This window comes from Pseudomonas sp. IT-P4, assembly GCF_949767755.1.
Lineage (GTDB): Bacteria > Pseudomonadota > Gammaproteobacteria > Pseudomonadales > Pseudomonadaceae > Aquipseudomonas > Aquipseudomonas monachiensis.
On sequence record NZ_CATKPX010000017.1, the window covers coordinates 57,672 to 112,659 of the forward strand.

General features: G+C 59.3%; 58 protein-coding genes and 1 pseudogene (1 of these 59 running past the window's edge). 27 read left to right on the forward strand and 32 right to left on the reverse strand.

The window, feature by feature from the left end; genetic code table 11:
- The 5 genes from ACM6IT_RS03395 to ACM6IT_RS03415 form a co-directional block, all read left to right on the forward strand.
- Positions 1-117, forward strand: partial view of a thiolase family protein gene (locus ACM6IT_RS03395; RefSeq protein ID WP_414917503.1) — the end only. 1,122 nt of this gene lie to the left of the window's left edge; only the last 117 of its 1,239 coding nucleotides appear in the window; its start codon lies beyond the left edge, outside the window; its stop codon occupies positions 115-117.
- Positions 118-128: 11 nt separating this feature from the next.
- Positions 129-1,493: an NAD(P)/FAD-dependent oxidoreductase gene (locus tag ACM6IT_RS03400; RefSeq protein ID WP_414917504.1), complete on the forward strand. Its 1,365-nt coding sequence runs from the start codon at positions 129-131 to the stop codon at positions 1,491-1,493.
- 113 nt (positions 1,494-1,606) lie between these two features.
- On the forward strand, positions 1,607-3,085 hold the full coding sequence (locus tag ACM6IT_RS03405; RefSeq protein ID WP_414917505.1) for a flavin monoamine oxidase family protein: 1,479 nt from the start codon (positions 1,607-1,609) through the stop codon (positions 3,083-3,085).
- A 9-nt stretch (positions 3,086-3,094) separates the two neighbouring features.
- Positions 3,095-3,751: a c-type cytochrome gene (locus tag ACM6IT_RS03410; RefSeq protein ID WP_414917506.1), complete on the forward strand. Its 657-nt coding sequence runs from the start codon at positions 3,095-3,097 to the stop codon at positions 3,749-3,751.
- Between the two features lie 35 nt (positions 3,752-3,786).
- Positions 3,787-4,449: a hypothetical protein gene (locus ACM6IT_RS03415; RefSeq protein ID WP_414917507.1), complete on the forward strand. Its 663-nt coding sequence runs from the start codon at positions 3,787-3,789 to the stop codon at positions 4,447-4,449.
- 147 nt (positions 4,450-4,596) lie between these two features.
- On the opposite strand, the gene ACM6IT_RS03420 is transcribed toward ACM6IT_RS03415, so the two are convergent.
- From ACM6IT_RS03420 to ACM6IT_RS03445, 6 genes are all read right to left on the reverse strand, one after another.
- A complete protein-coding gene (locus tag ACM6IT_RS03420; RefSeq protein ID WP_414917508.1) occupies positions 4,597-5,274 on the reverse strand; it encodes a c-type cytochrome in 678 nt (225 codons plus the stop codon).
- Positions 5,274-6,761 carry a flavin monoamine oxidase family protein gene (locus ACM6IT_RS03425; protein WP_414917509.1) on the reverse strand — a complete coding sequence of 496 codons (1,488 nt, stop codon included), beginning with the start codon at positions 6,759-6,761 and terminating at the stop codon, positions 5,274-5,276. Before ACM6IT_RS03425 ends, ACM6IT_RS03420 begins: the two co-directional genes overlap by 1 nt.
- A gap of 311 nt (positions 6,762-7,072) precedes the next feature.
- Positions 7,073-7,780 (reverse strand): TetR/AcrR family transcriptional regulator, encoded by a 708-nt coding sequence (locus ACM6IT_RS03430; protein WP_414917510.1) that lies wholly within the window; start codon positions 7,778-7,780, stop codon positions 7,073-7,075.
- A 196-nt stretch (positions 7,781-7,976) separates the two neighbouring features.
- Positions 7,977-8,273, reverse strand: a complete 297-nt coding sequence (locus ACM6IT_RS03435) for an EthD family reductase (RefSeq protein ID WP_414917511.1) — start codon at positions 8,271-8,273, stop codon at positions 7,977-7,979.
- Between the two features lie 83 nt (positions 8,274-8,356).
- Positions 8,357-8,773: a RidA family protein gene (locus tag ACM6IT_RS03440; RefSeq protein WP_414917512.1), complete on the reverse strand. Its 417-nt coding sequence runs from the start codon at positions 8,771-8,773 to the stop codon at positions 8,357-8,359.
- A 14-nt stretch (positions 8,774-8,787) separates the two neighbouring features.
- Positions 8,788-9,621, reverse strand: coding sequence for a phytanoyl-CoA dioxygenase family protein (locus ACM6IT_RS03445; protein WP_414917513.1), 834 nt, complete (start codon positions 9,619-9,621; stop codon positions 8,788-8,790).
- An 831-nt stretch (positions 9,622-10,452) separates the two neighbouring features.
- Between ACM6IT_RS03445 and tnpB the strand changes: the two genes are divergently transcribed.
- A complete protein-coding gene (gene tnpB, locus ACM6IT_RS03450; protein ID WP_223194356.1) occupies positions 10,453-10,674 on the forward strand; it encodes an IS66 family insertion sequence element accessory protein TnpB in 222 nt (73 codons plus the stop codon).
- Positions 10,675-11,202: 528 nt separating this feature from the next.
- Here the strand turns inward: tnpB and ACM6IT_RS03455 are convergent.
- The 3 genes from ACM6IT_RS03455 to ACM6IT_RS03465 all read right to left on the reverse strand — a co-directional run bounded on the left by ACM6IT_RS03455 (position 11,203) and on the right by ACM6IT_RS03465 (position 12,220).
- Positions 11,203-11,526, reverse strand: coding sequence for a DUF3630 family protein (locus ACM6IT_RS03455; RefSeq protein ID WP_188251010.1), 324 nt, complete (start codon positions 11,524-11,526; stop codon positions 11,203-11,205).
- A gap of 66 nt (positions 11,527-11,592) precedes the next feature.
- The gene (locus ACM6IT_RS03460) at positions 11,593-11,946 is read right to left on the reverse strand and encodes a hypothetical protein (protein WP_188251009.1); all 354 of its coding nucleotides are present in this window, start codon (positions 11,944-11,946) and stop codon (positions 11,593-11,595) included.
- 82 nt (positions 11,947-12,028) lie between these two features.
- Positions 12,029-12,220 (reverse strand): hypothetical protein, encoded by a 192-nt coding sequence (locus tag ACM6IT_RS03465; protein WP_414917514.1) that lies wholly within the window; start codon positions 12,218-12,220, stop codon positions 12,029-12,031.
- 583 nt (positions 12,221-12,803) lie between these two features.
- Here ACM6IT_RS03465 and ACM6IT_RS03470 point away from each other — a divergent pair.
- A pseudogene (locus ACM6IT_RS03470) lies at positions 12,804-12,995 on the forward strand (hypothetical protein); the annotation flags it as partial.
- 830 nt (positions 12,996-13,825) lie between these two features.
- Here ACM6IT_RS03470 and ACM6IT_RS03475 read toward each other — a convergent pair.
- Positions 13,826-14,098 carry a helix-turn-helix domain-containing protein gene (locus ACM6IT_RS03475; RefSeq protein WP_414917515.1) on the reverse strand — a complete coding sequence of 91 codons (273 nt, stop codon included), beginning with the start codon at positions 14,096-14,098 and terminating at the stop codon, positions 13,826-13,828.
- 88 nt (positions 14,099-14,186) lie between these two features.
- On the opposite strand from ACM6IT_RS03475, the gene ACM6IT_RS03480 reads away from it, so the two are divergent.
- The gene (locus ACM6IT_RS03480; protein WP_414917516.1) at positions 14,187-14,666 is read left to right on the forward strand and encodes a hypothetical protein; all 480 of its coding nucleotides are present in this window, start codon (positions 14,187-14,189) and stop codon (positions 14,664-14,666) included.
- A gap of 233 nt (positions 14,667-14,899) precedes the next feature.
- Here ACM6IT_RS03480 and ACM6IT_RS03485 read toward each other — a convergent pair whose 3' ends face one another.
- From ACM6IT_RS03485 to ACM6IT_RS03535, 11 genes are all read right to left on the reverse strand, one after another.
- Entirely contained in the window at positions 14,900-15,331 is a 432-nt protein-coding gene (locus tag ACM6IT_RS03485; protein WP_414917517.1) for a TetR family transcriptional regulator, read from the reverse strand.
- On the reverse strand, positions 15,328-17,208 hold the full coding sequence (locus ACM6IT_RS03490) for an integrase (protein ID WP_414917518.1): 1,881 nt from the start codon (positions 17,206-17,208) through the stop codon (positions 15,328-15,330). The genes ACM6IT_RS03485 and ACM6IT_RS03490 overlap by 4 nt, the downstream gene beginning before the upstream one ends.
- On the reverse strand, positions 17,205-18,884 hold the full coding sequence (locus tag ACM6IT_RS03495) for a hypothetical protein (RefSeq protein WP_414917519.1): 1,680 nt from the start codon (positions 18,882-18,884) through the stop codon (positions 17,205-17,207). Before ACM6IT_RS03495 ends, ACM6IT_RS03490 begins: the two co-directional genes overlap by 4 nt.
- On the reverse strand, positions 18,884-19,660 hold the full coding sequence (locus ACM6IT_RS03500; protein ID WP_414917520.1) for a tyrosine-type recombinase/integrase: 777 nt from the start codon (positions 19,658-19,660) through the stop codon (positions 18,884-18,886). The genes ACM6IT_RS03495 and ACM6IT_RS03500 overlap by 1 nt, the downstream gene beginning before the upstream one ends.
- Positions 19,661-20,169: 509 nt before the next feature.
- The gene (locus ACM6IT_RS03505; RefSeq protein ID WP_046037873.1) at positions 20,170-20,505 is read right to left on the reverse strand and encodes a TusE/DsrC/DsvC family sulfur relay protein; all 336 of its coding nucleotides are present in this window, start codon (positions 20,503-20,505) and stop codon (positions 20,170-20,172) included.
- A complete protein-coding gene (tusB, locus tag ACM6IT_RS03510) occupies positions 20,502-20,795 on the reverse strand; it encodes a sulfurtransferase complex subunit TusB (protein WP_056723797.1) in 294 nt (97 codons plus the stop codon). The genes ACM6IT_RS03505 and tusB overlap by 4 nt, the downstream gene beginning before the upstream one ends.
- Positions 20,795-21,157, reverse strand: a complete 363-nt coding sequence (gene tusC / locus ACM6IT_RS03515; protein WP_414912929.1) for a sulfurtransferase complex subunit TusC — start codon at positions 21,155-21,157, stop codon at positions 20,795-20,797. Before tusC ends, tusB begins: the two co-directional genes overlap by 1 nt.
- Before the next feature lies 1 nt (position 21,158).
- Positions 21,159-21,551, reverse strand: a complete 393-nt coding sequence (tusD, locus tag ACM6IT_RS03520) for a sulfurtransferase complex subunit TusD (protein ID WP_223541447.1) — start codon at positions 21,549-21,551, stop codon at positions 21,159-21,161.
- Positions 21,552-21,751: 200 nt separating this feature from the next.
- Positions 21,752-22,456 carry a YoaK family protein gene (locus tag ACM6IT_RS03525; protein ID WP_056723793.1) on the reverse strand — a complete coding sequence of 235 codons (705 nt, stop codon included), beginning with the start codon at positions 22,454-22,456 and terminating at the stop codon, positions 21,752-21,754.
- A gap of 25 nt (positions 22,457-22,481) precedes the next feature.
- On the reverse strand, positions 22,482-22,808 hold the full coding sequence (locus tag ACM6IT_RS03530) for a DUF6388 family protein (RefSeq protein WP_414917521.1): 327 nt from the start codon (positions 22,806-22,808) through the stop codon (positions 22,482-22,484).
- Positions 22,809-22,828: 20 nt separating this feature from the next.
- Positions 22,829-23,077 (reverse strand): hypothetical protein, encoded by a 249-nt coding sequence (locus ACM6IT_RS03535; protein WP_414917522.1) that lies wholly within the window; start codon positions 23,075-23,077, stop codon positions 22,829-22,831.
- Positions 23,078-23,225: 148 nt separating this feature from the next.
- On the opposite strand from ACM6IT_RS03535, the gene ACM6IT_RS03540 reads away from it, so the two are divergent.
- Positions 23,226-23,576 (forward strand): hypothetical protein, encoded by a 351-nt coding sequence (locus tag ACM6IT_RS03540; protein ID WP_056723789.1) that lies wholly within the window; start codon positions 23,226-23,228, stop codon positions 23,574-23,576.
- Positions 23,577-23,720: 144 nt separating this feature from the next.
- On the opposite strand, the gene ACM6IT_RS03545 is transcribed toward ACM6IT_RS03540, so the two are convergent.
- Positions 23,721-24,146, reverse strand: a complete 426-nt coding sequence (locus ACM6IT_RS03545) for a GNAT family N-acetyltransferase (protein WP_056723787.1) — start codon at positions 24,144-24,146, stop codon at positions 23,721-23,723.
- A 146-nt stretch (positions 24,147-24,292) separates the two neighbouring features.
- Here ACM6IT_RS03545 and ACM6IT_RS03550 point away from each other — a divergent pair, with 146 nt between their 5' ends.
- Together ACM6IT_RS03550 and ACM6IT_RS03555 are read left to right on the forward strand one after the other, a co-directional pair.
- Positions 24,293-24,730: a hemerythrin domain-containing protein gene (locus tag ACM6IT_RS03550; RefSeq protein ID WP_414912925.1), complete on the forward strand. Its 438-nt coding sequence runs from the start codon at positions 24,293-24,295 to the stop codon at positions 24,728-24,730.
- Between the two features lie 66 nt (positions 24,731-24,796).
- On the forward strand, positions 24,797-25,387 hold the full coding sequence (locus ACM6IT_RS03555) for an NUDIX domain-containing protein (RefSeq protein ID WP_414917523.1): 591 nt from the start codon (positions 24,797-24,799) through the stop codon (positions 25,385-25,387).
- A 127-nt stretch (positions 25,388-25,514) separates the two neighbouring features.
- Here ACM6IT_RS03555 and ACM6IT_RS03560 read toward each other — a convergent pair whose 3' ends face one another.
- Positions 25,515-26,045: a methylated-DNA--[protein]-cysteine S-methyltransferase gene (locus tag ACM6IT_RS03560; RefSeq protein WP_414917524.1), complete on the reverse strand. Its 531-nt coding sequence runs from the start codon at positions 26,043-26,045 to the stop codon at positions 25,515-25,517.
- A 136-nt stretch (positions 26,046-26,181) separates the two neighbouring features.
- Here ACM6IT_RS03560 and ggt point away from each other — a divergent pair, with 136 nt between their 5' ends.
- A complete protein-coding gene (gene ggt, locus ACM6IT_RS03565; RefSeq protein ID WP_414912924.1) occupies positions 26,182-27,909 on the forward strand; it encodes a gamma-glutamyltransferase in 1,728 nt (575 codons plus the stop codon).
- 69 nt (positions 27,910-27,978) lie between these two features.
- Positions 27,979-28,512, forward strand: a complete 534-nt coding sequence (locus tag ACM6IT_RS03570; protein ID WP_414917525.1) for a cysteine hydrolase family protein — start codon at positions 27,979-27,981, stop codon at positions 28,510-28,512.
- Positions 28,513-28,618: 106 nt separating this feature from the next.
- On the opposite strand, the gene ACM6IT_RS03575 is transcribed toward ACM6IT_RS03570, so the two are convergent.
- A complete protein-coding gene (locus ACM6IT_RS03575) occupies positions 28,619-29,521 on the reverse strand; it encodes a LysR family transcriptional regulator (RefSeq protein WP_056723776.1) in 903 nt (300 codons plus the stop codon).
- A gap of 200 nt (positions 29,522-29,721) precedes the next feature.
- Between ACM6IT_RS03575 and ACM6IT_RS03580 the strand changes: the two genes are divergently transcribed.
- The 7 genes from ACM6IT_RS03580 (at position 29,722) to ACM6IT_RS03610 (ending at position 39,207) form a co-directional block, all read left to right on the forward strand.
- Entirely contained in the window at positions 29,722-31,221 is a 1,500-nt protein-coding gene (locus ACM6IT_RS03580; RefSeq protein WP_056723774.1) for a purine-cytosine permease family protein, read from the forward strand.
- Positions 31,218-32,060, forward strand: coding sequence for a nitrilase family protein (locus ACM6IT_RS03585; protein WP_223541434.1), 843 nt, complete (start codon positions 31,218-31,220; stop codon positions 32,058-32,060). The genes ACM6IT_RS03580 and ACM6IT_RS03585 overlap by 4 nt, the downstream gene beginning before the upstream one ends.
- A gap of 86 nt (positions 32,061-32,146) precedes the next feature.
- The gene (locus ACM6IT_RS03590; protein WP_414917526.1) at positions 32,147-33,169 is read left to right on the forward strand and encodes a helix-turn-helix transcriptional regulator; all 1,023 of its coding nucleotides are present in this window, start codon (positions 32,147-32,149) and stop codon (positions 33,167-33,169) included.
- Positions 33,170-33,316: 147 nt separating this feature from the next.
- On the forward strand, positions 33,317-35,167 hold the full coding sequence (locus ACM6IT_RS03595; RefSeq protein WP_414917527.1) for an amidohydrolase: 1,851 nt from the start codon (positions 33,317-33,319) through the stop codon (positions 35,165-35,167).
- Positions 35,168-35,185: 18 nt separating this feature from the next.
- Positions 35,186-36,925, forward strand: a complete 1,740-nt coding sequence (locus tag ACM6IT_RS03600; protein WP_414917528.1) for an amidohydrolase — start codon at positions 35,186-35,188, stop codon at positions 36,923-36,925.
- 106 nt (positions 36,926-37,031) lie between these two features.
- On the forward strand, positions 37,032-37,772 hold the full coding sequence (locus tag ACM6IT_RS03605) for a TorF family putative porin (protein WP_056723764.1): 741 nt from the start codon (positions 37,032-37,034) through the stop codon (positions 37,770-37,772).
- 46 nt (positions 37,773-37,818) lie between these two features.
- Entirely contained in the window at positions 37,819-39,207 is a 1,389-nt protein-coding gene (locus ACM6IT_RS03610) for a purine-cytosine permease family protein (RefSeq protein ID WP_056723762.1), read from the forward strand.
- A gap of 128 nt (positions 39,208-39,335) precedes the next feature.
- Here the strand turns inward: ACM6IT_RS03610 and ACM6IT_RS03615 are convergent, their stop codons facing one another.
- The 7 genes from ACM6IT_RS03615 to ACM6IT_RS03645 all read right to left on the reverse strand — a co-directional run bounded on the left by ACM6IT_RS03615 (position 39,336) and on the right by ACM6IT_RS03645 (position 46,496).
- Positions 39,336-40,052: a L,D-transpeptidase family protein gene (locus tag ACM6IT_RS03615; protein ID WP_414912920.1), complete on the reverse strand. Its 717-nt coding sequence runs from the start codon at positions 40,050-40,052 to the stop codon at positions 39,336-39,338.
- Positions 40,049-40,807: a M15 family metallopeptidase gene (locus ACM6IT_RS03620; RefSeq protein ID WP_414917529.1), complete on the reverse strand. Its 759-nt coding sequence runs from the start codon at positions 40,805-40,807 to the stop codon at positions 40,049-40,051. Before ACM6IT_RS03620 ends, ACM6IT_RS03615 begins: the two co-directional genes overlap by 4 nt.
- A 33-nt stretch (positions 40,808-40,840) precedes the next feature.
- Entirely contained in the window at positions 40,841-41,830 is a 990-nt protein-coding gene (lipA, locus tag ACM6IT_RS03625; RefSeq protein ID WP_414912918.1) for a lipoyl synthase, read from the reverse strand.
- A 75-nt stretch (positions 41,831-41,905) separates the two neighbouring features.
- A complete protein-coding gene (gene glyA, locus ACM6IT_RS03630; RefSeq protein WP_414917530.1) occupies positions 41,906-43,162 on the reverse strand; it encodes a serine hydroxymethyltransferase in 1,257 nt (418 codons plus the stop codon).
- A 42-nt stretch (positions 43,163-43,204) separates the two neighbouring features.
- Positions 43,205-43,588 (reverse strand): glycine cleavage system protein GcvH, encoded by a 384-nt coding sequence (gene gcvH, locus ACM6IT_RS03635; RefSeq protein ID WP_150725972.1) that lies wholly within the window; start codon positions 43,586-43,588, stop codon positions 43,205-43,207.
- A 416-nt stretch (positions 43,589-44,004) separates the two neighbouring features.
- Positions 44,005-45,513, reverse strand: coding sequence for a sigma-54-dependent transcriptional regulator (locus ACM6IT_RS03640; protein ID WP_056723748.1), 1,509 nt, complete (start codon positions 45,511-45,513; stop codon positions 44,005-44,007).
- Between the two features lie 68 nt (positions 45,514-45,581).
- On the reverse strand, positions 45,582-46,496 hold the full coding sequence (locus tag ACM6IT_RS03645; RefSeq protein ID WP_414917531.1) for a LysR family transcriptional regulator: 915 nt from the start codon (positions 46,494-46,496) through the stop codon (positions 45,582-45,584).
- Between the two features lie 151 nt (positions 46,497-46,647).
- Between ACM6IT_RS03645 and speB the strand changes: the two genes are divergently transcribed.
- The 5 genes from speB (at position 46,648) to ACM6IT_RS03670 (ending at position 53,316) form a co-directional block, all read left to right on the forward strand.
- On the forward strand, positions 46,648-47,649 hold the full coding sequence (gene speB / locus ACM6IT_RS03650; protein ID WP_095151590.1) for an agmatinase: 1,002 nt from the start codon (positions 46,648-46,650) through the stop codon (positions 47,647-47,649).
- A 53-nt stretch (positions 47,650-47,702) separates the two neighbouring features.
- The gene (locus ACM6IT_RS03655; RefSeq protein WP_414917532.1) at positions 47,703-49,214 is read left to right on the forward strand and encodes an aldehyde dehydrogenase family protein; all 1,512 of its coding nucleotides are present in this window, start codon (positions 47,703-47,705) and stop codon (positions 49,212-49,214) included.
- Between the two features lie 185 nt (positions 49,215-49,399).
- Entirely contained in the window at positions 49,400-50,974 is a 1,575-nt protein-coding gene (locus ACM6IT_RS03660; RefSeq protein WP_223541429.1) for a purine-cytosine permease family protein, read from the forward strand.
- Between the two features lie 17 nt (positions 50,975-50,991).
- Entirely contained in the window at positions 50,992-52,680 is a 1,689-nt protein-coding gene (gene betA / locus ACM6IT_RS03665) for a choline dehydrogenase (protein ID WP_056723862.1), read from the forward strand.
- Positions 52,681-52,857: 177 nt separating this feature from the next.
- Positions 52,858-53,316: a GNAT family N-acetyltransferase gene (locus tag ACM6IT_RS03670; RefSeq protein WP_414912914.1), complete on the forward strand. Its 459-nt coding sequence runs from the start codon at positions 52,858-52,860 to the stop codon at positions 53,314-53,316.
- Between the two features lie 13 nt (positions 53,317-53,329).
- On the opposite strand, the gene ACM6IT_RS03675 is transcribed toward ACM6IT_RS03670, so the two are convergent.
- Entirely contained in the window at positions 53,330-53,635 is a 306-nt protein-coding gene (locus ACM6IT_RS03675) for an NIPSNAP family protein (RefSeq protein WP_414917533.1), read from the reverse strand.
- Between the two features lie 231 nt (positions 53,636-53,866).
- Between ACM6IT_RS03675 and ACM6IT_RS03680 the strand changes: the two genes are divergently transcribed.
- Both ACM6IT_RS03680 and ACM6IT_RS03685 read left to right on the forward strand, forming a co-directional pair.
- A complete protein-coding gene (locus ACM6IT_RS03680) occupies positions 53,867-54,529 on the forward strand; it encodes a hypothetical protein (protein ID WP_056723737.1) in 663 nt (220 codons plus the stop codon).
- Between the two features lie 67 nt (positions 54,530-54,596).
- Positions 54,597-54,935, forward strand: a complete 339-nt coding sequence (locus ACM6IT_RS03685; protein ID WP_414917534.1) for a hypothetical protein — start codon at positions 54,597-54,599, stop codon at positions 54,933-54,935.
- The last annotated feature ends 53 nt before the right edge of the window (positions 54,936-54,988 follow it).

Below are 54,988 nucleotides of genomic sequence, written 5' to 3' on the forward strand. Positions count from 1 at the left end.
CGGGGCGAGGCAGGGGCTCGCCAGGTCCAGGGCGCACGCCATGCGATCCAGGAAAACGGAGGGGGGCTGATCGGCATCGAGGAAGGCGCTGTGGCTGTCCATATTCTGAGTCGCTAGGAGAACCCGTCATGTCTACTCACCATCGCAAAGAAAACCTCATTACCCTCACCGATCCGGGGCAGTTTCGACGCTTCGGTGGGTGGCTGGATAAGCCGGACGATCTGCAACCGGAACTACAGGACGATGTCAGCGCCGATGTGATAGTGGTCGGTGCCGGCTTCGCTGGTCTGTCCACCGCACTGGAGCTGACGGCTCGCGGGGTCAAGGTCATCGTCCTGGAGCAAGAATTTGCCGGCTTTGGCGCCAGTGGACGTAATGCGGGCTATCTTGCCGGCAGCATGGGGCTTGAGTTCGAATTGTTCGTCAGTCGGGTGGGACGCGACCGGGCGAAGCAGATCGTTCGTTTCTACGATGCGGGCGTCCCCTATGTGGAAAAGCGGTTGATCGAGCTAGGCATCGACTGCGACTACAACCCTTCCGGGCTCATCCGCGCCGCCGTTCATCCCTCGCAGGAAAAGCGACTGCGCAAGAGCATGGAAGTAGGGCTCGATCTGGGTTCGGTCACGCGCTTCGTGGATCAGGCCGAGATGCGTGCACGCGGGATTCCACCAGCCTTCCTGTTCGGTTGCACCCAGCACGGCGGCACACTGGACCCGGGCAAATATGTGCTGGGGTTGCGCCGTGCAGCGATTCAGGCGGGCGTGAAGCTGTACGAGCAAACTCCGCTGCTGTCCTGGAGTGAGGGACGAACCATCACCTGCAAGACCTCGCACGGTAGCGCGAGTGCGCCAATCATGGTGCTGGCCACCAACGCCTTTACCCCACAGCTGGGCCTTTTGCGCGATAAGGTCGCGCCTTTCCGGGTTTCTGCGATCGAAACCCGGCCGTTGTCCGCGAAGCAGTTGTCATCGCTCGGCTGGCAAGGGCGCGAAGGCATAGTGACGCCGCATATAACGATGGAGAGTCACCGCCTGACTGCACGTAACACGCTGGTGCTGACCACCAAGCAGCTCAGTTACGTCTATGGCTCGAAGACGCCCAACGTACCGGACGCCAGCGCCTATCGCGCCTTGGGGCAGGCGCTGCACGAGCGCTTCCCGACCCTGCGCGGCCTTGGAATCCAATCTTGCTGGAGTGGTTACGTCAGCATGGCGTACGACGCTCTGCCGGTGGTGGGCGCAACCGGGGCACAGCAAAACATCCTCTACACGGCTGGGTGTGCGGGGCACGGTGTTGCGACCCAATCGCTCATGGGGCTGCTACTCGCCGAGCGAATCAGTGGTGTCGAGAATCCGTTAATGGAAGCCTTGCACCACAAGACGCCTTCAATGCTTCCCGAACCCCTGCAGTGGTGCGCCATGAATGTTGGCCTTGTGGCGGCCAAAGCTCTTGATGAGTGGACGAACTGGAGGGCCCTGCAGCGGCACAACTGATCGTCGTTGTTCTGATGTTTTCCATGTGACTGATCATGTTCGCTTCGCGGTGTTGTGCAGCGAAATACCTGTTGGTCAGTGATCTCAATTAACCGCTGCGTGAGGCATTAGCCATGGCCAAGAGGCCTACCTCTGATACCGGACCCGATTCAAAACGTAGACAATTTCTGAAACTCGCCGGAGCCTCCGTCGCCATAGGCGGCTTCGGCCTGAACGTGGGTCTGGCACATGCCGGTGCAGCCACTGGCGAGGCGAACGATGTTCTGGACGTCGCCATCATAGGCGCTGGACTGGCAGGATTGACTGCCGCCCGGGATCTGCAGCTGGCTGGCGGCCAGTCCTTCGTGGTCCTCGAGGCGCGGGACCGCGTGGGAGGTCGAACCCTCAATTTCGATATGGGCAACGGCCATGTCTCCGAGGTCGGTGGCCAGTGGATCGGGCCCGGTCAGACTGCGGTTGAGGATCTCGCCCGGCAACTGGAGGTTGGAACTTTCCCGAGCTTCTACGAAGGCAATACGGTTATTCTCGGCGGCGACGGCCGCCTCGATGTCGATCTCAAGGGGACCTTCGGCACCGACATGACTGTCGCTGAAAAGCTGAGCGAGCTTTCGCGCAATGTGCCCTCGGGAGCCCCCTGGAAATCGCCCGAGGCTGCGAAGCTGGACAAACTCTCGGTTGGCGATTGGCTGGCACAGCAAAACATCAAGCCTGAGGATCAGCCGGGCTGGGATGCCAGCATGATACTGAGTGGTGGTGTAGCCCCGGCCAAAATGGGGCTGCTGCATTTCCTGTCCATGGTCAATTCGGCCAGTTGCGACTACGAAAAGCTCGACTCGATCAAGGACAGCGCCCAGGGTACTCGCTTTGTCGGCGGCTCACAGATTCTCAGCACCAGAATGGCCGGGCAACTGGGGGGCAAGGTGCGCTTGCAGTGCCCGGTCCGCAGGATTGTCGACTGGGATCGCGAGGTCGTCACGCTTCACACGGACCAAGGGCTAGTGCGTGCGCGCAAGGTTATCGTGGCCATCCATCCTGCCCTCTGCAACCAGGTGCAGTTCGATCCGCCTCTGCCGCAGGCACGCGCCGCTCTGCAGCGTGCCTGGCCAGCTCACTCACCGGCGCGCAAGACGGCCATGGTGTATTCCCGGCCGTTCTGGCGCGACAAGGGCCTGAATGGGCACATCATCATGCTCAACGGTCCCATTATCTGGGCCTGGGATAACTCGCCGCCCAATGGGGAAGTGGGCGTTATCAATGCCTTCATCTCCAACGCGAATCTGCCCTCGGACCCTGCAACGGCGAAGCGCATTCTTACGGAACTCTACGCGCGCGCCTGGGGGGACGAAGCGCTGCAGCCTGTGGCCTACCACGATCAGGATTGGGGGCGGGACGATCCATGGTCGATCACCTGCGTTTCGGCCATTCCTCCGGGATTCTGGACCACCCATGGCGAGGCGCTGCGTCAGGCCTGCGGCAATCTGATCTGGTCCGGTACCGAGACTGCTGATATCTGGGCCGGTTACATGGATGGTGCCGTGCGCGCGGGCCACCAGAGTGCCCTGCAAGCCCTCAACGCCCTGCGTCGGGTATAGGAGGTGAATATGAAAAAGTGGATGTTGCTGGGATTTATTACGGTCGTTGCCGGCCTGCTGGCTGTTTACGGCCGGGACCTGCTCGATCTCTATCGCCTGATGACTCACATCAGTACTACCAACGAGACGGCGGTGGCTGATGGTGGACAGTGGCCACGCCTGACCGATGCCTGCATCGGTTGTCATGGCGCCCAGGGCAACTCACTGCATCAGGGCTACCCAAGCTTGGCCGGCCAGCCGGCGCCTTACCTGGCGGCGCAACTGCGCCACTTCGCCAGCGGCGAGCGAGCCAACCCGAACATGGGGCCGCTGGCGATGAGCCTGAGTGAGGCTGACATTCAGCTTCTTTCGCAGTTCTTCGCCAGGCACTCAGCTGTTGAAAACGGGTCCTTCAAGACTGATCCCGCTTTGCAGGAGAAGGGCAAGAAGTTGGTGGTGAGCGGTGGCTGTGCGGCTTGTCATGGTGAGGGACTGATGGGGCGCGACCAATTCCCTCGGTTGGCCGGGCAGGGTCACGACTACCTGCTGACGCAGCTGAATGCTTTTGCGCTGGGGCGTCGCAAGGATCCGTCAGGTGCCATGACCGCCATTGTCGCGACGTTGTCCGTGGATGATCGCAAAGCGCTTGCCCACTATCTCGCGGCACTCGCTCCTGTAGCGAAGTGATGTATTGATTTCAGTGTTTAATTGAGACTACTACTATGGAAATCAGGGATACCTTTGCGTTGCTTTCTTGCGTTCTGTTGGTGCTTTGCGGAGTGACTTACGGGATCAAGTTTCTTAAAAAGCGGAATTATCTGCTCGGTTTCGAGTGGCTGATCGTTGCCTTCTCCGGGTCGAATCTTCTGATTTACCTCCTCACAGAGTGGCAGATCAACTACAGCATCTCATTCTTTCTCGATGCCTTTTCCCGCGGGTTCGGTGTACCCATCGTTGCCACTCTTGGCCTGATGGCGGTCACCCATAATTACAAACCATCGGTAGCCAAGGATGTCTTGATCTTCGCCGCGTCGTTCGCAGCCACATTCGTGCTCGTCCTGGCTGACTTCGTTCGCGCGCCACTCCCGTACTTCTATGTGATCATGTGGTCGGGCTATACGATTTATCTCTTCTATTTCACTTGGCGACTGGTTTGTGCCGGAGAGAATCTGCACGCGCTGGCCACAGCGGTGGGTGCTGCGGTTGCCTTGGTCGTGGCTCTCGTCTATGACTTCTTCCCGATCCCAGGTGACGACACCAAAATGGTGTTCATGACCTTCGCCTTGGCCACCTGGTCTTACACCATGACCCAAATGTATTACGCCTATGGCGCGCTGGCGCGTGCGATGGGAGATTCGTCTCGGTCGCTTTTGCAGGTCCGCTAACCGCACTTCGAGCTGCATGGAATGAGCCGCCATTTTCTGGCGGCTCATCCTATGACTCCGGCCTCTCTTTAGATCCGGGGGGAGCTATGTCTTTCGAATGGGAATGTGGATAGGTGAGCGTCCATGCCCACCTTCACAGACAGCGGATTACTTGGCTCCCGTGGGCGAAGCTGGTGTCTGGTTGGCCAGGAAGTGTGCCGTGGCCCTGATCTCGTCCTCCGAGAGTGTGCTGGCCATGGCGTTCATGGCCTGGTTGGGGTCCTTGCGCTGCCCCTGCTTAAAGGCGGTGAGCTGGTCGATCAAGTATTGTTCGCCCTGGCCCGTAATGCGTGGAGCGAGCGGGCCACCCGACAGGCCCTCGCCATGGCAGGCGGCGCATCCCCTGTTTGCGACTGTGGCTTGTCCACGTTGTTCCAGTGCTTCATCGCGGCTGGGGGGCTCTGTCCTTTGCGGCTGTTGACGCGCGAAATAGTCCGCCAAGGACTTGATTTGATCTTTAGTCAGATTGGCTGCGAGCGGGCTCATTTGCGGGCTGTGTCGACGCCCTTCGGCGAATGCGTGCAACTGGGCTTCGATGTATGGCGCGGATAGACCGGCCAGGGAAGCGTACTGCGCGTCACGGGTCTGGCCATTGACGCCGTGACAAAGTGCGCAGGAATCCTGAATCTGTGGCCAAGCGCCGCCATTGGCCTCGTAGTTGGCATAATGCTGGTCGAGGGCGTCCATGAAGCGATAGCCCGCCACCATCTCCGGACCATATATCACGCTCGATACCGCCAGGGCCGCCACAGTTACGACCGCTCCAATCAAAAATGCTCGCTTCATCACACGTTCCTCCGACGTTGAACCAACGCCTGGAGCGCCTCGAGTGCTGCGCGGTGGCCGGCACGGATAGCACCATCCATCGAGCTGGCCCACAGATCGGCCGTTTCAGTGCCGGACCAAATCAGGCGACCGACTGACGGTTTGAGATACTGACCCCACTTGGTCAGAAAACCGGGTGGTATTGACGCGACGCAGGTGAGGGTCCAAGGATCGACCTTGCCCCAGTCGTAGTCGTGGAACTGGATGGGATGCAGCGCTGCATCGCCCATTACTTGTGCATAGATGGCTGACAGGGCGCTTTGGGCGGAGTTGGCATCTTGGGGCAATTGGCCGCTTCTGACGAATGCGCTGAGGACACCGACGCTGCCATCTGGGGGCGAGTTGTCATAGGACAGGATCAATGGTCCGTCGGCTTGTGTGATTTGGCCGTTCAGGCCCTTGTCACGCCAGAATGGACGCTCGTAGACATGCACGGTCTTGCGCATGGGAGCATGGGACGGCCAGAGACGCTGTAACTGTGCGCGCCCGCTGGGGAGGGGCGGATCGAAGCTGATCTGATTGCACAAGGCCGGATGCAGCGCAGCGATGACCTGCCGGGCGCGAATGACGCCCTGGTCGGTATGCAGTTCGACCACATCTTGGTCCCAGCCGACGATCTTGCGCACCGGGCAGGACAATTTGACCTTGTCACCCAGTGCCTCTGCCATCTTGATACTGAGGATCTGTGAGCCGCCGACGAAGCGAGTTTCCTGGGCGCCGCCCTTGAACCCCTCAAGTTTTTCCATGCGGCAATCCGCCGAATTGATAAGCGACAGGTAGTGCAACAGCGCCAGTACTGAGGGAGGGGTTCCTGTTGTCAGGCCTATGGAGGTATCGAAGCCAAGTTTGCTCTCATTGCTGACCCCCTGCTGCGCCAGCCATTCGCCGACCGACAGTTTGTCCAGGGCGGCTGCATCCTTCGCGGTCCATGGCTCCTTGCTGGGTACTCCCCGCGCAAGTTCATTCAGCTTCTCGACTATTGAGGCATTGGAGTTCTGACCTTTGGTCAGGTCCTGCTCGAATTTTGCGTCACCCACCAGGTAGACGTTTTTGCCCTGATACCAGGTCGGGAAGGTGTCGATCTCGAGTTCACGGGCCAAGTCGAAAATGGCTGTCTGGCCTGGACCGATCCACTCGCCACCGGCTTCCGACACAACGCCTTTGCCTAAGTCGTGGTTGTAGGTGCGCCCACCCACACGGTCCCGGGCTTCAAGGACGACGAAGGACTCGCAGCCAGCGCGGCGTAGGTCCCGCGCCGAAGTCAGGCCGGCAAGTCCTGCCCCGATGATGACTACGTCAAGGACGCCGTCCTGGACAGTATTCAGCTCCTGAGCTGTGGCTCTCCCGCTCAGTGCGATCCCTCCGATCAAGGTGGCGCTTCCAATCGCCTGAAGCAGCAAGCGTCGCTGGCGCGCCGGCAGCGACAATTCATCGTTATCTGAATCCATCTTCGCCTCTGTCATATCTATTGTATTTTTACATAACAGCTGTTGTGTAAAAATACAGCGCATTTGAAACCGTGCAAAGCAGAATAGAAGGGCGTTTGATGTTGAGGAGGATGGAGTACAACGCAGGCCTTGCCACCCGTAGAGCGGGCGCGGGAAAAGGGCAGATATTCTGCGGGATAGGGTGATCAGATTAGGGCAGCCGGTGCCAATTATTGGGCATTGCAAGAAAGCGCGGTGTGCAACCCCAACCTAATGGTCTTGGAGAAGTGCGCTGCCCGTGCAGGTCAACTCAGCAGCGCGCGTCAACTGTTTTACTTGGCTGCGGCCTTTCTTTTGGAAGGTGGTTTGTGCGGTTGGGGTGGAGTGATCAAGGTCATGAGGCCATTGAGAAGGGATTGACCTCGGCTCGAACCGAACCGTTCAGGTTCGATCGGCAACATCATCATCCATCCATCGCTGATCGCGCTGAGCTGATCGGCGAGCAACTCAGCGGGGATATCGTCGCGGATTATGCCTTGGCTTTGCCCTCTCTCCAGTACCGATGTAAACACCTGGCGAAACCGTGCATATCGTTGCTTGATGACACCGGCGAAAGCCGGTTCGTGCCTTGCGTAGCCAAGCAATTGGAGCCATGCGAGCCATGCGTTCGGCTCGTCGGTGTTCGTCCAGTCGAGCCATTGTTCGATGAGCGTCTTGATATCGATCCGCTCTTGGTTGTTCTCCAGCAAAGTGTCGATCTGATCGAACAGGCTTTGTGCAACAGCGGTGATCATCTCCTCCTTGTTTGCGAAGTAGTAGGTCACCGCTCCCGTCGTGCACCCGGCGTGTTGCGCTACTTTGCGCATCGAAGCTCCGGCATAACCTTCGCGTGCGATCACTGCTATCGCCGCCGCCAGCAACTCGGCCCGTTTCGCGTTGTGGTCGCCTACGGGCCGACCCCGGCGGGAGACCGGTTCGGATTCGCTATCACTCGGTTGAGATCTGTTGTTCATAGGCGTCTGGGGGCGTGAATCTGGCATAGGAAAGGGGTAATTTCGCAGGCTCATTGATCGGAGTAACAGTTGCAGCGAAAAAGCTGCAACTTTCTATCAGCGGTTCAGCATATGGAATTTATTTGTAGAAAGCACCCTTGCAAGACTCGACGCAAAAGCTGATCCACTATGCCGGACCTCTCCCGAAGGGCGCATCAGCGGCCTTCGGGCAGCATGCGATGTGTCAGTCGTCCGCGCGGAAGATCACCGGAGCGATGTCGGTAAAGTTCGCCACGTCACCGATAACCTCAACGGTCCTGGGGGAGGTGAGCGCGGCATCGATTCCGGCCTGATTGTTGAAGCGCAGAATCACCAAGCCCGCGAGGGGCTGCGGACCGACAGCGGGGAACAGGACTTCCGCCGATTGCAGTCCAAATTCACCCCACGTGGAGCGCGCGAGCGGGATGTGGGTGGAAAGGTAGTACTCCCGGTCGAATCTCGCACCTTCGGTTAAGGGGTAGCTCACGATAAGGGTAGCCATGGGTAGTCCTTGCTCTTGTTGTGATGGGGCAGTGAGGGCGTCACGCGTGGGTCAGCAACCTGAAGCGCGATGTCTTTGTGAAATCAGGCTTCCCCACAGCCCGCGACCGCAACGGCGCGAATTTCCACGCGAAGCCCGGGAAGGGCCAGTTGCGAGATGCCAATGGCGGTCCAGGATGGGTAGCGGTCGGGAAAGTACTGGTGCTTGACCTGCATGAATGCGTGCGTGTCAGCTTGAAGCTCAGTATGAAATGTCATCAGCTCGACAACATCTGCCAGATTCGCGCCCGCCGCCTCAAGTGCGGTTTTCAAGCCTTGGAAGGCCAGGTGCGCCTGCTCTTCGATACCGTTGCCCGGAGTCATCGTGGCGTCGATTCCGACCTGGCCGGAAACCCAGATCATGTCCCCAACACGCGTCGCCTGCGGAAAGTGATAGTTATCGTAGAACACTTGGGATTGGGGAGGAACGATGGTTTGCCGCGTCAGGTTCTGGGTACTCATTGCTTGATCTCCGATCATACGAGCTGGCGGAAGGTGGGGTGACGGAAGGGGGCTCCCGGCTTTAGGGTCGTCAATTCTTCAGTGAACAGAACGCCTTCCTTTGGATAACCCGCATCGCTGTGCTCCGGCAGGGGATGGAAGGTTGCGTCGTCACCAAAGAAGCGGAAAACAAAGGTGTGGCGATCCGGGAACGCTTCGTCGACGGGTGCGCCGCCGTGTAGCGAGCCGGGGTGAAGCACGACCACATCCCCGGGTTCCGTTGCCCACGACAGAATTTCGTAAGCATCGGGCGCCCGCTCGCGTTCAGCCTCGATATCGGGAAGGCGAGGCAGCATGGCGCCGCCATGCAAGGGTTGAGTTGGGTCGTTCGGGTCCAGGAAGGTGGTTCCATCAAAACGTGTTCCGAGGTGTGAGCCCCGAATGATCTCCAATGCGTTCTGTTTGGGAACAGATTCGAAGCTGATCCATGCATTGCCCCAATGCATGCCAGCCCATGGCAAATATGAGGTGTCCTGGTGCCAGAGTGTGCGCGAACCGCGTCCACCGGCCTTGAGGAATACTTCCTCTGCGAAATACCAGACGTTTTCCGAACCCCAGAGGCGTGCGAACAACTGGCCAAAGGGGAGGGAAGACACCAACTCCTCCAGGCGCGCCTTGGCGAGCGGATTAGCGTTGTCGACGTGCGACTGCTGCAAGGTCCCATCGAACATTCGAAACGCGTTGGGGCCGTGGTTCTCGACTGCCCAGTTATAGGCAGACCGACACTGAGCTAGTTGCTCCTCGTTCAGAAGCCCTTTGATCAGGACTGCCCCATCTTCCAGGAATGCCTTGCGCAGAGAGTCTTGCATAACGGCTTTCTCCTACGAGATTTCACTAAGGTGAGATTGATCGTAGCAGTCAGATTTAATTAACGCAACATTTGTTACGTTAAATCGATATGGCGCCGAAGATGCCGGCTTTCTGGGCATGGTAGCGTCGGATATGGGCAGCTTTTTACCCCTTCAAAAGGCGGCCAGCCGCTGCCGAATCAAATAGGCCACTTGAACGTATGTACGTGAGGCCTATCGAGTCAGGCGAGCGGCCGCTTGTGGGCCATTCTGTTGAAAAAGTCGGATTTTCAGCTCGCCTCAACTCAGGCACGACCATCAATGGAGAACCTACTCACCACATTGAGTGGATTTTCGGCCCTTCGTTGAGCTTTGCAGCTCGGTTAGTGGGTTGGTTTGAGATTTTTTGCTTCGTGCAGGCGCACCCATCCCGAAGCAAGTGGCCCTTGAGAGGTAAATTAATCTAGACATCGCAGGTTCTGCACCGCGGCGGCCAGCGTGAAGTTGCCGCGATCTCCAACTATGAGTTTCCTGAGCCATTTGCAACGAGCAACCCTAGTTGGCCAAGTGGATCAGGCAATCGCGCCGAGCGTCGAGCACACAAGAGCTCTCAGCGCAGACAGAAAGGTGGCAAGCGCGGCAGGTAAAAGAGGATTCGTAGGCAACTCGCTATTTTTGTGAAGTCCGAGACCTCTCTGGCATCTCATCCGTAGTGGTGAAAATCGCAAGCGTAACTGCCTCAGTCTAAACAGTCGAACGATCGCTTTTGGCTGACTTCTGCCTGTCACGATGGGCAGAAATCGACCCTTTGCAGACAGTCATAGCGTTTGAGATGAGAGACGTGAGGTGTGTTTGCCGGACGCTTACTTCGGTGCGGCGAAGCCGCACCGTGCTTATCTGTTTGCCATCTGCCGCGCCAATCGTTTGAAAGTGCTGGTGCTTGACGGCGTTGGGATCTGGCTCGCAGCGCGGCGTTTGCATCAAGGACGTTTCTTCTGGCCAGGTGTAAGGCGCGGCGCCGAAGTTGAGTTGGATGCCGAGCAGCTTCAGGTCTTGGTTCTCGGTTTACCTTAGCAGCGCGGTCAGCAAATTGAGATAATCCTTCCCGCATATAAATTAAGGTAACTTCTCCACAATTGCCACACCCGCATGGCCATGTGATTCATAACGTTCCAACCATTTTTGACAACAGTCCCTGCACTTAAATGTCGTTTCCCAGTTCTTAAAGTCGGTGCTTATTGTTTCAACAAATGGGGCAAGGTTACTGAGCTCTTCCACCCTGCTGCCATCCATTCGATCAGGCATGTTCACGCATTCGCACATATCATTCCCCTAGATAAACAACCCTAAAACTGTGCGCACCAATTTCTTCTGCTGTTCCGTTCTGAATGTAACCATCCGGCCAAGGGGTAAGGTGACTTCGCCAGATGCTTACACACAGGCAGTATCACGCGCCAATACCTCTTGTTCGAGCCAGTCCGGGATGTTCCAGCTGTTCACTGTGAGCCTCCTTGCGGCATCTGTTACGAGGCGCCTAACGATCAGGTTAAGGGGTGGCGGAACGCCGTCCCAGCGATCGAAGTGAGTTTTTTGAGCGCATTGTTAGACGCCATTTTCCGAGGCCTCTGAAGACAGTTGTTTAAATAGGTATTTTAGGATAGCAGCCCCGGAAGCGTTCATGGACTCTAGACTGATACCGTTTGGAAAGTCTTCGTAGACCAAGCGTATTCTTTGACCAAGGTACTCAATTTCAAAAATTCGCATATCTACGGCATCCGCGCGATTGATTATTGCGAAGCCAATTTGTTTGGAGAATGCCTCGGCAAACCTTGGAAAGGACTCCCAATTACCCTCCTCAGTGAGTTCGATACACCAATTTCCCGAGTGCATTTCTATTAATTTTGGTGCGCGGAAGATAATTTTCATTGGCGTCTGACGTTTAAGTTAAAGGGCTGGCTTTAGCCAGTCCCAACGAGCGATTTTAGCGTTTTGTTAGGTGTTTTCATTGGTTTCATCGCGGACGGCAAGCCCTTGAAGCTTTGCAATATATCTTGCTGGTTGCATCTCGTAAAACTCGATGACAGCAATATTTGTCGAATTACAATTTTGACAGATTAATAGGCAGAAATATGCAATATCGCCATTTTGAAAGCGGGCATAAGGAATATGATTATGGCCTTCGACGCTGTGCTTGAGGTTGAATAGTGTGGATAAATAAACTTGATCGGATTGAGCCGTTTTCCTAAACCACTCATTACCACGGGAAATGTTGGAGAGGAGGTTTCCGGAAAGTGGTAATTTGCAATTACAGCAATTGAATTCAAGTAAAGCGGATTCTTCGTACATGCCATCGTGAAATGGTATTTTACTCGAAGAGAATTTAATTAGAGGAGGCTTGCACCGAATCACGATAAACACCTAACTACTATTAGGTGACATGCCATGTCGCGTTTTTTTCGCGATGACGTGTCATATAACGTTCCTTGTCGTCCTGTAAGTCCGTATTTATCTTAGAGGTAGTCGCGGCAAACGCGACATTGCTCAGGGAGAAATGCGACATGGATGACGGCAAGCCCTGCTGCCCTCTAAATTCGAAAGCAGCTTCAGTGATGCTATCCATTTGCCATTACTGTGTCCACCGTCCACTTTTGGCCGTTCTCTGCCGGTCGTTATTACCTCGTGAGCTGGTCAAGTTGGCTGCAAATGATTGATCAGTTCTGATGCAGAAGGGGGGCAAAATCCATGCAACTCCAAGCCCAGTGCCCTCTGGGCTTTTTACTGCCCGCTCATCTGCTCTGTAGCACATTTTTCACCTGCCAACTTCAAACTATCACGGCCCAGAACAGCGGGACCTCATTGGTGAGGTGGGTATGTCTACCGATTCGAGATTTCAAAACCTAACTCAAGGTTCTGCTACATCCAAGCCTGAGCCAGGCTCAGATGAGCCGACGCTAGATCCAGACGATCCGAACAAATACGATCCATTGAAAAATTCAAGCGATGATTGTCCAGAAGACTGGAGGGATGACTACCCCAGAGGCGGATGAACAGACACCGCTTTCAGATGATAGGAGATAGGAGTGAAATCCCGGCCAGCGAGCCGGGTTTTTCTTCTCCGTTCGTCCACTGCGATGCACCTGTAACGCTTTGCCGTTTCTCATGTTCAAGCACGGACATCCCGCACATCAGTACGGAGGTTCAGCATGGACATTAACGAGAACGCACCTGGCAACAAATCACAACAGCCCGAAACGCGCACGACGGACAACGAAACCGGCCATGACCCCAAGAGGGACGAGCCTGAAGTTCCGCTGCCTCCACACGACGAGGCTCCTGTCGACGAAGACATGACTAACGTGGATGCAAATAACTCGGTGTCGAGTGAGTATCCAGAAGTTGGACAGAGCGGTCGAGTCGATAACCCTAAAGCCGCCCCACAGATGGTCCATCAGGACGAAAACGATAAGGAAGCTCGCAGTATTGCCTGCGAGTGATCCTGAATCAGGTGCCTGAATCAGCTCGGATGTTTTCCGATGCCCGCTCAACGCGGGCTTTTTTACGCCTTGAGTTCACCTGTAGCCAGGGCAGCCCCTGAGACTCCGCCTGATTTGGCGTCTGTTTCAAGCTGTATATGACAGGCGTTATGAATCCACTGCCGATAACGCTTCGCTTGGCGTCGAGATTTCAGTTGATTGCTGATCAGTGCCATAAGCGGTGACATGCTAGGTCGGGTCTGTGTCGCATCCCCCGGAAGTGAATGGCGCTCAAGCCGAGCGCGCCAGCCACAGGGCTGCGCATGATGGCAACACGACGAAAGGGACGAGGGGAAGGGAATTGTGAAAGCCGACGTGGGGCAAGTGCCTTGCTGGGCATCGGATACAAAAAACTAACCCCCTGGTGCGCAGTAGGGGACAGGTCCCGCCCGAGGCGTGGGGGCTATTCTCGAGTCGAATACTAGCACGAGAATGCCCAAAAGGGGTCAGCCGCGATCGATAGCCAGCACCCTATTGCTGCCGGTGGCGAAGGTCAAAAATGGTCAGTGAACTCCTGCAGTGACGGCCGCTTCTGCTTGGGGTCGTGAAGGATTGGCAGAGGTTCCGGACTCGGAATTCACATAAAGACGTGCAAAAAAGAAGTTCTCACCAGTCAATGATAGGGCTGTTCGGACAGACCGATCTTTCAAAAGCATCGGTCAATTGCGCCGGCGGTGATCCCAGAACCTAGCTCAGCTAGCAGCAAGGTCATTAAGCTCCAGCTCAACCCGCTTCAAAAGCGCGGATACATCTTCCCCCTCCAATAAGTAACTTTTTGCCAAAAGGGTAATGGGGTGAATGCCTAAGGCCTTCGCGAGGTCTTCAACCTTTTCGATTGAAGGGCTTTTCTTTCCATTTTCAACCTCGCTTACATACGCTTGGCTGGGAGCTAGCGTCTCCTGCGACAACCCCCTGTGCAGTCGACTTTTTCTTAGCGCTAACCCAAACGCGATCTTCCGTTCCATTTGTACAACTCGCAAAAGGAACGATGAAGCCGGTCAGGCATGGAAAGGACTATACTCAATAGCGATATTTTAGCGACGGGGGTGCACCGTGTTCCGCACTTATGACTGGGCTGAAGCCATTTCAGTACCTCTTTTCGAGGATGATTTTCGCGTTTGGACCTATGTCGAGTACGACGTAGGTGGGGTTTGGTTTCACGTCCAGATCGAGGAACGTGAGCGCAGAAAATGGCGTCGTTTCAATCTCATGATTAGCGGCGAATTCGCATTGCGGTCTTTGATTGCCCGACAGTCTGAGGACCTGGTAGTAGTCAACGTACAGCTAGTTAGCGCTAGTGAGGTTAACAACAGCGGACGGCTACTGATGGAGCCATTAGTCAAAGCTGAACATCTTTACCAAAAAAGAATGAAGGGCATCCTTTACGAGGTCGATAGTGGTCAGCGCTACTTGGTGGGTGATCCAACTCTTGATCCTGCTCAGTCTGATGGCCATGACCTGATTTTTGATTCATCCATGTGTCTAGGCTCTCAGCTTCATGATTTGAAAAGCAGTGTAAAAAATAAATATTAGATTTTCGTGCCAATTCAGGCGTAGTTGCTGGCTATAAATTCCAAAATTATGGCTTTATGCGCAATTATGCAAGAATTCATAATTTGTCTCAGGGCGTGGAGGGAAATGGTCATGGCCACATGGATTATCGTGTCGGGCTTTAGCCTTGCCCAAAAAATGCCGGTAGCAAGGAAAAGAAATGTTCCCTGTAACTGCTGAAATTAGCCTTAAAGACAACATTTCTTTACATTCGGCTAACCACTGCGCGGCATTGAGGAGACCAGTTCAACCACATTTTTTGCTTTCAGCTTATCCCTGAGCGCCTGGTTCTCGTCCAGCAGTACCTCATTGATGGATGCGATGCTGGCGAGCTTCGCCCGCAGGGCCTCAATCTCTTGACGGTAGCCTGCTGACTTTAGCCGTTCGACGATCAGATCTTGATGTTTCACATCCCGCATAGCGCGGCTGGATCGGCCCTGCTTCTGCCGTATGGTCTCCGCGATTTTGGGATAGTGATTGTGGATCAGCGCTGTTGATACGCCGGTTTCGCGTGCGACGGCGGCGATGGTCAGCTTGGTCTCTTTGGTATGGGCGCGACCGCCCTCAATCCGATAGATAGCCAGCCTGAGATCCTTTTCTCGATCCACGGCAGGCTTGTAATTGGCTGTTTTGTCCTTGTTCTTCATGCGGTCAGATCCTCCGAAGGCATGCCCAGCTGAACCAATACGTCTCGGCAGCGGTTCAGGTCGCGTATAACGCGCTGGCGACCTCCCTCTCCAATGTCTTTGCAGTGCATCAGCCCTTTAAGCTCATCGTACAGTCGCTGGTAGAAGGGTGCATGTGTACTCCCGATCACTGAGTGGTCGCAGCCACTGCAGCGAGAGCGTTCAAGGGTGTTGCCGACGCAGCCGTTGTTGTCCGCCGTACACCAAGCGTGACCGTTGCTGCGGATCGCTGTGCTCTCAGCAATGGACTTCAGCATCGAAGCGTGATCCTTGAAGATCAGCAGGTTTTCTGGCTCCCGCTGCCAGCCCTTGATGGCGCGCCCGTAGCCCCCTGACAGAGATTCATCGCTCATCCAGTTGTCGACGACGCCAAGCTTGATGTCTTCCAGTTCTCCTTGGATTTCCAAGTACAGATCAAGATCAAGATGCTTTCCCCAACTATCGTCCATCGCATAGCCCAGGGTCATGTCCATGGACCAGTGAGCGTAATGCTCTTTGAGGTAACGTAGGTCGCCAAAGCGGCTATGCGCGGCGTAGTTGGCGAGCTTGCGTCGAAATTGATGGCTGGTGAGGTTCCAGTTTAATCCGCAGTCTTCGGCGAATGCTTTTAAGAGGTTGACCCAACTGCTGTTTGAAAGAGTACGAACCCGGTTATCTTCATTAGCGTAAACACCCAAAAACAGCGAATTACGATGTTTGTAAGCTTCAGCGATCTGAGGATCTTGCGGGTTGATTCGACGCCGCTTAGTGACTTCGTTGGCAATCATCGCTTGGTAAGGCGCAGCCCAGCGCTCCATGACGCGCAGAGCACGCACCGCAGCCTCTGGGATCATCCAGTCATGGATCCCTTTATCTGTCTTCTCTGACTTAGAGCGCATCCAGTGATAGATCTTGCCCTCATCATCCTCCGTGCGGTGGTGCGCCCCCGATTGCAGGTTAGTCAGTTCATGATTGCGACAGCCTGAGGTGCTCGCCAGGACGACGTAGCATGACATGCGCAAGTCTGAGAGGGACTTACTGAAAGTTCTTGCGCCACCTTCCCAGCCCCTAGCATCCAAATACCGTTTTTTTGCATCGTACATACTACTGGTACTTAGGCTTTTGCAGCCCGCCGCGAAAGCTTCAAGATCATCTCGCAGATCGAGCAGTAGTTTGCCGCGCTCCACCTGCTGATGAGCCTTTTCGAACAACGTGCAGAACACGTCATCGGGAATTAATGGCGTTTTTCCGCCACGGGGCATACCGATAGTGCCGGCCATGGCTCTTGCAGAGGTTTCGGGCCATGGATGCTTAGGTATCTTTTCGTCGGTGTACTGGCTTAGCTCATAAATCGCCTCAACGATTGAGTAACGCTCCGCAAGTGATTCTGGTAGCAACGGCTTGTTAGATTTGGTGATCCTGTGAACCTTGCAGGCCGCGACGTAGGTTGCTGCAATCATAGGCGTCACCGCCCCTAAATGATCGAGCCCAAGGGTCTCCAGATGTCGCAAGAATGGGATTGCCGTTAAAAAAAGGCGACGAATTCCCGCGCCCTTAGGCTGATCGCCGTCAACGCGACCACGCCTCATGTAGCGATAAATTATTGCTTTCATAGCCACCCGAAATGGCTTTGGCATGGTGATGAAGTTTAGGTTTCTTTTACAGGCTGGGACGTTACTGGGCAGGCCCTGTAGCTGCCAAATGTCCTCACCGTAGCGGCTACGAATGACCCACTGCCCATCAACCTGAATTGCGTTGATGATCAGCATGTCGCGCTCTGAGTTGGACAGCCCACGTACATCGCCAGGCTGAGCGGTGATGGCCTCCCATACTAATTCGTCAGAGATATTGTCACTCATAAAAAGATCTCCAAGCTGGCAATGAGATCAACTGACCAGAAAGGGTGTGGTTTGGTACGGGCGCGCTCACGAGCGGCGTCCACGGCCGCAGCCTTGAAGGTGCCACGACGAAGCCCCTCAGCGACGATGTAATGGTCGATAAGGCGCGGGATGTGTGAGTACTCGCGTGCCCAGCGCCGCTTGTCCATGCGGGAGCATTCAGTCAGCACGCGGAAGTAGAAGCTGAACAACTTGTACAGATCTTCGGCGGTCACTGCGTAGTGCTTACAGCGCAGGCAGTTCATGAAATTCATGCAGGTGGCGCCATCATGTTTTGGAGCAAACTGACCATTTAATGGGTCGCTACAGCGACCGAGGGGGGTGTCCTTGTAGGTTGCGCCGATGGTCGCTGTTATCAGTTCCTGTACCAGTACCTCCCCCATGAACCGCCAGTTTCGACGAGCATCCTCGCTTGGCGCGAGATAGTTTTGATCAGCTATTCGCGGCGTATTCCCGAGAGCGGAGGCGGTGATTGCGAGATCTCCGTCCGTCAGTTCGAAGATGCGATTTGCAAAGGTTTTTCGTAAGCGGGAGATGTTGATGCGCAGAGGCTTTCCGTCGCTATCCTTCAGTTCGTACTTTTCTACGAAGCGGCTTATCGCGCTATGTAATATGGTCGTTTGCAGTGGAATGACTTGATCGTGTGCAAACGAAGCCCGACTGCGGAATAGCCACACACGTCCTTTGAGGTCGTCCGGAGCTTCTGAATCTAAGGGCTCGGTCAGCATTATCACTCGACGGATTAGACGTTCTACGTTGATTCTGATGCTAGGCATCGCCTCAAGCAGACGTTCGCCTTTCGATTCAGCCCGCAAAGCTACTTTGCTGGTGTTGTAGCCACGCCGCTTCCAGAGAACCAAGAAGACGGTGTCGTCTTTAGGATGAGGGCGCAGGCAATTACGGCTCATTTCCAGCAACGGCGTGAGATTACGTCCGGTGTGGAGGGCTATGACAAGTAAGGCATATACCATTAGGTCGCCAGTGATAGGAGTTCCATCGATCCATATGGGCTTAATGGCGTGCCGTAATGCCGCTGTAAACTCTTGTCGCTCACGCTTCGATAAAGCTGTCTCGCCCTTGCGCTTACGGTTGGATTTCGGAAATGGGTTGCGTGGGAAGGTGGCCTCATCGCCAGATATCACTAATGTGATAAAACCGCGCTGTCCGAGTGCAACAAGCACTGACTTGGTATTCGTGTAGTAGTTTTTCTGTCCGGTGGTCGTTAGATCTTGCGCAGATAGGTGTACAAGATAGCCGTCGATCAAGCTCCGATTCAGATCATCCAACGTCAACGCACGCTCGAAAGCCATCGCTTGGAGCACGCAGTAGTCAAGAAAAGGCGTTAATCCACTGAGGCAATAACTAACCACAGTAGTAGCTGAGGGGGCGCCATCTTGCCCCACTAGGAAACGCTCGATTTGACGCTGGCAGGCGTAAGTGAGGGCATCAATGCCCGCGCCATACCACCTCGCAAAATCGAAATTTCGTCTGGAACTCGTGTTGCGTCCGAACGACACCACAGTATTCTTTTGAGGTTTTGCATCAGAGAGGATGACCACATTGTCTGCCGCGTCGATGTTGTGCTCGATTTGCGGAATGCTGAGGTCAGTCTTGGCAAATACCTTTCGCTTTCCCATCAGGCTGCTCCCGCCATTTCGTTCAACTCGTCGTCATATGCCAGCACAGCCTCATCGGCCATTTCGTTGATCAGGTGCAAGTACACCATGGTGGTTTGAATCGAGCTGTGGCCAAGCTGCCGCTGAAGGTACACCAGGGGATCGACCCCTTTCTGGGGGTTGCGCTGAAGATTGACCAACGTGTGGGTTGCATAGGTATGGCGCAGCATGTGCGTATGGACTTCGATTCCAGCTGATTTCCCGGTCTCGCTGATGATCCGGTTTAGGCTCTTGCCGGCGCTGGAATAAGGTTCTCCCAGATGGTTGAGAAGCAAAGCCTTCTGGTTCTTGCCCAGAGATGCCCTCTCACCACGCACTTTTGACACGTAGCGATAGAGTTCAGCCATGAACTTTCGACTGACCCAGATTTGTCGCTTCTTACTACCCTTGGTCTCCATGCCGCTGCCGTCGTACGGATCAAGCAGAATTCGAAGATTGCGCTCGGTTCGCCCAGCTTTGTCCGGATCGAAAACATACGCCACGGGGAAGGTGGCAAGTTCGTTACGGCGCAGGCCTGTACGCAGGGCTAGCTGAATCATGATCCGATGATGTGGATTCTCCGCCGCAGTCATAAATGACTTGGCCTGGGCTATGCTCAGGAACTCGGGTAGGGGCTTGTGACGACGCGGCATCAAGTCGTTCACCAGCGCTTTGCCTCCGCTGGCATCGATATGCTTAAGGACGCCTGTTTCGCGCTTCACGATTCGCCCTTCGTGACCGAACGGTAAGCGCTTCACCCAGCCCTTATCCAGGGCGAATTCGTAAAACTTGCAGATGTACGTCAGACGCTGGCGAGTAGTGTTGCGAGCCAGTCCGCATGTTACCAAGCAGTAGTCTCGGTAGGCAGCCACAAGGTTCTTGGCCTCTCCGCGATCTACGTCCCGCCAATCAAGATCATGGGCTTGCAGGAAGCTGAAGAAGTCGTACAGTGCCCGTCCAGTGCTAGGCTAGGATCGCTTTGAACCGATGTCCCCGCGAAGTAGGTAGAAGCGGAAGAACTGATTGGCCTGGCTGCAGCTCTCCATCGAGTCCCACAGCAGGATCGGAAACCCTTGGTAAGGTTGTCCGGCGATTACGAAATTCTTGGTGCCCCACACAAGTTCCATCTATCACCCTGTCATTGACCAATCAATCGGTATCCCGTCTGAATGGATTGACTGAGGGCTGCTGCTGCAGCCTTCCACTCCCAATAGGATAGACTTGTGATTTCAATAACAGATAAATCTAACTACTACAACGCTCCGGATCATAAGCAATTCGTCGGTTTGGGCAGGCCCGCCAGTTTCGCGGCGAGTTTGGCGGGAGTGCCTTTGAACAGTCGGTTCAGGTGCAGGCTGTTGCCTTTTTCCGGGCCGAGTTTCAGGGCGGTGTACTTGATCAACGGGCGGGTGGCCGGTGACAGCTGGAATTCGGCGTAGAAACTGCGCAGCAGTTCGAGGACTTCCCAGTGTTCGGGCGTCAACTCGATGTCTTCGGCCGCCGCCAGGGCACTGGCCACGTCGGCGGACCAGTCACTCAGTTCGACCAGGAAACCGTCCTTGTCCAGTTCGATGGCGCGGGCGCCGACCGTCAATGCATTCATAGCCAACTGTTGACCTTGTCGTAGTGGATCGACAGTTCGACGAAGGCCGGGTAATCGATAGCTTTGGCCCAGTCTGGAACCGCAAGCGCACGGGCCTGGGCATCTTCAGCCAGCACGAACAGCTTCAGGCCGCGTGCGCTGAGCGCCGTGAACGGCGCGGTGCCTGGCTGCAACGCGTAGGCGGCATCACCGGACAACAGCAACCCGTCGTTGGCGCCGATCACGCGCAGGCAACTGGTCAGGCGTTCGTCGCCGAACGGGGAATGAGACAACACATGCAAAGTCGACATCAGAGGGTGATCACCTGGTCGTAACGGTCAATGAGGGCGGTGATTTCGTGGGCGGCCAACACCTGGGCTTCTTGCAGCGACAGGCCGCTCGGGTCCAGGCCGCGCTGGGCGATGCTGTCGCCACAGGCAAACAGTTCCTCGACACCGAACATCGGCAGAGCTTGCAGGTTGGCGCTCAGGTCTTTCTGTTGCAGGGCCTTGGCGTCCTGGCTGACGGCCAGCTGGAACACGCCGTCATCGAGAAACAGCAGGCCGATCGGCAGGTCGAAGGCGCCCCCGGCCAGCACGATATCCAGCGCTTCCCGCGCGCCCGGGCCGGACCAGGGCGACTGGCGGCTGATGATCAATATGGATTTGGCCATGTCATGCGCCTCCGAAACAGATCAGACGGTCGGCATCCTGCGCGGCGTCATGCAACTGGCCGAGGCCGGACAATTCCCACGGCGCGCCGACGGCAACCGCCTCGCGCTGATAGCGCCGGGCTTCTTCCTCGTTCAACACGCCACGACGCAGGGCAGCGGCGATGCATACCACGCCATCGAGTTGATGGTCGCTGACAAAGGCGTGCCATTGCCTGGGCAAGTCCAATTCATCCTGGGGCGTGACCACGCTGGCGGACGCGTTGTAGACGCCGTCCTGATAGAAAAACAGCCGGACAATCTCGTGCCCGCCGGCCAGCGCGGCTTGGGCGAACAACAGGGCGCGGCGCGAGGAGGGCGCGTGGGCGGCGGAAAACACGGCGATGGCGAACTTCATGACGGACTCGATCAGCGAAACTGCGGCCATGATAAAGCTTTATCGGCGGGGCAGCTAAATCGATGTTGTCTATTCTGGCCCCATCGCGAGCAAGCTTGCTCCCACAATTGTTTCGTGGTGGATTTCAATTTTGTATTCGACACCGATCCCCTGTGGGAGCGAGCTTGCTCGCGATGAGGGCCGCATAGGCACCGCCAAGCTCAGCGCGGCATATACCCCAACTGCCAGCGCCGCGGGATCTTCAACGACAACACCGCGAGCCCGGCAGCCAGCAGGCCGCTGGCATACAACGCCTTGAGCCCCAGGTGATGTTCCAGCACGGCACCGAGTACCGCGCCGGCGAACATGCCGGTCCAGGGGATCAGTTGCACGCGCCAGCCGTTACGGCGCTCGCCGAGCATCCAGCGACCCAGCCCGCGGCCGAAACGCGACAGGGCGCCGGTGACGTAAGTCAGGCCAACCGGCAGGCCGTTCACTTCTTCCACCGCGGCGTTGAGCATGCCCATTGCGATGATCGCCGCCAGCAGGGCCGGCAGTTGCTCGTCATAAGGCCAGGCTGCGGCGGCGCACAGCAGGGCGGTAATGCACAGCAACAAGGGCAGGGCCCGGCGTCTGCCTAGGCGGCTGACGATAATGCCCAGCGCGTTACCGACGATGAAGGTGGCGACGAGGATCATCAGGCGCAGGGTCAACCCAAGGTCGCCAGCACTGATGGCGACCGCCATCCGGGTGGTATTGCCACTCATGAACGAGACGAAGTCGCCGCTGGCCATGAAGCCGATGGCGTCGGTCATGCCGGCGAGCACCGAGAGCATGGCCACCAGGCTCAGGCCTATGCGTCCGCGCCATTTCTGCGTGTGCAAGTGACCGGGGCTGGCGTGGGTCCTGGCGGTGTTGGGTAGCATCGGGGACGGTATCCTTGAACAGTGCTTAGGGTTTTATCCCATTCAACTCGCAATATTCCAGCCAGTCCATGCCGGCCATTTCCGCTACTTCCCGGTGCACTTCCAGGCGCTGCGCTTCGTACTCCTGGGGTGTGGTGGTTAACTGCAACGTCAGTTCCCAGGCGAACAACTGCTGGCGTTCTGCTTCGGCTTCAAACGCTTCGTGCAGCCGTTCCTCGCGATACTGAGCCGCCGATTCACCCTTGGCCTGAGCCAACAGCGGGTTGAGGTGGTCGAGTTCTTCGCGCAACTCGGGGCGCTCATCGAGAAACCTCTTGAGTGCTTGCTCATGCTGCAGTTCGATTGCCGCCATGGTCGCTCCTTGAGAACGGATTACGAGGATTGCTTCTTGCCAGCCTTGGCCGCTGCCGCCAGGCATTCGAGGGCAAACTGTTCGGTGTAGGTCATCTGGATCGGCGTGGTTTCGCCTTTGACGGTTCTTTCGCCGTTGAGGATGTAGCGAATCCGCTTGTCGGTGACGCCGATTCGCTTGGCAATCCAGGAAGGCGTCTGACCGATCTGGCTGATCAGCTTGTCGGCATATTCAGTGCTCGGTTTGTAGAACTCGGCATTAGGTGTCATCAGGTTTCCAGTCAGGGGTGCGATGGAGCGTTATTGGCGCGACAGGGTGCGCGAATCGTTGCGCGCTGTCGCGGTATAAATGCAGTAAAGCAGAACGATACGGGCTGCCGGGGTGATAAAGTCCGCTTTTTCCCGATGAGTGAATGCAATGCGAATTCTGATGGTGGCGCTGGCCGTGACGTTGCTGGCCGGATGCGCCGGCTCGGCAATGAACGAGGCCCGCACCAAGGCCCCGTACAAGACCCTGAACTCGGAAAAACCGGGAAAAGACGTCGCCCAGTGCGTGCAGTTTTCCTGGCAGGACGAAGCCGTGTTCGGCGTCGATGCCGCTGCCTATCTGCAACCGGGGGAGAAGGGCGGCACGACCGTTTACACCCGTTCGGCGGAGTCCTTCGTCGACGTGACCACCGATGCCTCGGGCACGGTGTTGAGCTACTACGCACAGAAAGACGATTTCGTGGCCAAGCGCCGGTTGGCGGCGTTGGCGACTTGCCTGTGATTTGAAGGCTAACGCAAGTCCCTTGTGGGAGCGGGCTTGCTCGCGAAGGCGGCTGGTCAGTCAGTATTGATGTCGACTGACCCACCGCTTTCGCGAGCAAGTCGGATCGCCGCGCCGCCGCTCCCACATTGGTTTTTGTTTTGATCAGTAGCTCAGGCGCTTCTGGAAGAAGAAGTGCTTGTGGCCCGGCGGGTAATCGGCAATGTGCCCGATCTCGCTGTAGCCGCATTTCTTGTAGAACCCAGGCGCCTGGAATTCAAAGGTGTCGAGCCACAGCCCGACGCAACGCCGTTCCCGCGCCAGGTCTTCGGCCATCTGCATCAGTTTCGAACCCAGGCCCTGTCCCCGCGCCTGTTCCGGCACCACCAGCAAGTCGATGTACAACCACTGGTAAAACAATCGGCCATGCAGGCCACCGAGGATCTCGTCGTTGTCGTCGCGCACCAGCAAGGCGATGTGCTCGGGCACGTTACCTTCGGCCCTCGAGCCATTGTAGGCGCGCAAGGGTTTGAGGATGGCCTGGCGTTGTTCATCCGTGGGGTTTTGCGACAATTCGATACGCAGGTTCATGGCTATATCCTTATGGCAGTGAAACCGCAGCCTAGCGTGGTCGCCGCCAATGTTCCATCAGCACAAAGCAGGTTGAACCGTCGCCTGCGCGCAGATGTCACTCATTAGTACGCGTCATTCCAGAGTGCGACCGATGAGGACACGCCGTGAATATCTTCGAAGCCCTGCGCGAAAGCCATGAACGTCAACGTACTTACGCCAAAGCCCTGATCCACACCAGCGGCGACAGCCCCGAACGCGTCGAGGCCTACAAGCAACTCAAGTCTGAATTGCAAGCTCACGCCACGGCCGAAGAGCGGCATTTCTACATCCCGTTGATGGAGTTCGACAACGGTGTCGACCTCAGTCGTCATGGCATCGCCGAACATCACGAAATGGACGAAATGATGGAGGCGCTGGACGACATCGAGATGTCCAGTCCGGCTTGGCTCGTGACCGCGAAGAAACTCTCGGAGAAGGTGCATCACCACCTTGAGGAAGAAGAGCAGAAGTTCTTCCAGATGGCTGGCAAACTGCTCGACGACAAACAGAAAGAGTCGTTGGCCGGACAATACGAGAAGGAGTACAAGGCGCAACTTGCCTGAGGGGGGAAAGGCTGTGCGTTTTCACTTAACATGTGGACCCTCAGACAAATAACAGGACGCGTTGTCATGTCGAACACAGCCGAGCGGGTCAATATCCTGGAGTCTCAGGTGTTGTCCCACGACTGGTACCTGCTCAAGAAAATCACCTTCGATTACCAACGCAACAACGGCGAGTGGCAACGCCAGGTCCGCGAGGTCTACGACCGAGGCAATGGCGCGGCGATTCTCCTGTACAACCGCGAAAATAAAACCGTGGTACTGACTCGGCAATTTCGCTTGCCGGTGTTCGTCAACGGTCACGATGGGCTGTTGATCGAAGTCGCGGCGGGCCTGCTGGAAGGCGCGGCGCCTGAAGACCGCATCCGCGATGAGGCCGAGGAAGAGACGGGTTACCGTGTGCACCATGTGCAGAAGGTCTTCGAGGCATACATGAGCCCCGGGTCGGTGACGGAAAAACTGCACTTCTTCATTGCCGAATACGATGCGAAGTCGAAAGTCAGCGACGGTGGTGGCCTGGAGTCGGAAACCGAAGAACTGGAAGTGCTGGAGTGGGCGTTCGACGACGCGCTCGAAGCGTTTTACCGCGGCGAAATCTGCGATGCAAAGACCATCATGTTGTTGCAGTATGCGGCGATGAAAAACCTCTTCGCCCGTTAAGTCTTGTCCCATCCTGTGGCGAGCGAGCTTGCTCGCGTTGGGCTGCGTAGCGGCCCCCAATATCCAGTGTGCTGGACCATTGGCCAGTGCTGCGCACTGGAGCGGGAGCAAGCTCCCTCGCCACAAATTATTCTTCGTTTAGTAAAAACAGATCATCCATGCGACGGGTTCCCGACCACTCGCAGCCCTCCAGCGTCAGCAACAACGCCTTCGCCTCAAGCCCGCCGGCAAACCCGGTGAGCTTGCCCGACGCGCCAATCACCCGATGACAGGGCGCCACGATCGAAATCGGGTTCTTGCCATTCGCCGCACCCACTGCCCTGACCGCCGCCGGGTTGCCGATCTGTTCGGCGATCTGGCTGTAGCTGCGGGTCTCGCCGAACGGGATGGTCAGCAGCGCCGCCCAGACCTTCTTCTGGAATTGCGTACCGGCAAAATCCAGCTCCAGTTCGAAGCGATCGCGACTGCCGGAAAAATACTCGCGCAACTGCGCAGCGGTGCGCACCAGGATCGGGTTGTCCGGCGCTTCGCTCATCGGCCCCAGGCGCACCCGCCCGGGTTTGTCGTTTTCCCAGAGGATGGCCGCCAGTCGTGAACCGTTCGCGACCAGCTTCAACTGGCCCACGGGTGAATCCACGGTGGTGCAGGTATAGGTCATGCCAGGGCTCGCGCAAAATTGCTGAACAGGTGTTAAGGATACTGCCTCGACGGGGAGGCGCAATACGTAATCCCGACCATACTTGGCAACGGCTTTTGAAACGTTCCCCTGTTTAATGACAAGAAGAGACCGACTCATGAAGTACGAACCTTTTGCCAAATCGCTGATTGCGACCTCGTTGGCACTCAGCTGCCTGTCCGCCCATGCCGCCTCGGTGGCCCCGGCTACCGGGGAAAACGGCATGGTGGTCACGGCCCAGCACCTGGCCAGCCATGTGGGCGTGGATGTGCTCAAGAACGGCGGCAACGCCGTGGATGCGGCGGTCGCGGTCGGCTATGCGCTGGCGGTGGTGTACCCCGCGGCAGGCAACCTCGGCGGCGGTGGTTTCATGACCATTCAACTGGCGGACGGGCGCAAGACCTTCCTCGACTTCCGTGAAAAAGCGCCGCTGGCCGCTACCGCTAACATGTACCTGGACAAGGAGGGCAACGTCGTTCCCGACCTGAGTACCCGTGGCCACCTGGCCGTGGGCGTGCCAGGCACCGTGTCGGGCATGGAACTGGCGCTGTCCAAGTACGGCACCAAGCCGCGCAAGGAAATCATCGCCCCGGCCATCAAGCTGGCCGAAGACGGTTTCGTGCTGGAGCAGGGGGATGTCGATCTGCTGGACTACGCCACCGACATGTTCAAGAAGGACATCAAGGATTCCGGCTCGATCTTCCTGAGCAAAGGCGAGCCGATGCAGGTCGGCCAGAAACTGGTGCAAAAGGACCTGAGCAAGACCTTGCGGGAGATCTCCGAGAAAGGCGCCGACGGTTTCTATAAAGGTTGGGTGGCCGACGCCATCGTCACCTCCAGCCAGGCCAACAAGGGCATCATCACCCAGGCCGACCTCGACAAATACAAGACCCGCGAACTGGCGCCCATCGAGTGCGACTACCGTGGCTACCACGTGGTTTCCGCACCGCCACCGAGCTCCGGCGGCGTGGTGATCTGCGAGATCATGAACATCCTCGAAGGCTATCCGATGAAGGACCTGGGCTACCACTCGGCCCAGGGCATGCACTATCAGATCGAGGCGATGCGCCACGCCTATGTGGACCGCAACAGCTACCTGGGCGACCCGGACTTCGTGAAGAACCCGATTGCCCACCTGCTGGATAAAAACTACGCGACCAAGCTGCGCGACGCGATCAAGCCACAAAAAGCCGCGATATCCAGCGAACTCAAGCCCGGTGTAGCGCCCCATGAAGGCAACAACACCACCCATTACTCCATCGTCGACAAGTGGGGCAACGCGGTGTCGGTGACCTACACCCTCAACGACTGGTTCGGTGCCGGCGTGATGGCGAGCAAGACCGGGGTCATCCTCAACGATGAAATGGACGACTTCACCTCGAAGATCGGCGTACCGAACATGTACGGCCTGGTGCAGGGCGAGGCCAACGCCATCGCGCCCGGCAAGGCGCCGCTGTCGTCCATGAGCCCGACCATCGTCACCAAGGACGGCAAAGTGGTGATGGTGGTCGGCACTCCGGGTGGCAGCCGCATCATTACCGCGACCTTGTTGACCATGCTCAACGTGATCGACTACGGCATGAACATCCAGGAAGCGGTGGATGCGCCGCGTTTCCACCAGCAGTGGCTGCCGGAGGAAACCAACCTGGAAGCCTTCACCACCAGCCCGGACACGGTGAAAATCCTCGAGAGCTGGGGCCACAAGTTCGCCGGTCCACAGGATGCCAACCACTTGGCGGCGATCCTGGTCGGCGCGCCGTCCCTGGGTGGCAAGCCGGTAGGCAAGAACCGTTTCTACGGGGCGAACGACCCACGGCGTAACACCGGGTTGTCGCTGGGTTATTGAGGGTTGTGTCCGGAGGGGGACGGGCTTATGTTCGTCCCCTGATCCATCGACAATTCAAGGAAGGAAATCATGACCACTGCGTTGTTAATCATCGACGTCCAACAGGCTTTGTGTTCCGGTGAATACGAGTGCTTCGAGATTGGACGGGTCATCAACACCATCAACGACCTTTCTGCCCGGGCGCGCAAGGCGGGCGTGCTCGTGGTGCTGATCCAGCACGAAGAAGCGGGCAGCCCGCTGGCGCATGAGGCTGCCGGCTGGCAACTGGCCGAAGGTCTGGAAACCTCGCCCGGGGACCTGTGCGTACGCAAGACCAACGGGGATTCGTTCTACCAGACCAACCTGCAAAAACTGTTGCCGAAGGAGGACTACGAGCGCCTGGTCATCTGCGGCCTGCAGACCGACTATTGCGTCAACGCCACCGTGCGCCAGGCCCTGAAACTGGGCTACGACGTGGTGCTGGCGGGCGACGGGCATTCCACCGTCGACAACGGCAACCTGACCGCCGAAGACATCATCGCCGAGCACAACAAGGACCTGGCGCACCTCACCGGTTCCGTGGCCCGGATCGATGTGGTCCCGGCCAAGGACATCCACTTCTGAACCCACCCTGTTTCCCTGTGTGAGCGAGCCTGCTCGCGAAGGGGCCGGCACATTCAACATTGATGTTGCCTGACATGCCGCCATCGCGAGCACGCTCCCAAAGGACTTACACCGCTCCGAAAATCTCGATCAGCTCATTCAGAAACGCGCTCACCAGATCCCGCTGCCGCGCCGAATGCCGCACCGCCGCATGAAAGCTGACCTCATAGCGCAACAGGTCCGGGTTCAGCGGGTGTAGCTGCCCCAGCTGTTCATGGCGGGTGGCGTAGTGCTGCGGCAGAAACCCCAGGTGTTGGCCGGACAGGATCAGCAGGGCCGCGCCGTCCATGCTGTCGGTGAGCACGGTCAGGCGTTCGATGGACGTGGGGGCCGGCATTTCCGGCAGGGGATGGCTCGGCCAGACCCAGTCGAACCCGCTGACATCGTCGCGGGTCAGCGCGCCGACTTGCCCGAACAGCGGGTGCGAGGGCGCGCAGTAGGCAATCTGGGTTTCCGGGAACAGCGGGAAATAATCGATGCTGGGCAAGCGATGCCAGAAGTAACCGATGGCCAGGTCGATATGGCCGTTGATGATTTTTTCTTCCAGCAGCGACGATGACAGCTCGGTGAAATGGAAGTACAAGCCCTCGTGCCGTGCCCGCAAACGGGCAATGGCCTGGCCGATTTTCCTGTTCGCCACCGGATCGATTTGCCCCAGCAGGCCGATGTTGATGCTGCCCGAGACTTTGCGGTTGATGTGCTGCACCTCGACCCGAAAGCCTTCGGCCGCCGCCAGCAAGCGCCGGGCCGCGTCGATGAACTGAGTGCCTTTGGGCGTTACCGAAAACCCGCCGCGCCCGCGTTCGCACAAGCGGAAACCAACCCGGGCTTCGAGCGTTGCCAGCTGCGCGCTGATCGTGGGTTGCGTGGTGTTGAGGGCGGTTTGCGCCGCCGAGATGCCGCCCGCTTCGACGACGGTCAGAAATACCCGGATCAGGCGCAGATCCAGCTCCGTTACAGTTCCCAGCATGGGGGGCTCCCGATTCTCGCTTACATAGATGCTGATCTATGTGAACAGTGTGCCTGCGATATTTTATTGCCCGGACTCACGCCCTACATTGCCGTGAAACCAGCGTCATCGTCAGCTTTTTATGGAGTTTCACCTGAACTGGACGTCGTAGCGAGCGCTGTACCCACAAAAACAACAAACAACAGCATAGGAACAATCGTATGTCAGGTTCCCCAGTGTCTGCGCACGCCACCGAGGCGAGCGGCGGGTTGGCCATCGAAGGCCACTCCATCGACTACATCCCGGAAAACGAACGTCACGCCAAACTCAGCAGTCAGGGGCCTTTCTGGTTCCTGGGCAATTTCCACTTCTTCACCATCTCCATAGGTTTTGTCGGCCCGAGCCTCGGCTTGTCGGCACTGTGGACCATGCTGGCCGGTGCCCTGGGCATTATGTTCGGCACCATTTTCATGGCGTTCCACGGCTCCCAGGGCCCGGAAATGGGCCTGCCGCAGATGATCCAGTCCCGCGCCCAGTTCGGCTATCGCGGGGTGATCCTGGCGTTGATGGCGACGATGTTTGTGTTCGTCGGTTTCAACGTGGTGAACATCTCGCTGATCATGAATGGCCTGGAGCATGTGTTCGGCATTGACCCGACCCTCGTCGCCGTGGCTGTGGTGCTGATCGGCGCATTGTTGTCGATCTACGGCCACGACTTGATGCACAAGGCCTTCAAGTGGGCCTTGCTGGCGACCTTGCCGCTGTATGCACTGGTGACCATCGCCCTGATGTTCGGCGCGGGCCAGGAAGGCGTCACGCCGGCGACCGACCTGGGCTTCAACTGGGTGGCCTTCGCCACGCTGTTCGCCATCGGTGCCAGCTACAACATTTCCTATGCCCCCTACGTGTCTGACTATTCCCGCTACCTGCCGAAAAACACCAGCCGGGCAAAACTGATCGCGGCGGTGTTCATCGGTGCCTCGTTGTCCGGCAGCTGGATGATCGGCCTCGGCGCCTGGCTGGCCCAGGAGCTCAAAGCAGCGGATGCACTGGTGGCGTTGAACCAGGTCGGCTCCTCGATGGTGCCGGGGCTGGGCAATCTGCTGGTGATCGTCTCGGTGGCGGGCTTCCTGCCGATCATCGCCCTCAACACCTACAGCGCCATGCTGACGCTGCTGACCGGTGTCGACTCGATCAGGAAAATCACCCCGACACCCCGCGCCCGCGTGCTGTCGATCAGTGTGATCAGCGTGATTCTGTTGACCTGCGTGCTGTCGATCAAAGGTGACGGCATCGCGCTGTTGAACACCTTCCTGGTGTTGTTGCTGTACTTCCTCGTGCCGTGGACCGCCGTCAACCTGGTGGACTACTTCTTCGTGCGCAAGGGCCGTTATGCGATACCGCATTTCTTCACGCCAAACGGCATCTACGGCGCCTGGCAATTTCGCGGCATCGTCTCGTACCTGATCGGCTTCGCCGCGATGGTGCCGTTCTTCTACATCTACGATGCCGCCGCCGGCAAAGAGGTGTTCGTCGGCCCGCTGGCGCGAGTGCTGGAAGGCGTGGACATCGCCTGGCTGGTGGGCCTGGTGGTATCGGGGCTGACCTACTACCTGCTCAGCCGCTCGATTGATCTGGCCGCCGAACGCCGGGTGATCGATGCGCTCAGCGAGAGCGACATTGTCGCCATGACCCATTCATCTGCGGAGGCAGGGCGTTGAACAGCGCAAAAAATACCGTGGTCGCCTGCTGCCAACTGGCACCGAAAATCGGCGACCTGGCCTATAACCGCACGCTCACCGAACGCGCGATTCGCCAGGCAGCCTTACAGGGCGCCCAGGTCGTGGTGCTGCCCGAGCTGGTGCAGAGCGGCTATCTGTTTGCCGACCGCTTTGAGGCGCTGTCGCTGGCGGAAACTACGGATGGCCCGACCTTGCAACTGTGGCAGGCCCTGGCCCGTGAGCTGAACCTGGTGATCGTCGGCGGTTTTTGCGAGCGCCTGCCCGGCGACGAACTGGCCAACAGCGCGGCGATGATCGACGCCAATGGCCTGCGCGCGGTGTATCGCAAGGCCCATCTGTGGGATGCCGAGAAGGACATCTTCACGGCTGGCGATGCGCCACCGCCGGTGGTTGAAACGCTGCATGGACGGTTGGGCATGCTGATTTGCTACGACCTGGAATTCCCCGAGTGGGTGCGTCTACCGGCGCTGGCCGGGGCCGATCTGCTGTGTGCGCCGGTCAACTGGCCCGACGGTCCGCGGCCGCAGACCGAGCGCCCGGCCGAAGTGCTGCGGGTGCAGGCCAATGCCTCGGTCAACCGCATGTTCATCGCCGCCTGTGATCGCTATGGCCATGAGCGCGGGGTCGGCTGGGTCCAGGGTTCGGTCATCGTCGACGCCGACGGCTACCCGTTGGCCGGGCCGGCGGAGCAGGGCGGCGAGCAGATGTTGCTGGCCACGCTGAACCTTACCGAAGCGCGCAACAAGCGCATCAGCGCGCGCAATGATCTGCACAAGGACCGCCGGCCGCAGCTGTACGGGCTGCACAGCACCTTGTAAGCATTGATGTCATTGCGTGCTGGACGCCCATCACGGGCCATGGCATCGTCGAAACGAAAAGCCATGCAGTGAACGGGATCGCAATGATGGGGGAGGGAAATAAAGTCGACGGTGACGCGACGATGGTCACGCTCAAGGCGTTCAATCATTGCGTATTGCACCTTGGCCGGCTGGCGCGGGAGAGCGGGGCGTCGCGATTCATCGCCGATGGCCTGCAGGCATTCGCTCAACTGGTGCCCTTCGCGTCTGCCTGGTGGGGGGAGATGTCGACGCCAGGCCCTGATGTCCCCCCTCAGAGCTGGATGCACGGCAGCATCAATCTCCCCGAATCCTTTGCCGCCGAATGGCATCCGGTGGCGGCAAACGACCAGTTCTCCCACGCCACGCTCAATCGTCCCGGTGAGGTGGTGCGCGACAACGGTTTCAGCGACCCGTGCGAAGCCGTCAACGATTTCGCCCGGCGCTACGATCTCTACCACTTGATGAGCATCACCTATGAGCTGCCCGAAAGCGGCTTGATGTTTTTCGTCTGCCTCTACCGTGGCCAGCATGAACAGGCATTCGAGGAGCATGAAGCCGAGCTGTTTTCGGCGTTCTGCGATCACCTGTTCCAGCTGTGGCGGTTCCAGGTGCAGGACATGATTCGCTTCGATAGCGAAAACGGCGCGAGTGATTTTGGCGTCGCGCGCATGGACGGCAGCCTGTTGTATGTGGGCGCCAGGTTGTGCGCCGCCATTCAACGGGAATTACCCGGCTGGAGCGGTTCAATGCTGCCGGGCGAGGTGATCGCGCAACTGTCGAAGGCGCCCTGCGTGATCCGCCTGGGCCGCTGCGCCCTGACCCTGAGCCCCAACGCCGGACACGTCATCCTGTCCCTTGAAGCACCGTCGGGTGGGGATGGTTTGGCGCCACGGGAGCGCACGGCAGCGATGCTGTTCGCCGCCGGGCACTCCTACAAGGAAATCGCCAAAATGCTCGCCCTGAGCCCCGCGACCGTGCGCACTTATTTGCGCAATTGCTACTTGCAGCTGGGTGTGAAAAGCAAGGTGGAACTGGGCTCGGCCCTGCGTTCACCGGGTGCGCTGGCGGAGTCCGTGCGCCGGGATTAATCCCAGTCGTTTCAATTATTTGCCTTACCCCTCCTCATTTGCAGAGGTCCATTCGAACGCTGCGCCCTATAGGGTAGGCCCTGTCTATCAGGGGCCGGCGCAGTCGCTTCGGGCCGCTTCAAAACAATAAGAACAGGGGTGAGGCATTTGAGACTTTCCAGGCTTTTTGTCGCCGTTGCGGCGACGACGGCATTTTCCGGCATTGCGTTGGCGGCGACACCCGCCGACACGGTCATGCGCAATGGCTACGTCTACACCGTCGATGGCCAGAATTCGGTGCAGCAGGCCATTGCCATTTCGGGCGGCAAGATCGTCTATGTCGGCAGCGATGCCGGGGTCGACGCTTACATCGGCAAGCAGACACAACTGATCGACCTGGCCGGGCGCATGCTGATGCCGGGCTTCGTCGATGCGCACATGCACCCGGGAGATGGCGGTCGCGCCATGACCTTGTGCGACCTGAAATACCAGACCATGACCCGCGCGCAGTTTCAGGCGAGCATCCAGTCCTGCCTCGATGCCGACAAGGACAAGGACCCGGATGTCTGGCTGGAAGTGGGCAGCTGGGATCGCATGGGCATGACCGGGCTCGACGGCGACGCCGACAAATCGACCCTGGACGCGCTCAAGACCAAGCGTCCGATCCAGGTGCGCTCCACCGACTTCCACACCGTGCTGACCAACTCTCGCGGCCTGGAACTGGCCGGCATCAACAAGAACACCGCCGACCCCGAAGACGGCAAATACCGCCGCGACAGCGCCGGCAACCCGAACGGCATCTGTGAAGACGGCGCCGCCGAATCGCTGGCCGCCGTGGTGCCACCTGCGACCGACGCGGAAAAACTCAATCAGGTTCGCGCAGCCCTCGACGCCATGCGCCAGCAAGGCATCACCAGTTTCATGGATGCGCTGTCCGGCCCGGAAAACGGCAAAGCCTTCACCAGCCTGCAAAAGTCCGGCGAGCTGACCGCCCGGGCCTTGCTGGCGATCAAGCTGGACCCGGCAGCCGCTGCCGCCGACCCGGTGAAAACCATCGCCGAGGCCAAGGCCCTGGCCAGCACCTACGATCAGGGCGAAGTGCATGTCGCGCCGGGCGTGAACATGCGCCACGTCAAACTGTTCATGGACGGCATCATCAATGCCCCGGCGGACACCGGCGCCATGTTGACCCCGTACCTGCACAATAGCGGCACCGACAAGGCGCCGAAGTGGACGCCGGGCAAGAACCTGGGCGAACTGTACTTTCCGCCGCAAGTGCTCAATCCGTTGTTGCTGCAAGCGGTCAAGGCCGGTTTCGATCCGCACCTGCACGCCACCGGCGAGCGCGCGGTGCGCGATGCACTGGACAGCGTGGCCTACGTGCGCAAGGAACTGCCAGTTACTGATTTCCGCCCGGCCATCGCCCACGCCGAGTCGGTCGACCCTGCCGACTATTCACGCTTCAAGGCACTGGACGTCACGGCCACCATGTCGTTCCAGTGGGCACAGCAGGCACCGTCCACGGTCGACGGCACCAGTGACCACCTTGGCGCCGAGCGATTTGCGCGCATGGAGCCCTCGGGCAGCATCGCCCATGCCGGTGGTCGCGTGGCGTTTGGCAGCGATTGGCCGGTCGATCCCCTCGATGAGTTCCTGGCGCTGAAAGTCGGTGTCACCCGTTCCGGCGACCCGACCAATCCGCACAGCTATGGCCCCAAATATGCGGGGCGACTCAACACCGATCCGGCGCTGTCGCGAGCCGAGGCGCTGCGCAGCATCACCCTCAACTCCGCCGAACAGCTGAAGCTGGACGCGGTGCTGGGTTCGGTCGAAGTCGGCAAGTTCGCTGACCTGATCGTGCTCGACAAGAACTTCATGCAGGTGCCCGAGGAGGAACTGGGCCGCAATGACGTGCTGCTGACGCTGGTCGGCGGCAAGGTCGTGTGGGCCAAGGCGCCGTTCCTGGGGCTTGCGCCACAGGTGGTTTCCCAAGCGGTCACTTCCCGATCCGCCCCATAAAAACTAGAGAGCGTTCCAATGCGATTGATTCCAAACCTGTTGGCCGCCGCGCTGGCCTTGTCGTCGGTGCAGGCCATGGCCGCCGCTGACCTGGTGTTGTTCAACGGCAAGGTCTTTACCGCCGAACCCGGCCAGGCACTGGTGCAGGCTGTTGCGGTGCAAGACGGCAAGATTCTGAAAGTGGGCAGCGATGCCGAAATCAATGCCCTGGCCGATGCCAAGACCCAGCGCATCGACCTGGCGGGCAAAGTGTTGATGCCGGGCATGATCGACACCCACAGCCACCCGGTCTCGGGCGCTTTCGACAGCATGAAGGCCAACCTGCTGGACGAGGTCAAACCCTTGCCGGAACTGGAGCAGTGGTTGATCGAAGAGGACAAGGCCGGACGTGCCCGTTCCGGTGATGTGATCAGCGTGGCCGGGGTCAGTTCGGCCTACTGGGAGAAGAGCCGTGAACTGGGCAAGGTGTTCAACCAGGGGCGTTGGGCTGATCAGCCCATCGTCTTCAGCGGCATCGACGGCCACACCGGTTGGGCTAACAATGCGATGCTCAAGCGCCTGAACATCGACGCGGCGCTGGTCAAGAGCCTGCCGGAGAAAGAACGCAGCTTCGTCGGCCATGAAGCGGACTTCACGCCGAACGGCTACTTCGCCGAATCCCGTTGGGATGTGGTGCGCAACGGGATTCCGGCGCCTACTCCGGAGGCGATGCTCAAGGCCGCTCGCGAGGCGGTGAAGATCAACAACCAATTCGGCGTCACTGCCTGGATGGACGCTGCGGCGAACGGCGGCGGCGAAGATTCGCTGTTCGATTTCCATGCCACCGCCGAAAGTGTCGGCGTGCTGCCGCTGTACAAGGAGCTGGCGCAGAACGGCGAACTCAGCGCCCACGTCGCCGCGTTGATGGTCACCAATCCGAAGAGCAAACCTGCCGACCTGGAAGTGATCGCCACGGTGATGAAGCAGTTCGAGGGCGTGCCTAACCTGACGTTCCCCGGCATCAAGGTGTTTGTCGACGGCATTCTTGAGTTCCCGGGGCAAACCGCAGCGGTTATCGTGCCGTTCAAGAACAGCCATAAAAATGGTCAGTTGCTGACCGACCCGGCGCACTTCGGCGAGCTGGTGGTGGCGGCGGAAAAACGCGGCTGGATCGTGCACATGCACGCCGTCGGCGACCGGGCGGTGCGTGAAGCGCTCAATGGCGTGGCGTATGCGCGCAAGCTCAGCCCGACGCCTGTACCCCACAGCGTCGCGCACCTGCAACTGGTCAATCCCAAGGAGTTTCCACGCTTCAAGGAACTGGGCGTGATCGCTTCGATGCAACTGCTGTGGGCCACCGGAGAGTCCTACACCGTCGAACTGGTCAAGCCTTACATCAGCGCCTTTGCCTACGGTTACCAGTATCCCGCGCGGTCCCTGCATAACGCCGGCGCGACGATTGCCGGTGGTAGCGACTGGCCGGTGTCGAGCGCCAACCCGTTCAACGCCATTGCCCAGGCCAGCACACGCAAAGGTCCGTTGGGCGTACTCAATGCCAAGGAAAGCATCGACCGCCAGACCATGTTCTATGCCTACACCATCAACGCGGCGAAAACCCTGCGCCTGGAGCAGCAGATCGGTTCGCTGGCACCGGGCAAGCAGGCCGACCTGATCATCCTCGACCGCGACGTGTTCAAGGTCAGCGATGATGAACTGTTCGAAACCAAAGTCCTGAACACGTTCTTCGCCGGCAAGCAGGTCTACGCCCCCGCATCCTGACCTGCGTACACCCAACACCGCAAAAACTGCCAGCCCCTCGTAGAGCGAGGGGCCTGGCATCGCCATGCCTGAAATTCCCCGTACGCCATAACAACAAGAGAACTGTATGAACGCACTTTCAGCATTGACCCTCGCAGCACTCGCACTGGCCCCCCTGACCAGCCAGGCCCTGGCCCTCAACGATGATTTCAGCCTGGAGATGACCCTGGGCGTCGTCAGCGACTACCGCACCCGGGGGATCTCGCAGACCCTGGGCGATCCGGCGGTGCAGGGCGGAGCAACGCTGCTGCACAGCAGCGGCCTGTACATCGGCGCCTGGACCTCCAACGTCGATTTCGGCGGCGGCTTCGACACCCGCCAGGAGCGTGAGTACTACGCCGGTTACTACTGGCAGGCCACGGACGCCATCAGCCTGGACCTGGGCTACATTAAGTACGACTACCCGAAAAATTCCGAATTCAACCTCAGCGAGGCGTATGCCGTTCTCGATCTGTACGGTGTGAAGCTGGGTGCCTATTACTCCAAGGACACGCCGAACTTCTTCGGCGAGGACCAGGACACCCTTTACACCTACGTGGGTTACAAAATCGATTTGCCGGCCGAAGTCGGCCTGGATTTGCGCTTTGGGCGCAACGATGTGAACGACCCCGCGTTCTGGTCCGCCAATGGCGATAGCCGTGAGTCTTACTACGAGTGGGAAGCCAAGCTGACCCGCGACTTCGTCGGCGTCACCTGGGGGCTGAGCTACGTCGACACCGACCTGTCGAAAAGCGAGTGCAGCAGTTGGTACGGCTATGACGACCTCTGTTCGGCGACAGTTGTAGCCAGCGCAACCAAGACCTTTTAAATTCCGTCCCTGACAACAAAAACAGTTCCACAAAGGAAACACCGTCATGAGTGCGCAACGCAGTCCCCTGATCGAGACCCGCTCGATCGATTTCATTCCCGAGGCTGAGCGACACGGCAGTCTCTACAGCCAGTTCACCCTGTGGCTCGGCGCCAACCTGCAAATCACCGCCATCGTCACCGGCGCCCTGGCCGTGGTGCTGGGCGGCGATGTGTTCTGGTCGCTGATCGGCCTGCTGATCGGGCAAGTGCTCGGCGGTGCCGTGGTGGCGCTGCACGCAGCGCAGGGGCCGAAGCTCGGCTTACCGCAGATGATCTCCAGCCGCGTGCAGTTCGGGGTGTATGGCGCGGCGATCCCGATTGTTTTGGTATGCCTGATGTACCTCGGTTTCAGCGCCACCGGCGCGGTGCTGTCGGGGCAGGCGATCGCGCAATTGATCAGTGTCAGCGACAGCACCGGCATCCTGATCTTCGCGGCGAGCATCGCGTTCCTGACGATCTTCGGCTATCGGGTGATTCACCTGGTCGGGCGCGTGGCCAGCGTGCTGGGCATCATCGCCTTCGCCTACCTGTTCACCCGGTTGATGACCCTCAACGACATCGGCCTGCTGCTCGACAATCGTCATTTCGGCTGGAGCACCTTCCTGCTGGCGGTTTCGCTCTCGGCGTCCTGGCAGATCGCCTTCGGCCCCTACGTGGCGGACTATTCGCGCTACCTGCCGAGCAAGACCTCATCCTGGAAAACCTTCACCGCCGTGGGCCTCGGCACAGTGCTGGGGGCCCAGACTTCGATGGTGCTGGGGGTGTTCGCCGCCGCACTGGCCGGGGCCAGTTTCCGTGGGCACGAAGTGGCGACCATTGTCGGCCTGGGCAGTAGCGGTGTGATCGCGTCCTTGTTGTACCTGAGCATTGTGTTCGGCAAGGTCACGGTGTCCACCCTCAACGCCTACGGCAGTTTCATGTGCATCGCCACCATCATCAGCGGCTTTCGTCGTCGCCTGGAAATCACCGCCCGCCAGCGCATGCTGTTTGTGCTGCTGATCGTCGCGGCGTCCACCGCGCTGGCATTGCTGGGGCAGTACTCGTTCCTCAACTCGTTCAAGTACTTCATCCTGTTTTTGCTGACGTTCTTCACCCCGTGGAGCGCGATCAACCTGGTGGATTACTACTTCATCAACAAGGAGCGTTACGACATCCCGGCGCTGTCCGATCCGAACGGGCGCTACGGTCGCTGGAACGTGCTGGGGATCAGCGTCTATGTGATCGGCGTGTTGATCCAGTTGCCCTTTGTCGACACCCATTTCTACTCCGGGCCAATGGTTGCGCAACTGGGCGGCGTGGATATTTCCTGGATCGTCGGGCTGCTGGTGCCGGGGGTGATCTATTACGCGCTGGCCAAGCCGTCGATGAGTGCGGTGGCGGTTGAGCGGGGTTAATCAGAGAGAACGATGAGCTCTTGTGGCGAGGGAGCTTGCTCCCGTTGGGGCGCGAAGCGGCCCTAAAAGATGGGCCTGCTGCGCAGTCCAATGGGAGCAAGCTCCCTCGCCACAGGGTTCAGCGTTGACTAGCGCTTTGGTAGTTTCCAGCGCTCACGCAACTGTTCGTACTGCGCTTCGGGCAGTTGCACCAGCACCGGGGATTTGCCCGGGTCCAGCCAGTCGAACAGTTGCGCGATGTTCGCCGGATCCATGGCTGTACAACCACGGGTCGGTGCACTGGGGCCGCGCCAGATATGGAAGAAAATGCATGAGCCGGCAGCGGGCGTGGCCGGGGTGTTGTGCTGGATGACGATGCCTTGGCGGTACAGCTCATCCGAGCGGCGCATCCGTTCGGAGCTGTTCCAGCCTTTATCGACCACTGCTCCGTCGACCAATTCGTTGTAACGCGTGGACTGGCTGTCATCCACGCATTCGATGGTCGGCGTCAACGCTAGATAAGGCAGGCGGGTGTCGGCCGAAGGCGCGTAGCCGAACGCCGTGCCCAGCTTGAACATCCCAGCCGGCGCCTTGCCATCGCCTTCCTGTTTTACCGGTCCTTCAGGTTGCTCGATATCCAGCAGCCCCTTGCCCCAGCCCATGCCGTTCTTGCCGAGAACGACTGCAAAGGGCGCTTCGAATTTCCGGAAGGTTTTCCCGTGCCGCTCATAGCGCTGGGCAGTGCCCTGGATGTCATCCCAGCCTTTACTGGTGACCACGATCAGTTGGTCGCTGCCGTCGAGTCCCTGAGCCATTGCGGCCAGCGGAAACAGCGCCACCGACAGAGCCTTGAGCAGAATGTTCATGGTGCAAGCGGCGTGATGGGGAAGTCCATGACGTCCGGCTTCGGCGGATTCCCGCTGTACGTGAAGTGCCACCACTCGGCCGAATAACCCACAAAGCCTTCCTTGGCCATGGCACTGGTCAGGCGCTGGCGATTGGCTTTGGCCGTGGCGTTGATCAGCGCCGAGTCGGTGTGCGCCCGCTCATCGAAGCAATCGAAACCGGTGCCCATGTCGAGGGCGCCGTCGTGCCAGCGCTGGTCGTAAGGGGCGGTGCAATCCACCGGCGTGGCCGAAGGCGTCCAGGTGTCGGCGGGCAGGGCCTCGGGGCCGGTCAGGGTCAGGTCGACAGTGTTGCCCCGGGAATGATTGGACACCCGGGCCACATACCCCAGGCGCCAGAAGTCCTGCTTGTCGACCCGGGGGTAGAACTCGGTCTTGAGCGAGTCGCCAGGTTCGCTGGCGAAGCGGCCCATGTCCGCCACCGCGCGGGTCGGGCGATAACAATCGAATACCTTCAAGCCGTAGCCTTCGGCTTTCAGCGAGCTTTGCACTCTGGCTAACGCCTTCGCAGCATCCGCCGACAGCAGGCATTCCGCTGCCTGGTAACCGTCGAGCGGGTGCCCGGTGAAGTTGTGCGCGCTGGCGTAGCGGATGTCCTGCTCGATGCCCGGGTCGACACTGCGCACATACACCATGTGCCCGGGTTTCGATTCGTCGGCCATGCACGGCGTGGCAAGGCTCAGGCACAGCAACAACAGACAGGGTGAACGAAACATCGGAAGCGGCTCCATGCATGACCAGTCATTGCATCATGGCTTGAAACCGTCCGTACCTCCATGAAGTTGTTGATCGGCGTGATAGGACGAACGCACCAGCGGCCCGGACGCCACGTTCTTGAAGCCCATGCGCGTGCCTTCCTCGGCGAACCAGGCAAAGGCGTCCGGGTGCACGAAGCGCTGCACCGGCAAGTGACTGCGCGAGGGTTGCAGGTATTGGCCGAGGGTCAGCATGTCGATCTCGTGCTCGCGCATGCGCTGCATGACCTCGATGACTTCTTCGTCGGTCTCGCCCAGACCCAGCATCAGGCCGGATTTGGTCGGGACATGGGGCACCGCTTGCTTGAATTTCTGCAGCAGGTCCAGCGACCACTCGAAGTCCGAACCCGGCCGCGCGGCCTTGTACAGGCGCGGTACGGTTTCCAGGTTGTGGTTGAATACATCCGGGGGCTCATTGGCGGTAATCGCCAGGGCCACGTCCATGCGTCCGCGATAATCCGGCACCAGGGTTTCCAGTTGAATGCCGGGGGACAGCTTGCGGATTTCCCGCAGGCAATCGACAAAGTGTCGGGCACCACCGTCGCGCAAATCGTCGCGGTCCACCGAGGTGATCACCACGTACTTCAGGCGCAGCTCGGCGATGGCCACGGCCAGGTTCATCGGCTCGTTGGCGTCCAGCGGCTTGGGCCGGCCATGGCCGACATCGCAGAACGGGCAGCGGCGGGTGCAGATGTCGCCCATGATCATGAAGGTCGCGGTGCCACCGGAGAAACATTCACCGAGGTTCGGGCATGAGGCTTCTTCGCAGACGCTGTGCAGCTTGTGCTTGCGCAGCAGTTGCTTGATCCGGTCGACCTCGGGAGAGATCGGCATGCGCACGCGAATCCAGTCGGGTTTGCGCGGGAACTCATCCGTGGGAATGATCTTCACCGGAATCCGCGCGACCTTTTCCGCGCCGCGCAGCTTAGTGCCGATTTCTACTTTGGCCGGGCTCTTGCCGGTCGATTCAACAATGGCATTCATCGTTATTTCCTTGTGCAACAGCCGCAGAACCTGTGGGAGCAAGCCCGCTCCCACAAGGGTTTTTGTGTTGTGTGCTCAGTCGCGGTAGACCGGGAAGTCTGCACACAGGGCGGCCGCCTGCCGGGCGACATTGGCCTCGATATCGTCATCGCCAAGGTGATCGAGGATGTCGCAGATCCAGCCGGCCAACGCAATGCTCTGCGCTTCCTTGAAGCCACGGCTGGTGATTGCCGGCGTGCCGATGCGCAAGCCCGAGGTCACGAACGGCGATTGCGGATCGTTGGGCACGGCGTTCTTGTTCACGGTGATGCCGGCGCGACCGAGGGCGGCGTCGGCGTCCTTGCCGGTCAGGCCCTGGCGGATCAGGCTGACCAGGAACAGATGGTTGTCGGTACCGCCGGACACCACGTCATAACCGCGCTCGATAAACACCTGCGCCATCGCCTGGGCGTTGCGGATCACTTGCGCCTGATAGGTCTTGAAGCCGGGCTCCAGCGCTTCCTTGAAGCACACGGCCTTGGCGGCGATCACGTGCATCAGCGGGCCGCCCTGACCGCCGGGGAATACCGCGGCGTTGAATTTTCTCTCAAGCTCCGCATTGGCCTTGGCCAGAATCAGGCCGCCACGGGGGCCGCGCAGGGTCTTGTGGGTGGTCGTGGTGACCACGTCGGCGTAGGGCAGGGGATTGGGGTACAGACCGGTTGCCACCAGCCCGGCGACGTGGGCCATGTCGACGAAGAAGTACGCACCGACCTTATCGGCGATCTGGCGGAAACGCGGGAAGTCCAGGGTCTTCGAATAGGCCGAGAACCCGGCGATGATCATCTTCGGCTTGTGCTCGACCGCCAGGCGCTCGACTTCGTCGTAATCGATCAGGCCCGTGGTCGTGTCGATGCCGTACTGCACGGCGTTGTACAGCTTGCCGGAAAAACTCACCTTGGCGCCGTGGGTCAGGTGACCGCCGTGGGCCAGGCTCATGCCCAGCACGGTGTCGCCAGCTTGCAGCAACGCCAGATAAACTGCGGCGTTGGCCTGGCTGCCGGAGTGCGGCTGGACGTTGGCATAGTCGGCGCCGAACAGTTGTTTGGCGCGGTCGATGGCCAGTTGCTCGACCACATCGACGTGCTCGCAGCCGCCGTAGTAACGCTTGCCCGGATACCCTTCGGCGTACTTGTTGGTCAGGCCGCTGCCTTGTGCCTCCATCACCCGCTGGCTGGTGTAGTTTTCCGAGGCGATCAGTTCGATATGGTGTTCCTGCCGCGCATCCTCGGCGTTCATCGCCGCCAGCAGTTCGTCGTCATAGCCTTTGATCTGGTCGTGTTTGCTGAACATGGTGTGGTCCTTTTGCGGATTCGGGAAATGCCCGGGATGGCTTCAAGCGTCGGCGTGTTCTGCGGTCAGTCGTTCATAGGCGTCTTGATCCAGCAGATCGCTCAGCGCCAGGGCATCGACCGGTTTGAAGCGAAAGAACCAGCCTTCGCCCAATGGATCTTCGTTGACCAGTTCCGGGGTGCTCTCCAGCGTCGCGTTAATCTCGACCACTTCGCCGTCCAGCGGCATGCCGATACTGCTGGCCGCTTTCACCGATTCCAGCACCGACACTTCAGCGCCTGCATCAAAGGCGCCCAGTTCAGGCACCTGAACGAACACCACATCCCCTAGCGCCTGCTGGGCAAACGCCGTGATGCCGACGGTGACCAGGCCATTGCTCTCAAGGCGCAACCATTCGTGATCGACGGTAAAACGCAATTGGCTCATATCAACTCCTTATTGTTTTAAGGCTCGTGGCGGGGCGACGAGCGGGTTGCAGGAGTGATAGCAAGGGTGGTGCCAAGGTTGATTAGTTGTTTTAAATCAATGGTTTGAGTTGTTTGTGTAGTGTTTGTGATATCTCACCCGTATTGAATTCAATACAAGCAAGTATGCCCTTGGAGGCAAGCGCCGTGATTGCTGGCGTGGAAGAGATTGTCTTGATTTCGCTACGCTGTATCGATTTGCAGACGAGGAATTCAGCAACAACACTGGTCCCCTGTGGGAGCGAGCTTGCTCCGGGCGGCGTTCCGACGATAGCGGTATGACAGTCACATTGATATCGACTGACACTCCCTCATCGCGAGCAAGCTCGCTCCCACAGGGGAATGTGTTGTCGGTGACAATGTGTTCCGACAGATCACTCAGGGCTTGGCGGGAATCCCGTATTTGCGCAAGCGAATCGCAATCGCGCTATGGGACGTCTGCAACCGCGCCGCAAGCAACCGGCTGGACGGATAGCTGCGATACAGCTGTTCCAGCAGGTTCTTCTCAAAGTCGCCAACCGCTTCTTCCAGGCTGCCGACTTCGCCGTCGTTTTGCCGCTCTACCGCCGTGCGGGCGATGTCCAGGTCGTCGATGTCCACCAGCGGGTTTTCGCAAATCGCCGCCGCGCGAAAGATCACGTTTTGCAGTTGCCGCACGTTGCCCGGCCAGCGGTTGCCGAGCAGGGCGCTGAAGGTGCTCGGCGCCAAACGGCACGCCGGTCGCTGGATCTGCGCGCAGGCCTGCTGCATGAAGTGATTGGCCATCAGCAGGATGTCGTGACCGCGTTCGCGCAGCGGCGGCACTTGCAGGTTGAGCACGTTGAGGCGGTAGAACAGGTCTTCGCGAAAACGCCCTTCGGCGACCATTTTTTCCAGGTCGCGGTGGGTCGCACTGAGCACCCGCACATTGACCCGGACCTCTTTGTCGCCACCGACCCGGCGGAAGCAACCATCGCTCAGGAAACGCAGCAACTTGGCTTGCAGATAGGGCGACATTTCCCCCACTTCATCGAGGAACACCGTGCCCTGGTCTGCCAGTTCCAGCAGGCCGAGCTTGCCGCCCCGTTGCGCGCCGGTGAAGGCGCCGGGGGCATAGCCGAACAGCTCGCTTTCGGCGAGGCTCTCTGGCAGTGCCGCGCAGTTCAGGGCCAGAAACGGCGCATCGTGCCGTGGGCTGATGGCATGGCAGGCACGGGCCACCAGTTCCTTGCCGGTGCCGGTTTCGCCCTGGATCAGCAGCGGTGCATCGAGGGCCGCCACTCGTTGGGCGCGGGCCTTGAGTGCACGGATCGGCGGCGATTCGCCGAGCAGCGCATCGAAGCCTTCGGCATGATCATGGTGCAGTGCCGACAGGCGTTCACCGATGCGATTGGGTTGATACAGGGTGAGCAGGGCACCGGCGTCGGTGATCGGCATCGCGTCGAGCAGCAGCGTCTGGCCGCCGAGGCTGACCTCGTGCATCGGCAGGCGGAAATGCTGAGCGATCAAGGTGCGTTGCAAATCGGCATCGTCGAACAGCGCGGTCAGGGATTCACCGGCCGGTTCGCGGCCGCAGAGGGCGATCAGCGCCGGGTTGGCCAGCAGCACATGGCCGCGATCATCCACCGCCAGCACCGGGTCGGAACTGGCGGCCAGCAACGCGTCCAGTTGCAGGCGCCGGCGTTGCCCCGGAAGGATGTCGACCATGGTCACCGCTTGCACGCCGCGCACGTCGAAAAGCGCCTCGCGCAGTTCTTCGAGCACTTCGGCGCCGAGGGTCGGGGCGTCGATGTAGACGTTCGGCGGCACCATCTCCACGGCGTCGAGGTTGAAACTGCGACCACCGAGCAGGGCCAGCACTTCCTGGGTGATGCCGACGCGGTCGATGAAGGTGACGTGGATGCGCATGACGGGCCTGCAAGGTTGACGAACCGAATCAGTATGCCCGGCAAAATTTGAATTTGGCGAGCGTCACATCACGGCTGGCCGGTTTTACGGGCGCTGGCGGCCAGGTCCTCGAGGAACGCTTGCAGGATCGGTGGCGGTGCCGTGCCGCGACGGGTGATCACGTCGAACGGCGACTTCAAACGCAAACTCCCCGGGGCCAACTGGTGCATCTCGCCGCTCTTGACCCATTGGGCGGCGAAGTGCTCAGGCAGGAAGCCCAGGTAGGCGCCGGAAATGATCAGGATCGCCGTGGCTTCGATGTTGTCCACGGTGGCGGCCGCCTTGCTGACGCCCAGGTGTTCGAGGTCGTATTGCTGCATGTAGCCGCGCACGACGATGCGCCCCGCAGCGACTTCTTCGAGCAGCTCCTCACCTTCGGCGTGGCTGCCGTACAAAGGGTGGCGCCGGCCGCAATACAAACCCAGGGCTTCCTGGTACAGCGGTGATTGCAGCAGGCCCGGCACATGGATCGGGAAGTGCCCGATGGCCAGGTGCAGGCGGCCGTCGAGCACCCGTTCTTCGAGTTCCGCCGGGGTGCCGACGTACACGTTCAGGTGTACGTCATGACCCCGTGAAACGAAGCGCTGGGTGGTGCGCGGAATCGGCGAATCCGGGTCGGTGATCGTGGTGTCGATGATCCCCAGGTTGAGCTTGCCGCTGATGTGCTGCTTGAGCACGTCGGCGTCCATGCAGAAGTTCTCCACCGCCGACAACAGGCGCTGGGTGGCTTCATGGATCGCCACCCCTTGTTCGGTCAGGCGGAAGCCGCTGCGCCCACGCTGGCAGAGTTTGACCCCGAGGCGGGTTTCCAGATGGGTCATTTGTTCGCTGATGGTCGACTGCCCGGCATTGAGCGCCGCCTGCGCTGCCGAGAAGCCGCCGCAGCGGACAATCGTGGCAAACACCCTGAGCAGTTTCAGGTCGATATCGTGCAGCTGGATCATCTTGGGCCTCCGGCATGGGGATGCATCGGGAATACCGATATGAGTATCTGATGTTTAGCATTTTTTCCACGAAAACCTGCGCCCATAGTCTTTCCAACGGCGGTCGCCTTGCAGTCCGCCAAGCCGATAACAAGAAGTGGAGAGGCTAGAAATGTCGAACAACGGTTATGAATCCGGTCGCCTGAACCTGCCATTCGTGGGTCATTGCACCTTTGGCAAATCCCCGGTGTGCACCGATTGGGATGCACTGGATGCCGACGTCGCGGTGCTCGGCGTGCCCAACGACATGGGCACCCAGTGGCGCTCCGGCGCACGCTTCGGACCACGCGGGATTCGCGAAGCATCGACGCTGTTTTCCTTCGGCCACGCCGGCGCCTACGACCACGAAGATGATGTGATGTACCTCACCGCATCGGACGTGCGCATGGTCGACGTCGGTGATGCCGACATCGTTCACACCGACATGGTCACCAGCAACAAGAACACCGAATACGCCGTGCGCAAGATCCTCGATGCTGGCGTGATGCCGGTGGTGCTCGGCGGCGACCACTCGGTGCACGCGCCAGTGATCAAGGCCTTCGAAGGCCGCGGCCCGATCCACATCATCCACTTCGATGCGCACCTGGACTTCGTCGACGAACGCCACGGTGTTCGCTACGGCCATGGCAACCCGCTGCGCCGCGCCTCGGAAATGAACCACATTGTCGGCATGACCCAGATGGGTATCCGCAACGTGTCGTCGTCCAACCGCGACGACTACGAAGCAGCCCATGAAGCCGGCTCGAAAATCCTCTCGGTGCGTGATGTGCGTCGCCTTGGCGTCGAGGGTGTGCTGGCGCTGATCCCGCAGAACATCAACTACTACATCACTATCGACATCGACGGTTTTGACCCATCCATCGCCCCCGGTACCGGCACCCCGAGCCACGGCGGCTTCCTCTACTACGAAGTGCTGGAAATCATCCAGGCCCTGGCCAAGCGCAGCAAAGGCAACATCGTCGGCATGGACCTGGTGGAAGTTGCACCGGTCTACGACCCGACCGGCATGACCTCGATCCTGGCCGCGCAACTGCTGCTCAACAGCATCGGTTTCATCTTCCACGAGCGTGGCAAGGTGCGAGCGGCCGCCGAGAGCGAAACCGCATCAGCCTGATCATCGAAACCAGTGACCCGGCAGGCCCTGACTGCCGGGCAGAGAGAATAAAAATGGACACGATCGTCAAAAGTTACCTGCAAAAATACGGCGTCAGCGAAGCCACCCAGACCTTCCTCGGCAAGGTCCAGAAGATGTTCATCGGCGGCGCCTGGGTCGAAGCCAGCGACGGCCAGACTTCCGATGTGATCGAACCTTCGACCGAAGGTCTGATCACCCGCATTCCCATGGGCACCACCGATGACCTGGACCGCGCCGTGCAAGCCGCCCGCGCGCAGTTCGACGGCGGCGCCTGGCGTCAGGCCAAACCGGCCGAACGCGAGCGCATGATGCAGCGCCTGGCTGACCTGATCGAACAGAACGCCGCGGAGCTGGCGCAAATCGAATCCATCGACATGGGCAAATCGGTAGCCTTCGCCAAGGACGTGGACATCCAGGGCACCGTTGATACCTTGCGTTACTTCGCCGGCTGGGCCACCAAGCTGCACGGCCGTACCGTCGAACCCTCGCTGCCTGGCAATTACCTGGCCTATACCCGCAAGGAAGCGGTCGGCGTAGTCGGTGCCATCGTGCCATGGAACTTCCCGCTGCAAACCATGGCCTGGAAGCTCGGCGCAGCGCTGGCGACCGGATGCACCGTGGTGGTCAAGCCCGCCGAACTGACTTCGTTGTCGGCCCTGCGTTTTGCTGAACTGGTGCAGGAGGCGGGCATCCCCGACGGCGTGATCAACATCGTCACCGGACGCGGCAGCGTGGTCGGTGCGGCCATGGCCACCCACCCCGGCATCGACAAACTGACCTTCACCGGCTCGACCCCGGTCGGCCAGACTGTCGGTCGTGCAGCGCTGGATGACATGAAGCGCCTGACCCTCGAACTCGGTGGAAAATCACCGGTCATCGTCTGCGCCGACGCCGACATCCCGGCCGCCGCCCAAGCGGTCGCCAACGGGGTGTTTTTCAACTCCGGGCAGGTATGCGACGCCGGTACACGGGCCTATATTCATAGCAGTGTCTACGACGAATTCCTGCGTGAGCTGATCGCCTACACGCGCACCTTGAAAATGGCCCCGGGCCTGGATCCGGACTGCTTCATCGGCCCACTGGTTTCGGCCCTGCAAAAGCAGCGCGTGACCGAGTACATCGAAACCGGCAAGGCCGAAGGCGCCGAACTGGTCTACGGCGGCCAACCGATCGATGGCCCTGGCTTCTTCGTCGAGCCGACCATCTTCGCCAACTGCCGCAATGACATGCGCATCGTCCAGGAAGAAATCTTCGGCCCGGTGCTGGTCACCGCGCCGTTCGATGACGAGGAAGACGCACTGGCCCTGGCCAACGATTCGCCTTACGGCCTGGCGGCAGCACTGTATTCCAACGACCTGGGCAAGGTGCACAGCCTGATCCCACGCTTGAAGGCAGGCTCGGTCTACGTCAACGCCCACGGCACCCTCGATCCGTCGATGCCGTTCGGTGGCTACAAACAGTCCGGATTCGGCAAGGACCTGGGCGCCGAGCAGCTCGATTACCTGCTCGAAACCAAGGCGGTGTGGATCACGCTGCCGGGCTGACGCGCCCCCACAATCAAAAGGCATCTGCAACAACGCCAGGTAGGCACGGGCAACACTGAACCTGTGGCGAGGGAGCTTGCTCCCGCTGGACTGCGCAGCAGTCCCATTTTCAGGGCCACAGGGGAGTCGTTCACCCGAAAGAACGCGGTTATCTCGTCATGATCTTCCAACAATAAGAGTCCATCATGAACACTAACGCCAAGTCCGCCCCGAGCGTGTCGAGCCTCGACGAAAAATCCGTCGTCGAGGGGCATTCGATTGACTTCATCCCCGAGAACGAGCGCACCGACAAGCTGGCCAGTCAGGGCCCGTTCTGGTTCCTCGGCAACTTCACCTTCTTCACCATGACCATCGGCTTCGTTGGCCCAAGCGTCGGCCTGACCGCGCTCTGGACCACGCTGGCCGGCACGCTGGGCATCATGTTCGGCACATTGTTCATGGCCTTTCACGGCTCCCAGGGCCCGCACCTTGGCCTGCCGCAGATGATCCAGTCCCGCGCGCAGTTCGGTTATCGCGGGGTGATCCTGGTGTTGCTGGCGACGCTGTTCGTGTTCGCCGGCTTCAACATCGTCAACCTGGTGTTGATGATGCAGGGGCTGCACACGCTGTTCGGGTTCAGCCCCGCAGTGATCGCGGTGGCGGTGACCATACCGGCGGCGGTGCTGGCGATTCTCGGCCATGACTGGATGCACCGCAGCTTCAAATGGGCGCTGTACCTGTCGTTGCCGCTGTATGGCCTGGTGACCATGGCGGTGGTGATGGGCTGGGTGCCGGATGCGGTGCTGCCGGCACTCGCGGAGGGCGAAGTGGCCCGTGAGCCGCTGGGTTTCAACTGGACCGGTTTCATCGCGCAGTTTGCGGCGGCCGCGAGCTACAACATCGCCTATGCGCCTTATGTGTCGGACTACTCGCGCTACCTGCCGAAAAACACCTCCAGCGGCAAGCTGATCGCCGTGGTGTTCCTCGGAGCTTCTCTGTCCGGTGCATGGATGATTTCCGTCGGTGGCTGGCTGGCCGATCACCTGCACACCACTGACGTGCTGGTGGCCCTCGGGCAAGTCGGCAACACCGTGTCGCCACTGGTGGGCACGGCGGTGGTGGTGGTCACCATCCTGGCGTTCCTGCCGGTGATCGCGATGAACATCTACAGCGCCAAGCTGACCACGTTGACCTGTGTCGACTCGATCAAGCACATCGAACCCACCCGCAAGGCACGCATCCTGGCCATCGGCTTCGTGATCCTGCTGCAACTGGGCGTGGCCCTGAGCATCCAGAGTTCCGGCAAAGGCTTGTCGGTGCTGGGGATCTACCTGGTGGTGATGCTGTACTTCCTGGTGCCCTGGACCTCGGTCAACCTCACCGACTACTTCTTCGTGCGCAAAGGCCGCTACGCCATCCCGCACTTCTTCATGCCCCACGGCAACATCTACGGCAGCTGGGGACTGCGCGGTATCGCCGCCTATGCCATCGGCTTTATCTCGATGATCCCGTTCTTCTACATCTTCGACGGCGTTGAACAGCGCGAGGTGTATGTCGGCCCGCTCGCCAAGGCACTGGGCAGCATCGACATCGCCTGGCTGGTCGGGCTGATCGTGTCGGGCGTGGCGTACTACTGGCTGAGCCGCTCGATCGATCTGAAACGCGAAGAGGCGGTGATTCAGCAGATCGAAAAAAACTCCCCGCAATACACCACTGGCGACACGCTGACCCACAAACAGCAGCCGCTGCCGGTATTCACTGAATCGACGGTCGGGAGATAGTCATGACCACGCAAAAAATGGCTACGCAAAAATACGACTACATCATCATTGGCGCAGGCTCGGCGGGTTGTGTGTTGGCCAACCGCCTGAGCGAAGACCCGGCCACCTCGGTGCTGGTCCTGGAATTCGGCGGCAGTGACAAGAGCGTAGTGATTCAGATGCCGAGCGCATTCTCGATCCCGATGAACACCAAGAAGTACAACTGGCGCTACGAAACCGAGCCGGAGACCCACCTTAACGGCCGACGCATTCACTGCCCACGGGGCAAGGTGCTGGGCGGCTCCTCGTCGATCAACGGCCTGGTGTACATTCGTGGCCATGCGCTGGACTTTGACGAGTGGGAATCCCTGGGTGCCGAAGGTTGGGGCTATCGCAACTGCCTGCCGTACTTCAAGCGCGCCGAGAGCTACGAGTCGGGTGGCGACAGCTATCGCGGGCAGACCGGGCCGCTGCACACCACCAACGGCAACCACATGAAAAACCCGCTGTACGGTGCCTGGGTCGAAGCCGGCGCGGAAGCGGGCTACATCAAGACCGAAGACTGCAACGGCTACATGCAGGAAGGTTTCGGCGCGATGCACATGACCGTGAAGAACGGTGTGCGCTGCTCCACGGCCAACGCCTATCTGCGCCCGGCCATGGGTCGTCCGAACCTGACGGTGATTACCCATGCGATGACCCGCCAGATCATTCTTGAAGGCAAGCGGGCGGTGGGGGTCATGTATGACCACGGTGGCCAGACCCACCAGGTGTATTGCAACCGCGAAGTGCTGATCTCGTCGGGGCCAATCGGCTCGCCGCACCTGCTGCAACGCTCGGGCATCGGCCCGGCGGACGTCCTGCGCAAGGCCGGGATCGGCGTACGCCATGACCTGCCGGGAGTAGGGGAGAACCTGCAGGATCACGCCGAGGTGTACATACAGTTCGGCTGCAAGGAACCGGTGACCCTCAACAACAAGATGGACCCGCTGAGCAAGCTGATGATCGGTCTGCGCTGGCTGCTGTTCAAGGACGGCCTGGGCGCCACCAACCACTTCGAGGCCGGTGGCTTCATCCGCTCCGAGAAGGGCCTGCGCTGGCCGGACATCCAGTTCCACTTCCTGCCGGCGGCGATGCGCTACGACGGCAACAAACCGATCAAGGGCCATGGCTTCATGGTGCTGACCGGGCCGAACAAGCCGAAAAGTCGTGGTTATGTGCGGGTTCGCTCAGCCGATCCGTACGAGCATCCGGAAATCCGCTTCAACTATCTGGAGCGGGAAGAGGACCGTGAGGGCTTCCGTCGCTGCATTCGCCTGACCCGCGAGATCATCGGCCAGAAAGCCATGGACCGCTTCCGCGACGGCGAAATTGCCCCGGGTGCCCAGGTGACCAGCGATGAAGACCTCGACGCCTTCGTGCGCGACAACCTGGAAAGCACCTACCACCCGTGCGGTTCGTGCCGCATGGGCGAGGACGACATGGCGGTGGTCGATTCCGAATTGCGCGTGCGCGGCATCGCCGGTCTGCGAGTGATCGATTCGTCGGTGTTCCCGACCGAGCCGAACGGCAACCTCAATGCGCCGACCATCATGCTCGCCGAGCGGGCGTCGGATCTGGTGCGTGGCGCGCAGATGCTGCCGTCAGCGGATGTGCCGGTGGGGCTGGTTGAAGGATGGGAAAGCAGCCAGCGTACTTCGTTGCCGGGGCGTAACGTGCGGGTCTGATCCAAAAGCAAAGATCGCAGCCTGCGGCAGCTCCTACGGGAAACTCATTCCAATGTAGGAGCTGCCGCAGGCTGCGATCTTTTGATCTTGCTTTGAAACTTACTTTGAAAAAAGTCCCTCTCGGCTTCACCTCCATTGCTAGTCTGTAATTCCTTGAGACCGCAATGGAGCACCCTCATGGCTATTCAGGCCCTGCGCGCCGACGCCTCGCACATCGATCAGATCGCCCCTTTGTTTGACGCCTACCGGATGTTCTACAAGCAGCCGTCAAACCTTGCGCAATCACGCGCCTTCATCGTCGAGCGCCTTGCCCGGGATGAATCGGTGATATTTCTGGCCCAGGACAGCGACGGTGAAAACCTCGGCTTCGTCCAGCTGTTCCCGACCTTTTCCTCGATCGACGCCCATCGTACCTGGCTGCTCGGTGATCTGTTCACCACGCCCGCCGCCCGGGGCAAAGGTGCCGGTACCTTGCTGATGAACACCGCCCGGGATTTTGCGAAGCTGGCCGGCGGCAAAGGCATGACCCTGGAAACCGCCACCGACAACCTCACCGCCCAGCACCTGTATGAATCCCTGGGCTGGGTGCGCGACCCCGGTTACTACACCTATTGCCTGGATCTGAAAAAAGACTGAGTCAGCGATCCAGTCAGCCAAACACCGGCCGCATGAACGAACGTTCGTAGCTGAGGATGAATTTCTTCTCTTCGGCATACTTGAACGCCGCGATGCACTCTGGATCGTTCATCGACTGCTGCCGGTAATGCTCGTACGTCGCCAGGCTGGGGAAGGTGAACAACGCCAGGGCGATGTTGTTGGCGCCCTCCGACGGCAAGAAGTAGCCGTGGTGCTGGCCGCCGAACTTTTCCACCAGGGGAATCCACAGCTTGCCGTAGTGCTCGAACGCTTCGAGCTGGTAGGGATCGAGCACGTATTTGAGGTAGCAGGTCACCATTGTTTCGTTCCTTGATCAGGTTTTGAGGGCAGTCGCCACTGTAATCAACCCTGGGCGCCCGGCACAGCCGCTTGTTCGACATTGACCGGTAATTTTGCGCCAGAGAGTAGGCGGCGGCGTCGCCGCACTATTGGTTCAGTCAATAGTCACCATCAAGAATCGCAAGTTCTGTTTTTTGCGCAAAGGCGGAAAATTGCCGGCATTGAACACGCTGCTCAAGGAACCTGCGCGATGAAAATCTTGACCCGACTGGCTGTGATTGCTCTGTTGCTGGGCAGTGTCGTATCCACCGCATCGGCCTTTGCCGAAGACGCACGCACCTGCCATCTGCCGCCCATCACCGCTGGCCAGGGCGGCTTGCAATACGGGCAAACGGTCGGGGTGCTCTACAGCGAAAACACCGTGGAAAACCTGCAATACCTTGAGCAATACCACTCGGTGGCCGTCAACGGTGCGAAAAACGCACTGGATGCGCGGATTCGCCAGGCGTTCGTCAACAGCTCCGATCCGGACCTGGCCATTGACTGGCTGATGAGTTCGCTGCACCACACCTTTGTGTCGGTGACTGTCTACGACAACCTTGATGCCCTGGTGCAAGCCCATCCCGATGTGGTGGTGATGCTCGATACCCATAACCAGTTGCTGACCCAGCGTAACGACCGGGTCGAGGCGCGTTTCGCCGCGCGGTTCTACGACGCCAACCTGCAGTACATCGGCAAGGCCGAAGGCACGGTGGAAAAACAACTGCCGTCGGTGTGGGTGCATGACAAGACAGCACCCGAAATCGCCGCGCAAATCGAACAGCAACGCGACCTGCAACTGACCGCGCTGAAACAGTTCGATGCGTCGTTGAAGGCGCTGGTGACTGCCGGATTAACCGCAACAACCAATTAATCAGCCCGACGCCCATTGAGCGGCGGGCAAGCCGATCCACCGTGGATTTCTATTCAGGACCTGATACATGCGCACTGTTTTTGCCCCGAGCCTGGTATTCGCCTCGCTGCTGCTGGCCGGTTGTGCCACGCCGAACAACCCGACCATGACTCTGCAGACCAGCAAGTCGCCCGAGGAGTACACCCATTGCGTGGTGCCGAAGTTGCAGCACGATGCGCTCAACCCAACGGTGTCGCAAACCCAGCGCAGCTACCGCATCGTCATCCCGAGCAAAGTGGCGGCGGACAACGTGCTGGAAACCTATAAAGCCTCGAACGGCGGCAAGGTCTTCCTGTACGAGCGCAAGCTGCTGGCCTCGGCGTTCGTGCCATCGACGTTCGAGCGTGCGGCGCAGGAGTGTCTGTAAGCAGAATTTCAGGCAAAAAAAAGCTGCCGGGACTGGCAGCAGAAAGATAAAGC

Bases quoted from the DNA above. Each gene is read 5' to 3' on its own strand.
- ACM6IT_RS03400 (WP_414917504.1), top strand. From the start codon at position 129: ATGTCTACTCACCATCGCAAAGAAAACCTCATTACCCTCACCGATCCG.
- ACM6IT_RS03405 (WP_414917505.1), top strand. From the start codon at position 1,607: ATGGCCAAGAGGCCTACCTCTGATACCGGACCCGATTCAAAACGTAGA.
- ACM6IT_RS03410 (WP_414917506.1), top strand. From the start codon at position 3,095: ATGAAAAAGTGGATGTTGCTGGGATTTATTACGGTCGTTGCCGGCCTG.
- ACM6IT_RS03415 (WP_414917507.1), top strand. From the start codon at position 3,787: ATGGAAATCAGGGATACCTTTGCGTTGCTTTCTTGCGTTCTGTTGGTG.
- ACM6IT_RS03420 (WP_414917508.1), bottom strand. From the start codon at position 5,274: ATGAAGCGAGCATTTTTGATTGGAGCGGTCGTAACTGTGGCGGCCCTG.
- ACM6IT_RS03425 (WP_414917509.1), bottom strand. From the start codon at position 6,761: ATGGATTCAGATAACGATGAATTGTCGCTGCCGGCGCGCCAGCGACGC.
- ACM6IT_RS03430 (WP_414917510.1), bottom strand. From the start codon at position 7,780: ATGCCAGATTCACGCCCCCAGACGCCTATGAACAACAGATCTCAACCG.
- ACM6IT_RS03435 (WP_414917511.1), bottom strand. From the start codon at position 8,273: ATGGCTACCCTTATCGTGAGCTACCCCTTAACCGAAGGTGCGAGATTC.
- ACM6IT_RS03440 (WP_414917512.1), bottom strand. From the start codon at position 8,773: ATGAGTACCCAGAACCTGACGCGGCAAACCATCGTTCCTCCCCAATCC.
- ACM6IT_RS03445 (WP_414917513.1), bottom strand. From the start codon at position 9,621: ATGCAAGACTCTCTGCGCAAGGCATTCCTGGAAGATGGGGCAGTCCTG.
- ACM6IT_RS03455 (WP_188251010.1), bottom strand. From the start codon at position 11,526: ATGAAAATTATCTTCCGCGCACCAAAATTAATAGAAATGCACTCGGGA.
- ACM6IT_RS03460 (WP_188251009.1), bottom strand. From the start codon at position 11,946: ATGTACGAAGAATCCGCTTTACTTGAATTCAATTGCTGTAATTGCAAA.
- ACM6IT_RS03465 (WP_414917514.1), bottom strand. From the start codon at position 12,220: ATGGATAGCATCACTGAAGCTGCTTTCGAATTTAGAGGGCAGCAGGGC.
- ACM6IT_RS03475 (WP_414917515.1), bottom strand. From the start codon at position 14,098: ATGGAACGGAAGATCGCGTTTGGGTTAGCGCTAAGAAAAAGTCGACTG.
- ACM6IT_RS03485 (WP_414917517.1), bottom strand. From the start codon at position 15,331: ATGAAGAACAAGGACAAAACAGCCAATTACAAGCCTGCCGTGGATCGA.
- ACM6IT_RS03490 (WP_414917518.1), bottom strand. From the start codon at position 17,208: ATGAGTGACAATATCTCTGACGAATTAGTATGGGAGGCCATCACCGCT.
- ACM6IT_RS03495 (WP_414917519.1), bottom strand. From the start codon at position 18,884: ATGGGAAAGCGAAAGGTATTTGCCAAGACTGACCTCAGCATTCCGCAA.
- ACM6IT_RS03505 (WP_046037873.1), bottom strand. From the start codon at position 20,505: ATGAATGCATTGACGGTCGGCGCCCGCGCCATCGAACTGGACAAGGAC.
- tusB (WP_056723797.1), bottom strand. From the start codon at position 20,795: ATGTCGACTTTGCATGTGTTGTCTCATTCCCCGTTCGGCGACGAACGC.
- tusC (WP_414912929.1), bottom strand. From the start codon at position 21,157: ATGGCCAAATCCATATTGATCATCAGCCGCCAGTCGCCCTGGTCCGGC.
- tusD (WP_223541447.1), bottom strand. From the start codon at position 21,551: ATGAAGTTCGCCATCGCCGTGTTTTCCGCCGCCCACGCGCCCTCCTCG.
- ACM6IT_RS03525 (WP_056723793.1), bottom strand. From the start codon at position 22,456: ATGCTACCCAACACCGCCAGGACCCACGCCAGCCCCGGTCACTTGCAC.
- ACM6IT_RS03530 (WP_414917521.1), bottom strand. From the start codon at position 22,808: ATGGCGGCAATCGAACTGCAGCATGAGCAAGCACTCAAGAGGTTTCTC.
- ACM6IT_RS03535 (WP_414917522.1), bottom strand. From the start codon at position 23,077: ATGACACCTAATGCCGAGTTCTACAAACCGAGCACTGAATATGCCGAC.
- ACM6IT_RS03540 (WP_056723789.1), top strand. From the start codon at position 23,226: ATGCGAATTCTGATGGTGGCGCTGGCCGTGACGTTGCTGGCCGGATGC.
- ACM6IT_RS03545 (WP_056723787.1), bottom strand. From the start codon at position 24,146: ATGAACCTGCGTATCGAATTGTCGCAAAACCCCACGGATGAACAACGC.
- ACM6IT_RS03555 (WP_414917523.1), top strand. From the start codon at position 24,797: ATGTCGAACACAGCCGAGCGGGTCAATATCCTGGAGTCTCAGGTGTTG.
- ACM6IT_RS03560 (WP_414917524.1), bottom strand. From the start codon at position 26,045: ATGACCTATACCTGCACCACCGTGGATTCACCCGTGGGCCAGTTGAAG.
- ggt (WP_414912924.1), top strand. From the start codon at position 26,182: ATGAAGTACGAACCTTTTGCCAAATCGCTGATTGCGACCTCGTTGGCA.
- ACM6IT_RS03570 (WP_414917525.1), top strand. From the start codon at position 27,979: ATGACCACTGCGTTGTTAATCATCGACGTCCAACAGGCTTTGTGTTCC.
- ACM6IT_RS03575 (WP_056723776.1), bottom strand. From the start codon at position 29,521: ATGCTGGGAACTGTAACGGAGCTGGATCTGCGCCTGATCCGGGTATTT.
- ACM6IT_RS03580 (WP_056723774.1), top strand. From the start codon at position 29,722: ATGTCAGGTTCCCCAGTGTCTGCGCACGCCACCGAGGCGAGCGGCGGG.
- ACM6IT_RS03590 (WP_414917526.1), top strand. From the start codon at position 32,147: ATGGGGGAGGGAAATAAAGTCGACGGTGACGCGACGATGGTCACGCTC.
- ACM6IT_RS03600 (WP_414917528.1), top strand. From the start codon at position 35,186: ATGCGATTGATTCCAAACCTGTTGGCCGCCGCGCTGGCCTTGTCGTCG.
- ACM6IT_RS03605 (WP_056723764.1), top strand. From the start codon at position 37,032: ATGAACGCACTTTCAGCATTGACCCTCGCAGCACTCGCACTGGCCCCC.
- ACM6IT_RS03610 (WP_056723762.1), top strand. From the start codon at position 37,819: ATGAGTGCGCAACGCAGTCCCCTGATCGAGACCCGCTCGATCGATTTC.
- ACM6IT_RS03615 (WP_414912920.1), bottom strand. From the start codon at position 40,052: ATGAACATTCTGCTCAAGGCTCTGTCGGTGGCGCTGTTTCCGCTGGCC.
- ACM6IT_RS03620 (WP_414917529.1), bottom strand. From the start codon at position 40,807: ATGTTTCGTTCACCCTGTCTGTTGTTGCTGTGCCTGAGCCTTGCCACG.
- lipA (WP_414912918.1), bottom strand. From the start codon at position 41,830: ATGAATGCCATTGTTGAATCGACCGGCAAGAGCCCGGCCAAAGTAGAA.
- glyA (WP_414917530.1), bottom strand. From the start codon at position 43,162: ATGTTCAGCAAACACGACCAGATCAAAGGCTATGACGACGAACTGCTG.
- gcvH (WP_150725972.1), bottom strand. From the start codon at position 43,588: ATGAGCCAATTGCGTTTTACCGTCGATCACGAATGGTTGCGCCTTGAG.
- ACM6IT_RS03640 (WP_056723748.1), bottom strand. From the start codon at position 45,513: ATGCGCATCCACGTCACCTTCATCGACCGCGTCGGCATCACCCAGGAA.
- ACM6IT_RS03645 (WP_414917531.1), bottom strand. From the start codon at position 46,496: ATGATCCAGCTGCACGATATCGACCTGAAACTGCTCAGGGTGTTTGCC.
- speB (WP_095151590.1), top strand. From the start codon at position 46,648: ATGTCGAACAACGGTTATGAATCCGGTCGCCTGAACCTGCCATTCGTG.
- ACM6IT_RS03655 (WP_414917532.1), top strand. From the start codon at position 47,703: ATGGACACGATCGTCAAAAGTTACCTGCAAAAATACGGCGTCAGCGAA.
- ACM6IT_RS03660 (WP_223541429.1), top strand. From the start codon at position 49,400: ATGAACACTAACGCCAAGTCCGCCCCGAGCGTGTCGAGCCTCGACGAA.
- betA (WP_056723862.1), top strand. From the start codon at position 50,992: ATGGCTACGCAAAAATACGACTACATCATCATTGGCGCAGGCTCGGCG.
- ACM6IT_RS03670 (WP_414912914.1), top strand. From the start codon at position 52,858: ATGGCTATTCAGGCCCTGCGCGCCGACGCCTCGCACATCGATCAGATC.
- ACM6IT_RS03675 (WP_414917533.1), bottom strand. From the start codon at position 53,635: ATGGTGACCTGCTACCTCAAATACGTGCTCGATCCCTACCAGCTCGAA.
- ACM6IT_RS03680 (WP_056723737.1), top strand. From the start codon at position 53,867: ATGAAAATCTTGACCCGACTGGCTGTGATTGCTCTGTTGCTGGGCAGT.
- ACM6IT_RS03685 (WP_414917534.1), top strand. From the start codon at position 54,597: ATGCGCACTGTTTTTGCCCCGAGCCTGGTATTCGCCTCGCTGCTGCTG.